At 44.7% G+C, this 54,447-nt stretch carries 76 protein-coding genes and 2 pseudogenes (1 of these 78 only partly in view); 67 read left to right on the forward strand and 11 right to left on the reverse strand.

Annotation, left to right across the window (positions count from 1 at the left end):
* The 8 genes and pseudogenes from BLQ79_RS03035 to BLQ79_RS03070 all read left to right on the forward strand — a co-directional run.
* A pseudogene (locus tag BLQ79_RS03035) lies at window positions 1-297 on the forward strand (IS256 family transposase); the annotation flags it as partial.
* A gap of 101 nt (window positions 298-398) precedes the next feature.
* Entirely contained in the window at window positions 399-1,475 is a 1,077-nt protein-coding gene (locus tag BLQ79_RS03040; protein WP_159427824.1) for a L,D-transpeptidase family protein, read from the forward strand.
* A gap of 130 nt (window positions 1,476-1,605) precedes the next feature.
* Window positions 1,606-2,766 (forward strand): RNA polymerase sigma factor RpoD, encoded by a 1,161-nt coding sequence (rpoD, locus tag BLQ79_RS03045; protein ID WP_234944904.1) that lies wholly within the window; start codon window positions 1,606-1,608, stop codon window positions 2,764-2,766.
* A gap of 167 nt (window positions 2,767-2,933) precedes the next feature.
* Window positions 2,934-3,458 carry a biotin transporter BioY gene (locus BLQ79_RS03050; RefSeq protein ID WP_091363732.1) on the forward strand — a complete coding sequence of 175 codons (525 nt, stop codon included), beginning with the start codon at window positions 2,934-2,936 and terminating at the stop codon, window positions 3,456-3,458.
* Between the two features lie 330 nt (window positions 3,459-3,788).
* Entirely contained in the window at window positions 3,789-5,285 is a 1,497-nt protein-coding gene (locus BLQ79_RS03055) for a Na+/H+ antiporter NhaC family protein (protein WP_091363734.1), read from the forward strand.
* Window positions 5,286-5,584: 299 nt separating this feature from the next.
* A complete protein-coding gene (locus BLQ79_RS03060; protein ID WP_091363738.1) occupies window positions 5,585-7,093 on the forward strand; it encodes a Na+/H+ antiporter NhaC family protein in 1,509 nt (502 codons plus the stop codon).
* A gap of 159 nt (window positions 7,094-7,252) precedes the next feature.
* Complete coding sequence (locus BLQ79_RS03065) at window positions 7,253-7,672, forward strand: GNAT family N-acetyltransferase (RefSeq protein ID WP_091363742.1); 420 nt, start codon at window positions 7,253-7,255, stop codon at window positions 7,670-7,672.
* 40 nt (window positions 7,673-7,712) lie between these two features.
* On the forward strand, window positions 7,713-8,339 hold the full coding sequence (locus BLQ79_RS03070) for a hypothetical protein (RefSeq protein ID WP_091363745.1): 627 nt from the start codon (window positions 7,713-7,715) through the stop codon (window positions 8,337-8,339).
* A 123-nt stretch (window positions 8,340-8,462) separates the two neighbouring features.
* Here the strand turns inward: BLQ79_RS03070 and BLQ79_RS03075 are convergent, their stop codons facing one another.
* Genes BLQ79_RS03075 through BLQ79_RS03080 form a run of 3 tightly spaced genes read right to left on the reverse strand, consistent with a single transcriptional unit; the run spans window position 8,463 to window position 9,790 of the window.
* Window positions 8,463-9,200, reverse strand: a complete 738-nt coding sequence (locus BLQ79_RS03075) for a D-alanyl-D-alanine carboxypeptidase family protein (protein WP_091363747.1) — start codon at window positions 9,198-9,200, stop codon at window positions 8,463-8,465.
* Window positions 9,181-9,351, reverse strand: coding sequence for a hypothetical protein (locus tag BLQ79_RS08240; protein ID WP_159427825.1), 171 nt, complete (start codon window positions 9,349-9,351; stop codon window positions 9,181-9,183). The genes BLQ79_RS03075 and BLQ79_RS08240 overlap by 20 nt, the downstream gene beginning before the upstream one ends.
* A gap of 16 nt (window positions 9,352-9,367) precedes the next feature.
* Window positions 9,368-9,790, reverse strand: a complete 423-nt coding sequence (locus BLQ79_RS03080) for a peptide deformylase (RefSeq protein WP_091363749.1) — start codon at window positions 9,788-9,790, stop codon at window positions 9,368-9,370.
* A 225-nt stretch (window positions 9,791-10,015) separates the two neighbouring features.
* Between BLQ79_RS03080 and BLQ79_RS03085 the strand changes: the two genes are divergently transcribed.
* Window positions 10,016-10,795, forward strand: a complete 780-nt coding sequence (locus BLQ79_RS03085) for a ZIP family metal transporter (RefSeq protein WP_091363752.1) — start codon at window positions 10,016-10,018, stop codon at window positions 10,793-10,795.
* A 79-nt stretch (window positions 10,796-10,874) separates the two neighbouring features.
* On the forward strand, window positions 10,875-11,390 hold the full coding sequence (locus BLQ79_RS03090; protein ID WP_091363755.1) for a hypothetical protein: 516 nt from the start codon (window positions 10,875-10,877) through the stop codon (window positions 11,388-11,390).
* 216 nt (window positions 11,391-11,606) lie between these two features.
* On the opposite strand, the gene BLQ79_RS03095 is transcribed toward BLQ79_RS03090, so the two are convergent.
* Window positions 11,607-11,837, reverse strand: a complete 231-nt coding sequence (locus BLQ79_RS03095; RefSeq protein WP_091363758.1) for a hypothetical protein — start codon at window positions 11,835-11,837, stop codon at window positions 11,607-11,609.
* Between the two features lie 310 nt (window positions 11,838-12,147).
* Here BLQ79_RS03095 and BLQ79_RS03100 point away from each other — a divergent pair, with 310 nt between their 5' ends.
* The gene (locus BLQ79_RS03100) at window positions 12,148-13,527 is read left to right on the forward strand and encodes an MATE family efflux transporter (RefSeq protein ID WP_091363760.1); all 1,380 of its coding nucleotides are present in this window, start codon (window positions 12,148-12,150) and stop codon (window positions 13,525-13,527) included.
* 264 nt (window positions 13,528-13,791) lie between these two features.
* Here BLQ79_RS03100 and BLQ79_RS03105 read toward each other — a convergent pair whose 3' ends face one another.
* The 3 genes from BLQ79_RS03105 to BLQ79_RS03115 form a co-directional block, all read right to left on the reverse strand.
* The gene (locus BLQ79_RS03105) at window positions 13,792-14,862 is read right to left on the reverse strand and encodes a tyrosine-type recombinase/integrase (RefSeq protein ID WP_091363762.1); all 1,071 of its coding nucleotides are present in this window, start codon (window positions 14,860-14,862) and stop codon (window positions 13,792-13,794) included.
* A gap of 213 nt (window positions 14,863-15,075) precedes the next feature.
* The gene (locus BLQ79_RS03110) at window positions 15,076-15,753 is read right to left on the reverse strand and encodes an NYN domain-containing protein (RefSeq protein ID WP_091363765.1); all 678 of its coding nucleotides are present in this window, start codon (window positions 15,751-15,753) and stop codon (window positions 15,076-15,078) included.
* Between the two features lie 155 nt (window positions 15,754-15,908).
* The gene (locus BLQ79_RS03115) at window positions 15,909-16,532 is read right to left on the reverse strand and encodes a LexA family protein (protein ID WP_091363767.1); all 624 of its coding nucleotides are present in this window, start codon (window positions 16,530-16,532) and stop codon (window positions 15,909-15,911) included.
* Between the two features lie 154 nt (window positions 16,533-16,686).
* Here BLQ79_RS03115 and BLQ79_RS03120 point away from each other — a divergent pair, with 154 nt between their 5' ends.
* From BLQ79_RS03120 to BLQ79_RS03145, 6 genes are all read left to right on the forward strand, one after another.
* Complete coding sequence (locus tag BLQ79_RS03120) at window positions 16,687-16,908, forward strand: hypothetical protein (protein ID WP_200779817.1); 222 nt, start codon at window positions 16,687-16,689, stop codon at window positions 16,906-16,908.
* Between the two features lie 16 nt (window positions 16,909-16,924).
* Window positions 16,925-17,692, forward strand: coding sequence for a phage antirepressor (locus BLQ79_RS03125; RefSeq protein ID WP_091363773.1), 768 nt, complete (start codon window positions 16,925-16,927; stop codon window positions 17,690-17,692).
* A 400-nt stretch (window positions 17,693-18,092) separates the two neighbouring features.
* Entirely contained in the window at window positions 18,093-18,305 is a 213-nt protein-coding gene (locus BLQ79_RS03130; protein WP_091363776.1) for a helix-turn-helix domain-containing protein, read from the forward strand.
* Between the two features lie 51 nt (window positions 18,306-18,356).
* Complete coding sequence (locus BLQ79_RS03135; protein ID WP_091363778.1) at window positions 18,357-18,653, forward strand: hypothetical protein; 297 nt, start codon at window positions 18,357-18,359, stop codon at window positions 18,651-18,653.
* 438 nt (window positions 18,654-19,091) lie between these two features.
* Window positions 19,092-19,355, forward strand: coding sequence for a helix-turn-helix domain-containing protein (locus BLQ79_RS03140; protein ID WP_200779818.1), 264 nt, complete (start codon window positions 19,092-19,094; stop codon window positions 19,353-19,355).
* A 147-nt stretch (window positions 19,356-19,502) separates the two neighbouring features.
* Window positions 19,503-19,742 (forward strand): hypothetical protein, encoded by a 240-nt coding sequence (locus BLQ79_RS03145; protein WP_091363782.1) that lies wholly within the window; start codon window positions 19,503-19,505, stop codon window positions 19,740-19,742.
* Here the strand turns inward: BLQ79_RS03145 and BLQ79_RS03150 are convergent.
* A complete protein-coding gene (locus BLQ79_RS03150) occupies window positions 19,696-20,064 on the reverse strand; it encodes a DUF2513 domain-containing protein (protein WP_091363784.1) in 369 nt (122 codons plus the stop codon). The two genes, BLQ79_RS03145 and BLQ79_RS03150, sit on opposite strands and share 47 nt — an antisense overlap.
* 78 nt (window positions 20,065-20,142) lie before the next feature.
* Between BLQ79_RS03150 and BLQ79_RS03155 the strand changes: the two genes are divergently transcribed.
* The 43 genes and pseudogenes from BLQ79_RS03155 to BLQ79_RS03365 all read left to right on the forward strand — a co-directional run bounded on the left by BLQ79_RS03155 (window position 20,143) and on the right by BLQ79_RS03365 (window position 47,447).
* The gene (locus BLQ79_RS03155; protein WP_143270053.1) at window positions 20,143-20,427 is read left to right on the forward strand and encodes a LysM peptidoglycan-binding domain-containing protein; all 285 of its coding nucleotides are present in this window, start codon (window positions 20,143-20,145) and stop codon (window positions 20,425-20,427) included.
* On the forward strand, window positions 20,424-20,747 hold the full coding sequence (locus tag BLQ79_RS03160; RefSeq protein ID WP_091363789.1) for a hypothetical protein: 324 nt from the start codon (window positions 20,424-20,426) through the stop codon (window positions 20,745-20,747). The genes BLQ79_RS03155 and BLQ79_RS03160 overlap by 4 nt, the downstream gene beginning before the upstream one ends.
* Window positions 20,748-20,817: 70 nt before the next feature.
* Window positions 20,818-21,783 (forward strand): YqaJ viral recombinase family nuclease, encoded by a 966-nt coding sequence (locus BLQ79_RS03165; RefSeq protein WP_091363791.1) that lies wholly within the window; start codon window positions 20,818-20,820, stop codon window positions 21,781-21,783.
* 167 nt (window positions 21,784-21,950) lie between these two features.
* Window positions 21,951-22,781, forward strand: coding sequence for a recombinase RecT (locus tag BLQ79_RS03170; protein WP_091363793.1), 831 nt, complete (start codon window positions 21,951-21,953; stop codon window positions 22,779-22,781).
* Window positions 22,778-23,050 (forward strand): hypothetical protein, encoded by a 273-nt coding sequence (locus BLQ79_RS03175; RefSeq protein WP_091363795.1) that lies wholly within the window; start codon window positions 22,778-22,780, stop codon window positions 23,048-23,050. The genes BLQ79_RS03170 and BLQ79_RS03175 overlap by 4 nt, the downstream gene beginning before the upstream one ends.
* Before the next feature lie 62 nt (window positions 23,051-23,112).
* The gene (locus BLQ79_RS03180; protein WP_091363797.1) at window positions 23,113-23,925 is read left to right on the forward strand and encodes a helix-turn-helix domain-containing protein; all 813 of its coding nucleotides are present in this window, start codon (window positions 23,113-23,115) and stop codon (window positions 23,923-23,925) included.
* Entirely contained in the window at window positions 23,879-24,406 is a 528-nt protein-coding gene (locus tag BLQ79_RS03185; protein WP_091363799.1) for a hypothetical protein, read from the forward strand. Before BLQ79_RS03180 ends, BLQ79_RS03185 begins: the two co-directional genes overlap by 47 nt.
* Complete coding sequence (locus BLQ79_RS03190) at window positions 24,403-24,660, forward strand: hypothetical protein (protein ID WP_091363801.1); 258 nt, start codon at window positions 24,403-24,405, stop codon at window positions 24,658-24,660. Before BLQ79_RS03185 ends, BLQ79_RS03190 begins: the two co-directional genes overlap by 4 nt.
* On the forward strand, window positions 24,657-25,079 hold the full coding sequence (locus tag BLQ79_RS03195; protein ID WP_091363802.1) for a single-stranded DNA-binding protein: 423 nt from the start codon (window positions 24,657-24,659) through the stop codon (window positions 25,077-25,079). Before BLQ79_RS03190 ends, BLQ79_RS03195 begins: the two co-directional genes overlap by 4 nt.
* Before the next feature lie 12 nt (window positions 25,080-25,091).
* Window positions 25,092-25,343, forward strand: a complete 252-nt coding sequence (locus BLQ79_RS03200; RefSeq protein ID WP_091363804.1) for a hypothetical protein — start codon at window positions 25,092-25,094, stop codon at window positions 25,341-25,343.
* On the forward strand, window positions 25,340-25,639 hold the full coding sequence (locus BLQ79_RS03205; RefSeq protein WP_091363806.1) for a hypothetical protein: 300 nt from the start codon (window positions 25,340-25,342) through the stop codon (window positions 25,637-25,639). Before BLQ79_RS03200 ends, BLQ79_RS03205 begins: the two co-directional genes overlap by 4 nt.
* A gap of 42 nt (window positions 25,640-25,681) precedes the next feature.
* Window positions 25,682-25,978: an HU family DNA-binding protein gene (locus BLQ79_RS03210; RefSeq protein ID WP_091363807.1), complete on the forward strand. Its 297-nt coding sequence runs from the start codon at window positions 25,682-25,684 to the stop codon at window positions 25,976-25,978.
* Window positions 25,979-25,996: 18 nt separating this feature from the next.
* Entirely contained in the window at window positions 25,997-26,395 is a 399-nt protein-coding gene (locus BLQ79_RS03215; RefSeq protein WP_091363809.1) for a hypothetical protein, read from the forward strand.
* The gene (locus tag BLQ79_RS03220; RefSeq protein ID WP_143270055.1) at window positions 26,388-26,786 is read left to right on the forward strand and encodes a hypothetical protein; all 399 of its coding nucleotides are present in this window, start codon (window positions 26,388-26,390) and stop codon (window positions 26,784-26,786) included. Before BLQ79_RS03215 ends, BLQ79_RS03220 begins: the two co-directional genes overlap by 8 nt.
* 91 nt (window positions 26,787-26,877) lie before the next feature.
* On the forward strand, window positions 26,878-27,141 hold the full coding sequence (locus tag BLQ79_RS03225; RefSeq protein WP_143270057.1) for a RusA family crossover junction endodeoxyribonuclease: 264 nt from the start codon (window positions 26,878-26,880) through the stop codon (window positions 27,139-27,141).
* 181 nt (window positions 27,142-27,322) lie between these two features.
* Window positions 27,323-27,505 carry a hypothetical protein gene (locus BLQ79_RS03235; protein ID WP_091363815.1) on the forward strand — a complete coding sequence of 61 codons (183 nt, stop codon included), beginning with the start codon at window positions 27,323-27,325 and terminating at the stop codon, window positions 27,503-27,505.
* Window positions 27,498-27,665, forward strand: coding sequence for a hypothetical protein (locus BLQ79_RS08245; RefSeq protein WP_159427826.1), 168 nt, complete (start codon window positions 27,498-27,500; stop codon window positions 27,663-27,665). The genes BLQ79_RS03235 and BLQ79_RS08245 overlap by 8 nt, the downstream gene beginning before the upstream one ends.
* Before the next feature lies 1 nt (window position 27,666).
* On the forward strand, window positions 27,667-28,131 hold the full coding sequence (locus BLQ79_RS03240) for a hypothetical protein (protein WP_091363817.1): 465 nt from the start codon (window positions 27,667-27,669) through the stop codon (window positions 28,129-28,131).
* 178 nt (window positions 28,132-28,309) lie between these two features.
* On the forward strand, window positions 28,310-28,774 hold the full coding sequence (locus tag BLQ79_RS03245) for a terminase small subunit (RefSeq protein WP_159427827.1): 465 nt from the start codon (window positions 28,310-28,312) through the stop codon (window positions 28,772-28,774).
* The gene (locus tag BLQ79_RS03250) at window positions 28,767-29,177 is read left to right on the forward strand and encodes a phage terminase large subunit (protein WP_234944906.1); all 411 of its coding nucleotides are present in this window, start codon (window positions 28,767-28,769) and stop codon (window positions 29,175-29,177) included. The genes BLQ79_RS03245 and BLQ79_RS03250 overlap by 8 nt, the downstream gene beginning before the upstream one ends.
* A gap of 270 nt (window positions 29,178-29,447) precedes the next feature.
* A pseudogene (locus BLQ79_RS08485) lies at window positions 29,448-30,290 on the forward strand (PBSX family phage terminase large subunit); the annotation flags it as partial.
* 12 nt (window positions 30,291-30,302) lie between these two features.
* Window positions 30,303-31,778: a phage portal protein gene (locus BLQ79_RS03260; protein ID WP_091363826.1), complete on the forward strand. Its 1,476-nt coding sequence runs from the start codon at window positions 30,303-30,305 to the stop codon at window positions 31,776-31,778.
* Window positions 31,779-31,879: 101 nt separating this feature from the next.
* On the forward strand, window positions 31,880-33,367 hold the full coding sequence (locus BLQ79_RS03265) for a minor capsid protein (protein WP_159427828.1): 1,488 nt from the start codon (window positions 31,880-31,882) through the stop codon (window positions 33,365-33,367).
* The gene (locus BLQ79_RS03270) at window positions 33,348-33,536 is read left to right on the forward strand and encodes a lyase family protein (RefSeq protein WP_143270060.1); all 189 of its coding nucleotides are present in this window, start codon (window positions 33,348-33,350) and stop codon (window positions 33,534-33,536) included. The genes BLQ79_RS03265 and BLQ79_RS03270 overlap by 20 nt, the downstream gene beginning before the upstream one ends.
* 137 nt (window positions 33,537-33,673) lie before the next feature.
* On the forward strand, window positions 33,674-34,240 hold the full coding sequence (locus BLQ79_RS03275) for a phage scaffolding protein (protein WP_091363832.1): 567 nt from the start codon (window positions 33,674-33,676) through the stop codon (window positions 34,238-34,240).
* Window positions 34,241-34,267: 27 nt separating this feature from the next.
* Window positions 34,268-35,182 (forward strand): hypothetical protein, encoded by a 915-nt coding sequence (locus tag BLQ79_RS03280; protein ID WP_091363833.1) that lies wholly within the window; start codon window positions 34,268-34,270, stop codon window positions 35,180-35,182.
* Between the two features lie 27 nt (window positions 35,183-35,209).
* Window positions 35,210-35,578 (forward strand): hypothetical protein, encoded by a 369-nt coding sequence (locus BLQ79_RS03285; protein ID WP_091363835.1) that lies wholly within the window; start codon window positions 35,210-35,212, stop codon window positions 35,576-35,578.
* The gene (locus tag BLQ79_RS03290) at window positions 35,548-35,931 is read left to right on the forward strand and encodes a hypothetical protein (protein WP_091363837.1); all 384 of its coding nucleotides are present in this window, start codon (window positions 35,548-35,550) and stop codon (window positions 35,929-35,931) included. The genes BLQ79_RS03285 and BLQ79_RS03290 overlap by 31 nt, the downstream gene beginning before the upstream one ends.
* Entirely contained in the window at window positions 35,928-36,446 is a 519-nt protein-coding gene (locus BLQ79_RS03295; RefSeq protein WP_091363839.1) for an HK97 gp10 family phage protein, read from the forward strand. Before BLQ79_RS03290 ends, BLQ79_RS03295 begins: the two co-directional genes overlap by 4 nt.
* The gene (locus tag BLQ79_RS03300; RefSeq protein ID WP_091363840.1) at window positions 36,439-36,876 is read left to right on the forward strand and encodes a phage tail terminator family protein; all 438 of its coding nucleotides are present in this window, start codon (window positions 36,439-36,441) and stop codon (window positions 36,874-36,876) included. Before BLQ79_RS03295 ends, BLQ79_RS03300 begins: the two co-directional genes overlap by 8 nt.
* 3 nt (window positions 36,877-36,879) lie before the next feature.
* Entirely contained in the window at window positions 36,880-37,071 is a 192-nt protein-coding gene (locus tag BLQ79_RS03305) for a hypothetical protein (protein WP_091363841.1), read from the forward strand.
* Between the two features lie 12 nt (window positions 37,072-37,083).
* Entirely contained in the window at window positions 37,084-38,445 is a 1,362-nt protein-coding gene (locus tag BLQ79_RS03310) for a phage tail sheath subtilisin-like domain-containing protein (RefSeq protein WP_091363843.1), read from the forward strand.
* A gap of 17 nt (window positions 38,446-38,462) precedes the next feature.
* Window positions 38,463-38,951, forward strand: coding sequence for a phage tail tube protein (locus BLQ79_RS03315; protein ID WP_091363845.1), 489 nt, complete (start codon window positions 38,463-38,465; stop codon window positions 38,949-38,951).
* A 20-nt stretch (window positions 38,952-38,971) separates the two neighbouring features.
* Window positions 38,972-39,397, forward strand: coding sequence for a phage tail assembly chaperone (locus tag BLQ79_RS03320; RefSeq protein WP_091363846.1), 426 nt, complete (start codon window positions 38,972-38,974; stop codon window positions 39,395-39,397).
* Window positions 39,398-39,595: 198 nt separating this feature from the next.
* Window positions 39,596-41,518 (forward strand): tape measure protein, encoded by a 1,923-nt coding sequence (locus BLQ79_RS03325; protein WP_091363848.1) that lies wholly within the window; start codon window positions 39,596-39,598, stop codon window positions 41,516-41,518.
* Complete coding sequence (locus BLQ79_RS03330) at window positions 41,519-42,241, forward strand: hypothetical protein (protein ID WP_091363850.1); 723 nt, start codon at window positions 41,519-41,521, stop codon at window positions 42,239-42,241.
* Window positions 42,241-43,767: an XkdQ/YqbQ family protein gene (locus tag BLQ79_RS03335; RefSeq protein WP_091363852.1), complete on the forward strand. Its 1,527-nt coding sequence runs from the start codon at window positions 42,241-42,243 to the stop codon at window positions 43,765-43,767. The genes BLQ79_RS03330 and BLQ79_RS03335 overlap by 1 nt, the downstream gene beginning before the upstream one ends.
* Window positions 43,768-43,787: 20 nt before the next feature.
* Window positions 43,788-44,195, forward strand: coding sequence for a DUF2577 domain-containing protein (locus tag BLQ79_RS03340; protein WP_091363854.1), 408 nt, complete (start codon window positions 43,788-43,790; stop codon window positions 44,193-44,195).
* 4 nt (window positions 44,196-44,199) lie between these two features.
* Window positions 44,200-44,628 (forward strand): DUF2634 domain-containing protein, encoded by a 429-nt coding sequence (locus tag BLQ79_RS03345; RefSeq protein ID WP_091363856.1) that lies wholly within the window; start codon window positions 44,200-44,202, stop codon window positions 44,626-44,628.
* A 51-nt stretch (window positions 44,629-44,679) separates the two neighbouring features.
* Window positions 44,680-45,747, forward strand: a complete 1,068-nt coding sequence (locus BLQ79_RS03350) for a baseplate J/gp47 family protein (protein WP_159427829.1) — start codon at window positions 44,680-44,682, stop codon at window positions 45,745-45,747.
* On the forward strand, window positions 45,744-46,382 hold the full coding sequence (locus tag BLQ79_RS03355) for a putative phage tail protein (RefSeq protein ID WP_091363859.1): 639 nt from the start codon (window positions 45,744-45,746) through the stop codon (window positions 46,380-46,382). The genes BLQ79_RS03350 and BLQ79_RS03355 overlap by 4 nt, the downstream gene beginning before the upstream one ends.
* 3 nt (window positions 46,383-46,385) lie before the next feature.
* Window positions 46,386-46,949 (forward strand): hypothetical protein, encoded by a 564-nt coding sequence (locus BLQ79_RS03360; RefSeq protein ID WP_091363861.1) that lies wholly within the window; start codon window positions 46,386-46,388, stop codon window positions 46,947-46,949.
* Window positions 46,950-46,961: 12 nt separating this feature from the next.
* The gene (locus tag BLQ79_RS03365) at window positions 46,962-47,447 is read left to right on the forward strand and encodes a gp53-like domain-containing protein (protein ID WP_091363862.1); all 486 of its coding nucleotides are present in this window, start codon (window positions 46,962-46,964) and stop codon (window positions 47,445-47,447) included.
* A 652-nt stretch (window positions 47,448-48,099) separates the two neighbouring features.
* Here the strand turns inward: BLQ79_RS03365 and BLQ79_RS08250 are convergent.
* Both BLQ79_RS08250 and BLQ79_RS03375 read right to left on the reverse strand, forming a co-directional pair.
* Window positions 48,100-48,522, reverse strand: coding sequence for a hypothetical protein (locus BLQ79_RS08250; protein ID WP_159427830.1), 423 nt, complete (start codon window positions 48,520-48,522; stop codon window positions 48,100-48,102).
* Between the two features lie 64 nt (window positions 48,523-48,586).
* Entirely contained in the window at window positions 48,587-49,612 is a 1,026-nt protein-coding gene (locus BLQ79_RS03375; RefSeq protein ID WP_091363865.1) for a tyrosine-type recombinase/integrase, read from the reverse strand.
* A gap of 49 nt (window positions 49,613-49,661) precedes the next feature.
* On the opposite strand from BLQ79_RS03375, the gene BLQ79_RS03380 reads away from it, so the two are divergent.
* From BLQ79_RS03380 to BLQ79_RS03395, 5 genes are all read left to right on the forward strand, one after another.
* On the forward strand, window positions 49,662-50,111 hold the full coding sequence (locus tag BLQ79_RS03380; RefSeq protein ID WP_091363867.1) for a hypothetical protein: 450 nt from the start codon (window positions 49,662-49,664) through the stop codon (window positions 50,109-50,111).
* Window positions 50,112-50,123: 12 nt separating this feature from the next.
* Window positions 50,124-50,285, forward strand: a complete 162-nt coding sequence (locus tag BLQ79_RS08255; RefSeq protein WP_159427831.1) for a hypothetical protein — start codon at window positions 50,124-50,126, stop codon at window positions 50,283-50,285.
* Between the two features lie 3 nt (window positions 50,286-50,288).
* Entirely contained in the window at window positions 50,289-50,798 is a 510-nt protein-coding gene (locus BLQ79_RS03385; protein WP_091363868.1) for a phage holin family protein, read from the forward strand.
* Window positions 50,799-51,398: a GH25 family lysozyme gene (locus tag BLQ79_RS03390; protein ID WP_091363870.1), complete on the forward strand. Its 600-nt coding sequence runs from the start codon at window positions 50,799-50,801 to the stop codon at window positions 51,396-51,398.
* A gap of 166 nt (window positions 51,399-51,564) precedes the next feature.
* Window positions 51,565-51,978 carry a hypothetical protein gene (locus BLQ79_RS03395; protein ID WP_143270064.1) on the forward strand — a complete coding sequence of 138 codons (414 nt, stop codon included), beginning with the start codon at window positions 51,565-51,567 and terminating at the stop codon, window positions 51,976-51,978.
* Window positions 51,979-52,490: 512 nt separating this feature from the next.
* Here BLQ79_RS03395 and rpsD read toward each other — a convergent pair.
* Window positions 52,491-53,084, reverse strand: a complete 594-nt coding sequence (gene rpsD, locus BLQ79_RS03400; protein ID WP_091363874.1) for a 30S ribosomal protein S4 — start codon at window positions 53,082-53,084, stop codon at window positions 52,491-52,493.
* Window positions 53,085-53,458: 374 nt separating this feature from the next.
* Between rpsD and BLQ79_RS03410 the strand changes: the two genes are divergently transcribed.
* Window positions 53,459-54,151, forward strand: coding sequence for a segregation and condensation protein A (locus tag BLQ79_RS03410; RefSeq protein WP_091363878.1), 693 nt, complete (start codon window positions 53,459-53,461; stop codon window positions 54,149-54,151).
* Window positions 54,148-54,447 carry the 5' portion of an SMC-Scp complex subunit ScpB gene (gene scpB, locus BLQ79_RS03415; protein WP_091363880.1) on the forward strand. 234 nt of this gene lie beyond the right edge of the window, so the window shows 300 of its 534 coding nt (coding positions 1-300); its start codon is at window positions 54,148-54,150; its stop codon lies beyond the right edge, outside the window. Before BLQ79_RS03410 ends, scpB begins: the two co-directional genes overlap by 4 nt.

Genomic DNA, 54,447 nt, shown 5'->3' on the forward strand with positions numbered 1-54,447 from the left:
AATCGGATAGAAGGTGGAGTTAATGCCCAACTACGTGCAATGCTTCGACAGCACAGAGGATTATCCGTTGAAAAAAGAATAAAAGCGGTTTTCTGGTGGTGCTACATGCACTCACCGAAACCGCTTTCACCCGCAGAAATACTAAAGGTTATGCCGACCAATAAAAGTATTTCCGATATATATAATACCATGAATGAACGAAGTAGATTAGAGGATTCAATCCCCACATGGGGAGACGCTATTGTCTGGGGAGAGCTTCATAAAACTGACCTTGATATTAGCTTTTACTGGGACTAAAAACCAACACGTTTTGTCCTATAACCCGCAAACTTGATTTTATGGATATTCTTCTATATCATAAGCGAGAGAACTTTTTTAAAGAAGAATGGAGAAGATGCATGATGTATCGAAAACTTGCCATTGCGTTATTTATTCTGGCTGTATGTGGAACCGGAAGCCAGCAGATCAATGCGGCAGCTGATGACTATACGCGCCCGGAACAGAATATGGCTTCCCAGTGGGTTAAAAGCCGCCCGGAATTTATGGGAAATCCGGCTTTTGTCATTGAGGATGAAAATAAAAAGGCAGATGAAAAGCCCCAGGAGAGTTCAGACACATCACAGCAGCATATATTAATTAATACAGCGGCAAGGCAGCTGACACTTTTTCAGGGTGTGAGAAGAATAAAGACCTATCCTGTAGCCTGCGGAAAGGCACAGCCGGATATGATGACTCCCAGCGGACACTTCAAGATTATTGAAAAGGAAGTCAATCCGTCCTGGACAGATCCGCAGAATCCGAAACATGTAGTTCCGGCCGGCCCAAATAACCCCTTAGGACAGCGATGGATGCGTATTGGCGGAAATTATGGCATTCATGGTACCAACGCGCCAAACAGTATCGGGCATTATGCATCCCATGGCTGTGTGCGCATGCATGAAAAGGATGTGGAAGATTTATTTTCCCGTGTAAAGATGCATACACCGGTTGATATTGTTTATGATCGGGTGGTAATTCAGAGGGATGATGATCACACCATATCGTACTATGTGTATCCGGACGGATATAAACGCCAGTCCCTTGATACGGCCTATGTCAAGAAAGTGCTTCATGGATACGGCGTAGATACATTTGCGGATGAAAAGTCTATTGCCGAAAAAATCAGAAAATCCGATGGGCAGCAGACATATGTCGGGAAAGTGTATGATATTATCCTTGATGGTAAGAAACTGGATAAGAGAGCTATCCGCAAAGATGGGATTACCTATCTTCCTGTGGATTCCCTCTCTTCCGCCCTTCGCATGGAAATTGACTTTAAACCGGAAGAAATGCTTCTGCAGAGTCCATATGGACAGGCTCCGGCAATAAGCAAGAGCGGAGAACTCTATATAAAGGATACCGATGCGTCCGGTCTGTTCAAAGTTCATGGTGAACTTACATCCGATTATAAGTACCGGCTTACGGCAGAACACTGAAAAAATCTGCTCAGAAGAAAGTTGCATTTCATAATAAATGAGAGTAAAATATGTTTCCGGCTATTATAAAGAACATAATTACAGCGTGCAATAAACAATTCAGAGAGCGTGTCATTAGGAGGTGCTCCCTTTGTCAGCTAAATCAACAAAGCTTACACAGTGGATTCAGGAATTAATGGAATCTGAAACCGATGGCGGTATTCCTTACAAGGCCGTCATTGCCCTTGTTAAGGAAAAGAAATTAACAGCTAAAGATCTGGATGCTATCCATAAGGAACTCCATGACCGTCACATTCCGCTGATTTTTGACAATTCGGAAGAAGACGAACATGATGCTCCGGATTTCCTCGATGAAGATATGATGGAAGATGATGACGAAGAAGAAAACAAGGACTGGCATAAGGAAACGGCCAGTGACTTTGCAGCGGCCGGGACAGGAATTACGGATCCGGTAAGACTGTATCTTCGTGAATGCGGGGCGACACCGCTTCTTACGGCAGAGCAGGAAATGAATCTGGCCAAGACCATTGAAAAGGGCAAATTGCCGGATGCGACAGAAGAAGATAAGGCGGCAGCAGCCAGAGCCAAGCAGAAAATGGCAAGTGCCAATCTTCGACTGGTGGTTTCGATTGCTAAAAAATATCCAGGCAGAAATATGCCGTTCCTGGATCTGATTCAGGAAGGAAATATCGGACTTATGAAGGCTGTTGAAAAGTTCGATTATACCAAGGGATATAAGTTCTCCACCTACGCAACCTGGTGGATTCGTCAGGCTATTACCCGTTCTATTGCGGATCAGGCAAGAACCATCCGTGTTCCGGTTCACATGGTGGAAACCATTAACCGCATGAACCGTGTGGCCCGTAGACTGCTTCAGGAAAAGGGCAGGGAGGCTACAGACGAGGAAATTGCCAAGGAAATGGGAATCGATGTGGCCAAAGTACAGGAAGCCAAGAAGGCGGCACAGGATCCGATTTCTCTGGAAACTCCGATCGGCGAAAAGGAAGATTCCCATTTGGGAGATTTTATTGAAGATCAGAAGACCGCTTCTCCGGAAGAAGAAACGGCAGCAACCATTCGCCGCGAACAGATTCATGATCTGTTGGCAAAAAATCTGACCGAGCGCGAAAGAGGCGTCCTGTATCTGCGATTCGGTATGGATGATGGTACTCCACGCACGTTGGAAGAAGTGGGCAAACATTTCGGGGTTACCCGTGAACGAATCCGTCAGATTGAAAGCAAAGCATTAAAGAAACTTAAAAAGGCAGCTCCATCCCTGGCTGGTATGTAAATCAGATAAGGAAAAGCTGCAGGGCCCGGATGAGAATCCGGGCTTTTTTGCTGCTTGGAAACAAAGCATACGAAATGAGAGCCGCAGAAGATAAACATGATTGTAAACCATAATTTGACACTCTGGAAAACATTACCTATACTGATGGAAAAAACAAGGAGAGAAGTATGTCACAATCTATAAGAAAACAGATATTATGCGCTTTATTTGCTGCAGCCATGGCCATATGCGCGCAGCTCAGTATCCCGGTGGGTCTTGTGCCAATCAGTATGGGCAGTTTGGCTGTTCTTCTGGCTGGCGGCGTCCTGGGGAAGAAATATGGTACGCTGAGCATGGTCCTTTATATATTGCTGGGAGCCATCGGACTTCCTGTATTTGCCATGGGGAAAGACGGATTCTCTGTTCTGGCGGGTCCGACAGGCGGATATATTATTGGCTATGTATTTATGGCCTTTATCACCGGCTGGTTTGCGGAAAAGTATCCTCAGCGGAAAGGCATGCTGCTTGTGGGGATGGTAACAGGGAATCTGATCTGTTATCTCTTTGGCACTGTGTGGTTCATGCTGGTTACCCAGACTGCATTCTGGGAAGCCCTGATGCTCTGTGTTGTTCCTTTCCTGCCCGGCGACGCGGTCAAGATAGTGGCAGCCATGCTTCTTTCTGTGAAGATTAACAAGATAATTGCCCGCTGAGCGGGAAAAGGATTCTGATAACCTGTGTGGGTCAGAATCCTTTTTTATTGCACGGAAAGAGGGGTAAAAAACAGGCGATAAATCTTTTTTTTACCATGGATAAAAATATTTGTATACACGGTCAGAGGCAATCGGATAAATCTGTTTTTTCCCAGAATAGCTGAACTTTCAGAAACATGGGGAAGAAGCAGGGAAACCTAGGGGCAGTTATACCGATTTTTAATGAAGAAATAGTATTGACAATCGAGTTCGAGAGACACATAATCGACGTGATGGGATATTGTTTTTATCAGAAGAGAATTTGTAAAGATACAGGAAGGAGTGATTGGATTGGTACATTCAATCTGGGCGGTCTTGCCACCCGTAATCACAATTATCCTTGCACTGGCAACCAAGGAAGTATATACATCCCTGTTTACCGGTGTTCTGGTAGGGTCATTCATGTATTCCGGGTTTAATATTATCGGAACTATCGATACGGTTTTCAAGGTCATGAATGATAAGATAGGCGGAAACGTCTACATTCTGATGTTTATGGTTATGCTCGGAATCTTTGTTGCCGCAGTCAACAAGTCCGGGGCATCGGAAGCCTATGGTGAATGGGCAGCTAAGGTTATTAAGGGACGCCGTATGGCTATGTTCGTTACCATGCTTCTGGGGATACTCATTTTTATCGATGACTACTTTAACTGTCTGACCGTTGGTGCGGTTATGCGTCCTATTACGGATAAGTTCCACATCAGCCGTGCAAAGCTGGCATATCTTATCGATGCCACAGCGGCGCCTATCTGTATTATCGCACCGATTTCCAGCTGGGCAGCTGCCGTTTCATCTTCTCTCCCTAAGTCATCAGGAATTGATGGATTTGCACTGTTTATTCATACCATCCCTATGAATCTGTATGCTCTTCTGGCTATTACATTCATGCTGTTTATCATTATTTCCGGTCATGATTTCTCCAAGATGAAGGAGCTGGAAGACAGAGAATTAAATGGACTGGTAATCAGTGAGGAAGGTTCGGTTGAGGCGGGCACTCCGGTTGGGAATGGTAAGATTGTCGATCTGGTCCTTCCCTTGCTGGTTCTCATTGCCGGATGTGTATTTGGTATGACTTATACAGGTGGTATTCTGGAAGGAGCATCCATTCGCGACGCATTTGCTAATTGTGATGCGGCACGCGGTCTTGTCATTGGTTCCTTTATCGGTCTTGTGTTTACCGCATTCTTCTACCTGACAAGAAGAGTACTGAAGTTCAGCGAATTCTGTGAATGCTATCTGGAAGGGTTCAAGGCTATGTGTCCTGGCATGCTGATACTTTGCTTTGCATGGAGCCTTTCCGGTATCTGCAGTGGAGATTACCTGGATTTAGGCGGATATGTAGCCCATGTAATGAGCGGCAATACCACTATAACGGCCTTACTGCCTGTAGTGTTCTTCCTGGTAGGCATTGGCCTTGCCTTTGCTACCGGTACTTCCTGGGGTACATTTGGTATTCTGATTCCGATTATCGTAGCGGTATCCGGTCATGATATAAATCTGCTCACCATGACAGTGGCAGCAGTTCTGGCTGGCGCGGTAGCCGGAGATCATCTGTCTCCGATTTCCGATACGACGATTATGTCCTCTACCGGTGCGCAGTGCCATCATATTGATCACGTACAGACCCAGCTTCCTTACGGTCTGACAGTCAGCTCCTGCTGTGTAGTTGGCTATCTGGCAGCTGGATTTGCGGGAAATGGACTGGTAGGTACGGCCGTTGGCTTCTTCTGCCTTGCCTGCATCGCTTTCTGCATTTACCATTTCAAGATGGAAAAGAATAAAGCCTGATTCAGAGACAGGTAAAAGAGTCTGTATAAACGGATAAAAAGCAGAGAGCTCTTTCATTCATCGAATGAAAGAGCTCTTTTTTCATGGCAGAATCTGTGTTCAGCCGGTTTTTCCAGTCCCTGTTTCCATGACGCGGAATGGGCAGTCCTCATTGGATATGGGCAAAATATAAACAAAAAATAATAAAAATTAAAACATTGTGTTGACTTTATAAATCTCAGCCGTTATAGTCTAAGTAGATAAATAACCGGCATGATTACACCGGCTATGGATTACGTAAAAGAAGGGAGTGGACTTCATTGGCACATTCTGCATGGGCACTTGTTCCACCATTGATTACTATTCTGCTGGCTGTACTGACGAAAGAAGTATATTCTGCACTTATTATAGGTGTATTTTCAGGGACGTTATTGTTCACTGGGTTTGATGTATTCAGTGCGATTAATGTCCTTTTCAGCATTATGACCAAGGCCATAGGGGATAATGCGTTCCTCCTGGTATTTCTCGTGTTGCTGGGGATTTTTGTATCCATGGTCAATAAGTCAGGGGCATCCCAGGCGTATGGGGAATGGGCGGTAAAGGCTATTAAGGGAAAAAGGATGGCGCTGCTGATAACTATGATTCTGGGGATAATTATCTTCATTGATGATTATTTCAACTGCCTTACCGTGGGAACGGTTATGCGTCCGGTTACAGATAAATTCCATGTTACCCGGGCAAAGCTGGCCTATATTATTGACGCTACCGCGGCACCGGTATGTATTATTGCCCCGGTATCCAGCTGGGCGGCTGCTGTAGCTTCTTCTTTCCCGGAAAATTCGGGTGTGGATGGATTTGCTCTGTTCATCCACACCATACCCCTTAATTTTTATGCCTGGTTTACTCTGCTCTTTGTTCTTTTCATTATCTGGTCCGGGAAGGATTTTTCCCGAATGAAGTCACTGGAAGAAAAACAGAAAAATGAACTGTATATCAGTGAAGAACCGGTAACGGAAGATTCTGTCACCAAGCCGGTAGGTAATGGTACGATTATAGATCTGATTCTGCCGCTGCTTCTTCTTATTGGGTTATGTATTTTCGGAATGCTTTATACAGGCGGCATTATGCAGGGAGTACCCTTGGGACGTGCTTTTGCGGAATGTGATTCCATGCGTGGTCTGGTTATAGGAGCCTTCGCGGCTGTAGTTATTACGGTTATACTGTATATGGTCCGCAGGGTTATCGATTTTAAGCCGCTGTGTGACTGCTATATAGAAGGGTTCCGGTCCATGGTACCGGCTACGCTGCTTCTGGCACTGGCATGGAGCCTTGCGGGTATCTGCAGCAGCCAGTATCTGGATCTGGGCGGTTATGTAGGGGATATCGTAAGAGGGCATGCCGGATTCATCATGTTCCTTCCGGCGGTATTCTTCCTGGTTTCCTTTGTCCTTTCCTTCGCTACGGGAAGTTCATGGGGAACGTTTGGTATTCTGATTCCTATCGTTGTTGCTGCAACAGGCACAAACGACCTGAATATGCTTACCATTGCGGTGGCAGCGGTTCTGGCGGGAGCTGTGGCCGGAGATCACATCTCACCTATTTCAGATACCACAATCATGGCTTCAGCGGGTGCTCAGTGCCATCATATTGACCATGTGTCCACACAGATCCCCTATGCGCTTGTCGTGATAGCGGCCTGTGTTATCGGGTATATTGTCGCGGGGATAACCGACAATGAGATAGCAGGGATGATAGCCGGATATGCGGCTCTGTTTGGAGAGATGATTTATATTTACAATTTCAAGATGAAGGATCATGCGGCCAGCTAACCGTGCATATGACCATGCGGAGACAGAAGAGTGTGTCTCCGCATTTTTTATGCAACTTTTATCCGGCAGAAAAATAACCGCATATCATAGGTATTTCTCTTTGATAATCAGGGAACTGTGATAAAATAATACAATAACATCAGGAAAGGATGGATAAGCATGATTGAGTGTAAATCTTTTGACAAACTGCCGGACGATGCACGTAGAATCCGGGAAGAAGTGTTTGTAAAAGAGCAGGGATTTACCATAGAGTTTGATGATAAAGATTCCATATCAAGGCATATGGTCCTTTATGCAGATGGAATTCCGGCAGGAACCTGCAGAGTTTTCTGGGATGATCAGCAGAAATCTTACGTTATTGGCAGGGTGGCCGTGCGTAAGATATTCCGGGGGAACCATTATGGCACGGAATTATTAAAAGCAGCAGAGCAGGAAGTACGAGAGGCTGGAGGAAAAACACTGGCACTGGCTGCCCAGGTTCGGGTTAAACACTTTTATGAATCTCTTGGATATACTGCCAGTGGAGAAGAATTTCTCGATGAGTTCTGTCCGCATGTATGGATGAGGAAAGTGCTGTAATCAGGAAGGCAGGTTATGATAGAAAAAGCAGGAGGTTTCTGTGAATAAAAAAATTTTGGCTCTGGCCATTGGGATAGTGGTTATTGTTCTGGGAATTGGGGCCGGACTGTATTTCTACTGGACGTCACCGGAATATTGTTTCCAGCAGGCACAGGAGGCTGTGCAGACTCATAATGAAAAACAGTTTGCGCGATATACAGATCTTGATGGATTGTGCAACAGTTCATATCTCATGTTCCAGAATTATGAAGCATCCAGGGATGCGGAACTGATGCACAGCCGAACCGGTATGATTATGTTTCTGCAGGTCCGGAACCTTATTCAGCCGGAAGCTGTGGCTTCAGCTAAGAAGACAATACTTTCATATGTAAAAAATGGTCGCTGGACATATGGGACCGAAGCCGGTGAATATGTCAGCCGTGGAATGGCAGACACTCTGGACATTCCCCATACGCAGGTACTTGATGTGCAGGATGTGGATACCAGTCATTCCGACGCAGTGGTAAGCGTTAAGGTAAAAAACAGTATCCTTACAGATGGATTTGTCCTCAAGGTCAATATGCGTAAGGAAGATGGTACCTGGCGTATAAACCGGATTAACAATCTGAAGGAATATCTGGAAGCTATGGATAAGGTACGAAACCACAAGGTAAAAGGAGCAGCCTGAGAGGCAATAGCGGCCTTTTCCGGACGTAAGAAAAAGGAACTGTGAAAAAAGATGAGGGATCACTTTTTCACAGTTCCTTTTATGTTATACATAAGATTGGTCAGATAGCAGGGAAAAGAGTCATCAGGCGGCTTTGATTTTACGGCGGCCTGAACCAATAGTATTGCTCCGGTTGTTCTGTGTTTCAGACTGAGCCTTAGCGAATCCATAATCAAGAAGTGCCGCGGATTCAGTAAAACGGCTTTCGGCTGTAGCTGAATGCATAACAATGGCAATCAGAGTGATATTATTTCTTGTGGCTGCTGAAGCGAGGCATCCTTTGGCCGCTTTGGTCCAGCCAGTTTTTACGCCAATGGCTCCGTCATAGGTAAAGAGCAATTTATTGGTGTTATAGAGAAGCCTTGTGGTCTGTGGCCGGGTAAAGGTAATACCGCAGCTCTTTGTGGAAACAATCTTGCGGAATGCAGACAGAGACATACCGTAGCGAACGATAACCGACATATCCCTTGCCGTGGAATAGTGATTTTCATCCGGCATTCCATTGGCATTGACAAAATGAGTGTTTGTCGCTCCCAACGCATGGGCCTTATCATTCATCATCTGAGCAAATCCGGAAATATTTCCACCAATATATTCTCCCAGTGCGGTAGCAGCTCCGTTATCGGAGCGAAGCATCATGAGGTAGTTCAGCTGGTCTACGGCAATCCATTCTCCGGTATGAAGAGAGGTGGATTCCACGTCGGCTGCATGATGACTTACCGATACGATATGTCCTGGATGATTTTTTTCCAGGGAAAGCAGTAAGGTCATGACCTTGGTCATACTGGCAGGATATTCCCGCTTATCCGCGTTTTTTTTCATAATATACAGTTCCTGTATCCGCGTTGATTACAATGGCGGAATCCGCTGTAATATCCGGCGGAGTGCCGGCGGAGTTTTCAGCGGAAGCGGGAAGAAGAAACGACCACATGAATGTCAGACACAGAAGCCCTTTTATTATGTGTTTAAACATGACCACATCTCCCTTCTCAGATTAATATACCGTCAAAGTGGTCCATTTCATGCTGAATGGCTTCTGCTGTAAGTCCGCGGAAACGTTTTCTCTTTTTGCGTGAATCCAGATCTGTCCATGTAACTTCAACCTCTTCAGCACGTTCTGTGGGACGCGTGCCGGACAGGGAGAGGCAGCCTTCCTCTGTAGTATAGGTACGTCCTGATTTCCTATTTATTTTCGGATTGAGCATAACAATAATCTTATCGCCGGAAACCACGGCGAGTATTCTTTTACTTACACCAATCATATTGGCAGCCAGGCCTGCGCAATGATCCTGATGAGCAGCCAGGGTATCATACAGATCCCTGGCTGCGGCCATATCCTCAGCACATCCGGCACAGGCCGGTTCTGATTTGCGCTGAAGGAAAATAATATCTCTGATAATGTCTCTTTCCATATTTTTCCTTTCTTTACAGGGAATTAATTCATGAATCCCTGAACAAAACAACACTATTCTTTACTCTATCATATCCGGCAGGAGTAAAACCATAGGATATGGGGAAAATGAAATCTGACTTCATCGAGAAAAAAGTTCATTCATGGTAAAATAAGGAGGTGTTCATTGTTCTGGATACTTTAACTACCTTATTACATAATTACATTATAGATACAGGAGAAACATATGAATGATGTACTTTTAGGGATCATGATCCCTTTTCTTGGGACCACGCTGGGGGCTGGCTGTGTTTTCTTTCTGCGGGGAAAGCTGAATCTTTCGATTGAACGGGGGCTTACCGGTTTCGCAGCAGGCATCATGGTAGCGGCTTCATTTTTCAGTTTGCTGATTCCAGCCTTGAATGAAACGACAGACATGGGGAAATGGGGATTTGTACCTCCCGTCATTGGTTTTGGTATCGGCATGGGGGTTTTGCTCTTGCTGGATCATCTGATTCCGCATCTTCACATGCATGCGGATAAAGCGGAAGGACCGAAAAGCCACCTGGCTAAGACAACTATGCTGGTGCTGGCGGTCACACTTCATAATATTCCGGAAGGTATGGCCACAGGGGTGGTTTATGCCGGATTCCTTTCCGGGCACGCGGGCATTACTTTGGCAGCGGCCTCTTCTCTTGCCATAGGGATTGCCATTCAGAATTTTCCTGAAGGAGCCATCATTTCCATGCCGCTTAAAAGTGCGGGGATGGGCCAATGGAAAGCCTTTGCCGGAGGCGTGTTATCCGGGATTGTGGAACCGATTGGTGCTGTGGCTACGATACTTCTTACTGATTTTGTCGTGCCGCTTATGCCGTATTTTCTGAGCTTTGCTGCCGGCGCCATGATGTATGTAGTGGTGGAAGAACTGATTCCGGAAATGTCGGCAGGTGAACATTCCCATGTGGGGGTTATTTCATTTGCCATCGGTTTTATGCTTATGATGTCATTAGATGTGGCACTCGGCTGATATACAGCGGGGTATATCCTGCAGATATTAAAAACAGAGGAAACAGTTACCTGACGGACAGGGAAAAAGGAGAGATAGTATGGCTAAATACAATTTTGATGAGCTGGTCAAGAAGGCAAATCAGGGGCAGGGACTTTATACGAAATCCAGTGAAAAAACGGAAGAGGAAGCGGAAAAAATTCTTCAGCAGATGGCTTTTACCATGAATATACTGGATGGACAGGAAACAGAACATGGCGGGCAGTTTGATTATTTCATTGACATGAAAAACAGGACCTGGGAAAAAACTGACTGGAGCCATGGCCTTGCCAGAAAGGAGAATGGTGTTCTTTCTGAAGAAGCGGTTCATGAGTTCTCAGCCCGTATGGCCTTTGTACTTACGCTGCCGCAGAAGCAGTTTGTGACAAATACCCGGTCATCGGGAATTAACCGTAGCCTCTGGGACAAGGAAAAATACGGACCTATCAGAAGATACAGCCGTATTGAAATGAGGATGGGAGATAAGTTTATCCGCTTTGTGCCCGGACAGGATACAGATACTCCGTTTCCGGAAATAGCCGGGGCGGTAAAGGAATTGCGTAGTGCCTGTAGATAATATAAGGCAACATAAAAAGTACATCGCCAGGGGATTTAACGATCCTGGGCGATGTACTTTTTTGGGATTTTTATGTGTTTTGAGTAATTACGGTTGCACGATTAATTTTGCAGCCATATGATTACTCCTTCTTAGTACAGGAGGTTCTACCTGAGTTCAGAAAGAAGTCTGGTAGAAATGGCTGAAAATACTCGTGCTGGATAATAGGCTGGTCTGTTAGCAGCGTTGTTTGGCACACTCCTGAACTTGTGCGACGAAATCACAAGTGGAATAAATCTCTTCTGCGGAATCAGCGATCTGTGCACCGGCATTTACATAATCAGCATCATTATAAGCAGAACCTCTGGTTACTACTACTTCCACTCCTGAAGCGGCCAGTCTGGATACCTGAGCCGGGGAACAGGAACTTTCTTCATTGTTTACCCCATTAACAAAACCGAATCTCATAACATAATCTCCCTTTCAAACTAAAACAAATAAAAATTTTTGAATATGACTAGATAATAACATACATGCCTGAAATGTACAATATACAGATTTATACTTTATTCAGATGATTAGTGGAATTAAAGCTGCGATATGGTAGAAATTAAAACATTAATAACATTAATCAGTGTTTGATAAATAAACAATCGCACATAAGATATAATAAAGTGAAGCAAAATCAGGAATAAAGGATGATAGCAAACAGAGTGGCACACGATGGGGAAGAGGTATACAATGGAGTAATCTGATAAGAACTCAGGAGATGAGTAGGATGAAAAAAATAGATTATGGCAGTAATCGTGTAGTATACAATATTTTTCAGTCAGTTATTCCATTAATGGTTGCGCAGATTCTTATTATCCTGTATAACGTGGTGGATAGATTTTATATTGGACGTATTCCTGTTACCGGAACAGTGGCACTGGGCGGTGTGGGGGTATGTTTTCCACTCATCATACTGATTACCGGGTTTACCAATATGTTTGGCATGGGCGGCACACCGTTGTTTTCCATGGCGGCCGGTGCAGGGAAAAAAGATATGGCCAGGGATATACAGAACACCTCCTTTGTTCTCCTCATTATCGCTGCGGTAGTCCTTATGGTGATAGGAGAAATATGGGCTGGACCGATCCTTGACTTTTTTGGAGCCGGTCCGGAAAATCTGGTTTACGCCAAATCCTATTTTGAGATTTATCTGGCCGGAAATATCTTTGCCATGCTTTCCGGCGGTATGAACCCATATATTACCGCACAGGGGTTTCCAAGAATAGGCATGATGACCATTGCCATAGGGGCAATTACCAATATGGTGCTGGATCCACTGTTTATCTTTGTATTCCATATGGGGGTCGCAGGAGCCGCGGTGGCTACGGTAATTTCACAGTTTTTATCTGCTGCGTATTCATGGCACTTTTTCCATTCACGGGATAATGGGTACCCTTTGTACGGGTTAAGAAAAAATGGCCGGGGTGTGTACCTTCCTTATACAGGGGATATTATTTCTCTGGGAACAGTGCCATTTATTATGCAGACTACCAATAGTATGGTACTCGTAGCGGCGAATCAGATGCTTTCTCATCTTGGAGGAGCCCTGGATATTACCATTATGACCATTGCATCCTCTGTACGGCAGATTTTGGATATCCCGGCCCTGTCTATTGCCGATGGTACGGCGCCCCTTATCAGTTATAACTACGGAGCCGGGCACCTTGATATTATGCGTAAGGCCATCCGGATAATGACGGCCGGTACGTTCCTGTATACTCTTACCGGATGGCTTTGCATAGAAGGATTCCCTCACTTTTTCGCGGGAATCTTCAGTAATGATGCCAATCTGATTGAAAAGGCAGTTCCTGCGCTGCATATTTTCTGCATAGCCTTTATATTCCAGTCGCTCCAGATGAGCGGGCAGACCGTGTTCCGCTCTCTTGGAATGAAAAAACAGGCCATTTTTTTCAGCCTGTTCAGAAAAGTAATCCTGGTTATTCCATTAACCTATATTCTTCCCTATGTAGGACATCTTGGGAAAATGGGCGTCTTCTGGGCAGAACCGGTTTCCAACGTGCTTGGGGGTGTATGCTGTTATACCACTATGTATTTCATCATGCACAGAAAATTAAAACAAATGGAGAAACAAGGGAAATATCTGTAGAATCATCTGTAAACCAGAGAAAGTATTTATATAAGAAATACAAAGAGCCGACAGCGTTTTTTACTTCTCATATCCTGAAACGGCACAAACCAGGCAGAAATAATTTTAAAAACAGGCAATACAAAAAGCAGTGGATACGGAAATCCACTGCTTTGTTCGTTTGGCTGTATACTGAATTACTTGGAGTACAGTTCAGAGATGGCCTTATTTTGTTCGATATTATCGGGGTTTTATATCGAATCGTCAAAAAATCGTCAAAAACTTTTAACCGAAAATTCTGGACACATCTTTCTTCGCTTTCTTCCGCATCGCATCCGTGTAGTGAATATATGTTTTTATGACCATGGCCACAGTATCACCAATTAAGGCCGATACTGTTTTGACGTCCAGACCATTGGCGAGTAGCGTAGTGGCATATGTATGTCGGAGTTGATGCACTGAACAATCAGGATAATATTTCTTAATTCGTGAATTCACATAACTGGATTCTCGGACATTGAAAATTCGCCGATACATTCGTACTGCTCTCCTGTCTTCCAGATAATTAATCAGAATATTTAACAGTACTTGGGGGATAGGAACGTCCCGGTAACTATTCCGTGTCTTTGGCTCTCTGATTTTATAAAGACCACGGGCAACCATCCCATATTGTTTATTGACGTGAATCACTCCTGCGAAAAAGTCTATATCCGCTTTGGTTAAACCTGCAATCTCTCCAAAACGGAGCCCGGCATAGCCGGCTATAGCGCATATTACATAATATTCTTCCTTTTCATTTTTCATACATTCCAGAAGATCAGAGAACTCTTCCTGGGTAAGGGCGGTTATCTTTTTAGATTTCCGGTCCTTAACATATGGCAAGTCACGGATTGGGCTGACCGGGAACAGGTGATAGATATTAGCAGCATATTTAAAAAGCACTTTGAGTTTGGCAATGGAAAGGTTTACGCTGCTGGCGGACAGGTTCAGTGAATTAATGGCATGCACCACGTCTGCGTAAGTAATATCTACCATGCGCTTCTTTGCGAGAGATGGAACTCGGTCTATGGTTATCCGGTAGTTTTTCAATGTATTATACGTCAACGTCTTCTTGGATTCCTGGGCAAAAACCTGATAGAACTCGGCCAGCGTTATATCTTTCATGTTTTCTGGGACGTTAGCAGTTTTTTTCATCTTGCTAAGTAAGTCTCTTTTTACACTGGCAGACAGAGCCTGAGACCTTTTTGTAAACCCTTGCTTGGAAATCTGGCGCCATTTCCCACGGGAATCCCGGTAGGATAAAATAATCTGCCAGCCACTGTCTTTTTTGCGCACGGTAAAGGTATAGTTATCCATAGTCACGCCTTTCCGGTCGATTATGCTATAATTAAGGCGTAATCGACCTATAAAAATAACTGAATAACGTGGGTGATTACAAGCCAGATATTAGCAGTATCTGGCAGCGGCCCTGTGCATGTTAGCAGCATGTGCAGGGCCTTTTAAATTGCAAGTAAGTTGAAAATAGGTTGAAAGTAGGTTGAAAGTAGGCTGCATATGGAAAATAAAGTTTTAATTATTTTTTATATATTTTGGTTTGGGGAATGTAGACTGCAGCCCATCGATATGTTCATAAAGGTCATCTTTGATAGGTGCCCACATAGGGTCCAGTATAAAGTCAATTCCTTCTCGCCTTGCAAACTTAGCAGCCGGAACAAAATCACTATCGCCAGAGATTAAAACTATTTGCGACACTTGCTTTTTCAAGGCTAATGATGTGATGTCGATGCCTATCCGCATATCAACGCCCTTTTGCTTAACGTCCATAGAAAAATCATCAGGAGTCAAATCATTCCATTGAATAGTGCCAGCACACAATTGTTTAATTTTACGGTAACTGACGCGCCATGAAATATTGACATCATCTATATGCCCGAGCCGCAGAGCAACTTTACGCTTTTGCTTTAACGCAGAATGGAAGTTCAATCTCCATATACTTTTCGGCGATTTGGCCATATCAATTTGGTTTTGATGATATGGATCAAAAACCTTATTTTGTAAAGGAGGACAATCATAAAAGAAAATGCGGTAAAGTCTGTTTTTGTGGCTCTTGCTTTTACCATAATGAGTGTGTTTTTCTGCATATTTCCAGAGCTTATCAGCTAAGTCATTTGGCTCTAGCGGGCCAAAAATATGCAACGCTCTCTTTATAAAAAAAGCCCCATCAACTAAAACTGCCACATTTTCCATATTTAGCTCCTTAGAATAATAAAAAAATCCCTTGGGTTCGGCTTTCTCAGGACAAATAGAGAAGCTTACTGCCAAGGGATAGATACCTTCTTGTGCACCTTGCTCGGTGTATTTATATGATATATTCCCTTGGCTGATTTGTCAATGTTAAACTTTTACCAAGTCTTTCTCGATTCAACGACTCTGCCAATGACTCTGACCGGCAGTTCTTCGATTTCTTTATTGGAATAGAAATGAGGTGGGTAAACGACTGGATTGAAGCCTATGAGGGTAATGCCTTCGGGGCTCTTTTTTACTTGCTTGCAGGTAGCCTCGTCGCCGTTTACTAAAACTATGGCAACGTCTCCGCATTCCACGTCTTCCTGCTGTTTCACAATGACTATTTCGCCGTCTTCGATTCTCGGCTCCATGGAGTGGCCCTTTATGCGGAGGGCGAAATATTCGCCTAAACTCGCCATCTTAGGGGTGATTTCTTCGTATCCTTCAATATCGGTGATGGCTTCGAGCGGGATTCCGGCTACCACTCGGCCGAGGATGGGGATGCGTATGCCTCGGGAATGGGGAATCTGCATTTTTTTATTTCCATCATCAAGCAGAAAATCTATACTAACATCTAATATTTCAGCGAATTTTTTTAATTTAGACTGAGAAACATCGTTATCTCCATTTTCTATTCTGGCAATAGTAGATCTTGACTTATAACCCATTCTCTTTGCTAGCTCATCTTGAGTAAGCCCCTTTAATTCTCTAGCACGTTTTATGTTATTTCCAATGAACATTTTGATTCACCTCATAGTTTTTATCTTTTATATGTATTATACAGGTAAATGTGATATAAAGGCAACATAAAATATTTTTTTTGCAACACCTGTTGATTTTTAATAACTTGAGTGATATTATGGATATGTGATAAAAAATCAACAAGGAGGTGAAATGATGACCGATACAACGGAATTGAAAGTAGCGATTCTTAGGGCAGGAATATCACATGATACAATTGCCTATAAACTGGGAATTGCTCGAGAAACACTCTGGAAAAAGATTAATAATATCACTGAGTTCAAGGCCAGAGAAATAATGTTACTTCAGGATATATTGCATTTATCCAATGAAGAGCGTGACTCTATTTTTTTTAGCCAAATAGGTGATAAATAATCAACAAGGAGGGAATGTGAACAAAATAAAAGTTTTTGAAAATCCACAATTTGGGAAAATCAGAATTTCTGTTATTAATTCTGAGCCTTGGTTTGTGGGTAAGGATGTGGCTGAAATTCTTGGGTATCAGAGAACCGCAGATGCAATCCGCACACATGTAGATAGCGAAGATAAAGGGGTCGGTGAAATACAGACCCCTGGAGGAACCCAGACAATGACGGTCATCAACGAATCCGGCCTTTACAGTCTGATTCTTTCCAGCAAGCTCCCGACTGCAAAGAAGTTCAAGCGCTGGGTAACCTCGGAAGTACTCCCGGCCATTCGTAAGCATGGGGCGTACCTTACCGAGCAGAAGGTGGAAGAGATTCTCACGAACCCCGACACCATCATTAAGCTGGCAACCCAGCTGAAGGAAGAACGGGAAGCCAGGAAGCAGGCCGAAGCCCTGAACGAGGCCAACCGCCCGAAGGTAATCTTCGCCGAGGCGGTGAGCGCTTCCCATTCGTCGATTCTCATCGGAGATCTGGCAAAGATTCTGAGAGGCAACGGCGTGAACATCGGGCAGAGACGCCTTTTCCAGTGGATGAGAGACCACGGGTACCTTATCAAGCAGAAGGGCGCAAGCTACAACATGCCGACACAGAGAGCTATGGATATGGGGCTTTTCCGGGTTAAGGAAGGGACCTACATCAATGGCAGCGGGGCGAACATTGTCACTAAAACAACCAAGGTGACAGGTCGAGGTCAGCAGTTTTTCATCAATAAGTTTTTGAAGGAGGCATGAAAAAAGGCCTGGGTTAACAGGCCTTTGAACCATGTGCACAGGATTAGCAGTCCTGAACACATGCTCCTTGTTTAGCTCTAACCTTGCACTTTAATCAGTTTCCACTGTGGCGATGCATCTAGAGACCACAGCTTTCACTGGAAAAAAGACGGGTTGCTAATCCGCTTCTGTTAGGTTCCGTTTCACTTAGGCAGGGAGTCACTGCCGTTGCTTAATGCCGCAACCAGTATCCACGCTTAGAGAGCACAAGCAAGAAGCAAAAACTTTGCCAAAAGCATAGTTTCTCCTTCCGAAATGTCAATAATTTCACCCCTGGATAAGGAATGATGACATTTCTAAAAAAATTATAACATTAGCTTTTTGGGATAGTCAACTTTTGTATACAGAAAGGAAATAACAAATGAACGCTAAAGAGCTTATAGGTGAAATGGTGAACGAAAGGATGGCTAAAGGGTGGACGCAGTATCGCCTAGCCAAGAAGTCAGGAATATCAAGAGAAGCAATAGCAAAGATAGAACGTGGGAACCGTACTCCAAATTTAACTACGTTCATCGTACTTATGGGAGCAATGGGAATTGAGATAGAACTCAAAAAGGAGAGCGAAAAGAAATGAACAAAAAAAGCGGTATTAAGGCTTAAAGCTTTTTAAGAAAGGAGAATAACCATGGATGCATTTTTTACCAAGAAAGAACTGGCGAAGAGGTGGAAATGCAGTGAGTCGTCAATTAATCAGATGATCTGCGATGGCACATTGAAGCCATCCAGAAAACTTCCAGGCGTCAGATTCTCAGCTAACCAGATTTTAAAGATTGAAGAGGCATCTCCAGAAGAGCTGTCATTAATCGAGCAGCGGAAACTTAAAAGCTACATTGCAGAACTTGAGAAGGAAAACAGCGCATTGAAAGCAACGCTGCATAACGTCTGGAGCCCGCTAGTGGACTTCATGAAGGATGTGGGATAAGCGCATGAAATGGAGTGTGGCAATGAAAAAAGGATATGGAAGAAGCCTCCATACCCTTTTAACCAGACAACGGTTTTGACATTCCGCTGTTTGCCTGTTTTATTGCCAGACCCCTGCAGTTCCTCTCCGCCATCCAAAATGCGCCTAGGTCACATAATTTCAGGCATCAAAGAGCACATGGGTGTCAATCCATGCTTCTCTGGGAGTGCATCTCACTTAGGCAGTCAGGATTGCCGTTGCATTAAGCCGCAACTTGCATCAATGCTGAGTGGCACTGGCTTCGGTCAAAAATTGGCCCAAACATTGAACCAACTCCTTTCCTAAAGGCGAATAGAGATTTGCATGTCCGAAGACATACATAAGACGCCTCTATGGATATTGTACACACTTTAATATGAATAGTCAAAAATATTACACAAGATAAGGTAGTGAATGCAAATGAATGAACAAGATATTGTGTTAACAATCAAAAGAAGGCGAAAGGAATTGGGAGTTTCTCAGTACACGTTAGCCAAGGATGCAGGCATTTCCAGAGAAATGATTGCCAAATTTGAACTGGGCAAACATAGTCCGGGATTCAACAAGTTATATCAAATATGCAAAGTATTAGGGCTCGAAATTATTATCCGCCCTGAAGCGAAGAAAGGAAGTGATTCAAATGAAAAAGAGGACGATTTGGCAGCTGCAGAGCATTCAACATGAATTGGAACGGCGCCGCCAGAAGGAACTTGCCGATTCCGGTGATACTTCCAAATCCATCATCTAGCGGAGCCAGTCCCACGGCGAAGTCATTGCTTATGATAGTGCGCTGTAACTCATTAACGAATTTCTGAAAGGAAATGCGAAATCATGAAAACAAATGAAGTAAAAAAAGAGCCCAATACAAGGGCTCTGTTAAGGAGGAAAGTCAGCCAGGGAAGAGTAAAAATGCTTCTGCAGATTTCGAAAGAACTCACAGACACGGCCAGGACAGCCGAAGGAGACCTCCAAGAAAAGTATCAGAAGATTTCTGAGAAATTGGACCGGCTGATTATTGAAGAGGCTAAATTCCAAGAACAGACAATGCAAGATGTTCAGCAACAGCCTTAACGATATCCAACGAAGCCTGACCGCCAACTGCTGACAGTTTATCCTTCGTAGTTTCCCAAATAGAGGCAGACCGGACAGCATCCAGATAATCACATCCAGCATTGGTCATCCAATTCACTATAATTTGCGGATAAAAATGTCCGATTGTATTGACCTCCAAGTAATCAATATAACCGGAATCCGCCAAAAGGTATAAATGATAGTCGATGATGTCACTGTCCGGATTCAAGCCGGTAAAGGCGCTGCTATCCATGCCGGAAGGTTTATCGTTTGCCTCAATAAGTAAAAGCATATTTCTAATCAAATCAAGGTTACGTTTCATAATATCACCTCCTCCCTAAAGACATTATATCAAGGGATAGAGAAAATCTGATGAAAGGACAGGTGAAATAAGATGCGTATGAAATGGAAAAAGATTCTTGCAGTCATTGCCATTCCTGTTGCCATTGCGGCCGGGACTTATGCTTATGAGCCGCCGGCGGAGCTCATTGAGTACCGGACGGAGGCAGAGGCAGGAGACACCATTTGGAGCCTCTGCGCCAAGGTGGCCAGTGATGAGGACTGCATGGAGGAGCTTGTGTACCGGACCATGCAGGAAAACCACATCAAGGATCCTGCGCACCTTCAGCCCGGGCAGCTGATTGTGATCCATGTGAAGCCTATGAAAGGAGGTGGAAAAGCATGAAAACATCTACGGACTGCGAAAAATGCCGGTTTGAAAGCATCTGCCCCATGGCTGGCAAGCGCCAGCGCCTTGCTTTTGATGATGGTGGCCTTGGGCTTTGCCCCAAGATCCCGGAGATGAAGATTCTGCGGTGCCGGAACTGCCTGTTTTGCCATAAGACTAAAAGCATGGGGGGCACAAGCAAATACGCCATGGAAAACGGACATCCGATTTACACCTGTGCGGCGATGAATTACAACCGCATGCAGCCGGATGGAAAGCTCCCACGTACCACACCAAGGGATTGCCCTATCAAAGAGGCAAAGAGAAAAGGCCTCTGACGTCTAGCACACGTCAAAGGCCAAAGACGGAAAAAGATTTCCCGATTCATTTTACCACAGGAGGAAAGTAATGGCATACAGAGGCTGTGATTTGATTTTATCCTGCCATGAAGCAGAAAAGGACCACGCAAAGTGGTTAGAGACCCGCAACGCGGGCATTGGAGGAAGTGACGCCTCCGTCATTGTGGGTTTGAATCCATACAAATCCCCATACCAGCTCTGGCTCGAAAAAACGGGGCAGGCGGAAGCACCTGACTTGTCAGGAAACCAGTACATTTATTGGGGACATAAGAATGAAGCGAATATTGCCGACTGGTTCCAGGAAGACACAGGGAAGAAGGTGAGGAAGCTTGGCACCCTTCGGAGCCGGGCACACCCATTTATGCTGGCTAACGTTGATCGTGTGGTAGTCGGCGAAAATGCAGGGCTTGAAATCAAGACGGCAGGCGTCAGCCAGTACAAGAAATGGCAGGATGATGATGTTCCTGATTCCTACTATTGTCAGTGCCTGCACTACATGGCAGTCACTGGCGCAGATGCCTGGTACATCGCAGTTCTGCTGGGCGGGAACGAAGCCATCTGGAAGAAAATCGACCGAAACGAAGATGACATCAATGTTTTAGTAGAGGTGGAAAAGGATTTCTGGAACCATGTGCAGTTACGCACACCGCCCGCTCTTGACGGGTCAGAAAGCTGCGCTGCTGCCCTCCGCGAAAAATATCACGATAGCAAGGGTATAGAAATCCCGCTGGAAGATAAATACGACAAGCTGATTGATGAGATAAATCAGGACACGGAAACCATCAACAAGCTGAGGGAAAACATTCAATTTAGGAAAAATCAGCTTATGGATGCCATGGGCACTGCAGAACGTGCGGTTACTGCCAACCACAAGATTACCTGGAAGGCCGGAAAGCCCAGGGAAACAGTGAGCCTTTCGAAAATCAAGAAAGGCAACGCCGATATCTACGAAATGCTTAAGTCAAAGAATCTTATTTCCATTGCAGAGGCTTCCCGTATTTTGCGGATCCGGTAAAAGTCATGCTGAACATTGAAATTGTCGTTCGCGAAGCCATGCGGTACGGAAATTTCATAGCTATGAATCAGCAAACAGTTATATCAGGAGGCACTGTCTTGAGTACAGGGCGGACGTCTCCAGCATTGTTGAAATTACATCAGGGTTTAACCAAGGAGGTCACAATTATGAACACTAAAGGTGGTTTAGCTAAACGGACAGCTCAGGTAGCAGCACAGCAGAAAGATACCAGTCTGAAAGGATTAATCCGCAGTATGGAGCCGGAAATCAAGAAGGCGCTCCCATCTGTGATTACTCCGGAAAGATTCACCAGGATGGTTTTCACCGCTCTTTCCAGTAATCCAACCCTTCAGGAATGCACCCCGCAGAGTTTTCTCGGTGCGATGATGCAGTCTGCGCAACTCGGGTTGGAGCCTAACACTCCAATCGGCCAGGCGTATCTGATTCCGTACAGAAATCATGGCCGTCAGGAATGCCAGTTCCAGCTTGGGTACAAAGGCTTGATTGATTTAGCCTATCGTTCCGGCGAGATTAAAGATATTCAGGCACATGAAGTATATGAGAACGATGTGTTTGAATACGAGTTCGGACTTGAACCGAAACTGAAGCACATTCCGGCTAAAACAAACCGCGGGGAAGTCATTCTTTATTATGCCGTTTTCCACATGGTCAATGGCGGGTATGGGTTCGAGGTGATGAGCAAGGAAGACATCATCAACCATGCCAAAAGAACAAGTCAGGCATACGGTTCCTCTTACTCTCCGTGGAGCAAGTACTTTGACGAAATGGCGAAAAAGACAGTCATCAAGAAGTGCTTGAAGTATGCGCCAATTAAGACGGACTTTGTCAGGGCCGTGGCGTCCGACGAAACGATTAAGTCCCACATTGCAGAGAATATGACAGATGAACCGGACGAGACCATCACCATCGATGCTGAGGCGTCAGAAGATACGGTCCCCGCAGGCGTTGACATGGAGACAGGAGAAATAAAGAAATGAAAGATAATAAAATCAAAAGTCTGGTAACAAAGCTCGAGGACAAGTACTCCGACGTGATACTGTGCCTCTACGACAACGAAAGCGGGAAGTTTACCATGGCCGGGCGTAGCACAACCCATGGATTCCTGAGAGAGATGGCTATTCGTTGCATACTCATGCACTCAGACAAAGAAGAGGTAGCCCCGGAAGTCACACTGCTGGACATCTTATGCCGTATGACAGATATCGACAAGTCAGTAAAAGAAAATAAGGCAGTAAAAGAAAATTGAGTATTTTCAGGTAGCCGGGGCTGAACGATTCAGCCCTTCTGGCTATCTCTGGAGGTGATGAAATGGAAGGGTACATCCGGCTATGGAGGTCCCTCGCAGACAGTCCGGTCTGGACGTGCAGTACAGCCAACCAGAAAGTGGTCTTAATCACCATCCTGCTTCATGTCAGGTGGGATTCCATACTGTGGGATGTACTGGGAAAAGAGTTCACTATCGGGCCTGGGGAAATGTTCACATCCATCCGAAAACTGGCCGATATGGCAGGGGTGACACAGCGAGTTGTAAGAACGGCGTTAGACAGGTTTGAATCGGTCAACTTTTTGACACGCAAAGTGACACACCAAGGGATGCTCATTTCTGTAGTAAATTGGGGCAAATATCAAGGGTTACGTGGTTCAGGTGACACACCAAGTGACACAAAAAAGACACGCCGAGGACACACCCATGACACACCAAAGCCAAAAAAGGACACAACAATAAGAAAGAAAGTACCACAAGAAAGTAAAGAAGGTAAGAAGGTAAGAAATATATATAGCGAGATTTCAACTTTTGCCGGTTCAAATGACGAACTTAAAACCGCATTAACGGACTGGGCAGACATGAGGAAGAAATTAAGGAAGCCACTCACTGAGAGGGCATTGAACCTGAACCTCAAAAAGCTTCATGAAATGACCAACGGAAACGAAAGAATGATGATTGAGATAGTCAATCAGTCAGTTATGAACTCATGGCAGGGATTTTTTCCAGTAAAGAAACAGGCAGCATTTACCAGCAAGATGGAAGAAACAGCAAAGATGTTTGAAGAAATTAACAGAAGGAGAGGTATTGATGACAGCGAACCAGAAGATTTTAATGCTGCTGACTTCCCTTTTTAAAGGATTCACGGCAGAGCAGGCAGCGGTTTACGATCGCTTTTTAGCAGATATCCCTGCTTCTCTGCTCGAAAAGGCGGTGAGGTCGCTTATCTACACATCGAAATTCCCGCCGACGGTAGCCGAGATAAGGGCAGAGGCTGAGTGCATCTATCACAGTGCAAGCGGAGTCCAGGAGTCAGATTACTCCAGAGCATGGGGCGAGCTTAAACAGGCAATCGCACATTATGGATATGCCAGAGAGCCGCATTTTAAAGACCCGGTACTGACTGAGACGGTCAAAAGAATCGGATGGAAATCTATATGCTGCTCGCCAATCGACGATGAAGCTATCCTTCGGGCACAATTCCGCGACATATATAAGTCTGTAGCAGAGTCTGGCAGGATGCAGAAGCGGAACGATAACTTGCTTAAAGATGGCAAGGTTCAGAACCTTGTTAAAAACATGGCCGGCAGTAAAGCTCTGGAGAGTGGTAAGGCATGAAATGGGTTAATTTTACTGACAGCAATACCGGGCAGAAGTCAAAAATTCAAGTCTGTCGTATCCAGCAAGTAGGGATGTATATAAATATCGACGATGGGCAGAATGGCTTCATAACCATTAATGCCATGACATTGGGAAATGCCACGGCCATGATTGGCCAGATATACAAACTTTTTGAGGATAACGATGAAATCAAGTTTGATCAACCACTTTTATATACGCCATATGCTGGCGAAACGGGAGGTAAATCATGAATCAGGTAATTTGCAGAGGACGGCTGGGCAGGGACCCGCAGATTCGGGCAACCAGCAAGGGGACATCGGTGGCTAATTTCAGCGTGGCTTGTGACAGGGAGTATAACGGTCAAAAACTCACGGACTGGATTAATGTAGTCGCCTGGGGCCGGACAGCGGAAGCCGTTGGTAACTTTTTAAAGCAGGGCGATGACGTATTCGTCAGCGGACGCCTTGGCACCAGAAAATACACTGCTAAGGACGGGCAGATCCGATATATAACAGAAGTCACAGCTGACTTTATTGGCAAGTCAATTATCCCTGCTGCCAGAGTATCCGATCTGAATAGTTTTATGCAGTTTGGCACGGTAAGCCAGGAGGAAACACCGGCTCAGCCAGAGGTTACAAACACCGTTGCCAATGAACCGATTCCATTTTAAGGAGGTGTAACCATGATAAGCATGGATTCAGGCGCACAGATGAACTTAATTCAAGACGTAGAGAGTAAAATGGTTGAAATGTCTCGAATGATAGACATAGCACTTTACGAGATTGATGTAGAAAGTAGTGATGAAGCAGTGGATAAACTGGAAGACGCAGCCAAGCTTGTAACAGACGTCTTACGCAGTCAGCGTGGATTGATAGACGATTTTAAACGTAGAGAAGACTTTCACAATGCAGTATTTGAGGGGGCAGGAAAATGAATAACAACCTGTATATGAGTTTGGCGGCAACAACGATATATATGTTTAGCAATTTCATGCATGACAATTATATAAGGGAAAATTCACCGGCGGGAAGATTAGCAAGGATTATGCAGGCGGATATTGATTCTTTCCCAGGTAATTATTTAAATAACTTGCCAGAAGAGCGTAAGAAGATAGAAAAATATTTGATTGACAACAACGCTAGCAAAGAGCAGATAAAGGTATTTAATGAGTGCTTTACAGAATATGAAAAAGAAATTGAAAGGCTATATTCAGGCGACAAAATATTATGAAGTAGCGAAAATATACAGCAAAAAATCAGGAGGATGTAAAACATGGAAAGAACAACCGTGAAGGAACTAGTCGAAGGAACCGCCATGAAGGCGCACACAACACAGAAGCAGGCCAGAAAAGTTATTTATGCATTGATTGATGAAATGAGAGTGCAGCTTCAGCACGATAAATACGTAAGCCTCTTTGAATTTGGAACGTTAAAACCTGTAACACGAAAGGCGCGAAAAGGACATCACCCGGTAACAGGCGCAACCATCATGATCCCTGCCAAGAGAACGGTGACCTTCAAACCATCTAAAATACTCGATCTCTATATGTCAGTAAAGCCGAAAGACTAAGTAGAAGGAGGGGTAGCAATGTACTTTACAGACTTTGTAATAAACAAGTTTAAAGAACTTTCCGATAAATTTAAAAAGAAACATGATCAGTATAAGGGTCAGACATCTCAGGATGAGTTGGCCAACTTCCGCGCAGGAGCTAATCTGAAATATGGCAGGGGTGAAATGCCAGACATGTACGAGATGGCGAAAGACTATGTCAGGAAGCACATCGCCTACATTGAAACTCACGGCATAGAAGGGAAGACCGTTGAGGATAGCCTCGAGGACATCGCCGTCTATGCGGTTATCATGCTGTACATGCGATATATTTGGTCCGATGATTCAAAGGTGCTGGAAACTCCACAGTACCTGCCCTTGGAGAAGCTGCCAGGTCAGATGAGGGAAGTGGCGAATGAAGGGGCAACAGATGACTAGAAGGAATTTTTGCTGGTTCACTGACAGCGGGATGTTCAATGATGGATTCAGGAATCGATTTGAAGCGGAATGGAATGGCAAACGCGAATTAGCTGAGTTAGGTTCAGGGAACAATTACTTCTATACCGGAGAAGTCAGCCCATGGAGGCCAGACGTAAGCGGCTTTGCAGAAGAGCTGCTGAATCTAGTACAGCAGCAGGCGGACTGGGAAGCACCATCCGATGAGGCGGTAGACTGGCTGGATGATGTAGCAGAGGACGATTTTGACGAACTCGGACAGATGATGCAGCGGACTTTTAACCGATGGATTAGGAAGCATCCTGAGTACAAGCTTGATTTTTTCGAGGTGGAGAATGTCAGAGGGGTAGAACTGCATGAAGCTAATTTATGAAGGTAAACTCCCATCACTCAACGAGTTGGTAGACAAGGGCAGAACGAATCGATACGTTGGGGCCAGATTTAAAAAGAGATTGACCAACAAATTGGCATGGATCTTTAAAGCGCAGGCCAAGGGCAAGCGATACCAGGAACATGTCAACATAGCGATTCATTGCTATGAAGGAAGCTACCGACGAGATGATGACAACGTCCTGTCAGGTGCCTGCAAGGTCATACTGGATTCCCTGCAGGTAGCAGGAATCATCAAAAACGACAGCCCAAGATATGTACATCTAAAACCCGAGCGGTTCCAGAGCGAGGACAAGAGCTACTACACCGTTGTCGAGATAGAGGAGGCGGACGAATGAGAAGAGTACGGAATAAACGGCTTAAACGAAATATCGTCGAATATATGAAACACGAAAAAATGATAAATCGACTAGTTCAGAAGTTCATCCAGCAGTGGGGCTGTAAACCTCTCAGTTGGAGAAGGAACGCCAGAACGCGGATATTTGTAAAGGCTTATGCCCTTCAGCTCAGGAGGAGAAAATGACAGCAGAAAATAAACAGTTTTTTATGAAGAAGATTAACGGCGTGCGTGAATACCTGGCTTTTGTAAAGCAGGCCTATCTGGATGAAGAAGGAAATATCGAGATGCTTGAGTATGGCAAGGCCATGGGCTGCCTGGATGCCATGGAGAACGTGCTGAAGGAGGAACAGGATAGTGATTGAGTACATTTTAGGGGCGTTCAGCGGTGGATTTCTGGTATGTATGATCATGAGCGTGTTTGTGGGTAGGCCTTCCGTAATCCGCGAAAAAGAAAAGGAACTTGAAGAGCCAAGCTATCATCCGGACATTTACCGGGATACTGACGACGATTGGGAGCTTTGACATGACAGTAAAGGATTTTTTGAAGGACGTATATAAGCAGGGGGTATATCTCCGGACGCTCAAGACGACAAAGGAAAAACTTCTGGAGGATATAGCCTCACCCAAGGCCATGGCCTATGACGACGTTAAAGTTGACTCTTCCGCCCAGTCTGACCTGTCTGACAAGCTCCTGCAGATTTACGCCGAACGTGACCGCTTGAGCGAAAAGATCCTGAAGGCTATGGCAGAGGTGCTGGAGCGCAAGAAGATAGCTATAGAGCTCATTAACCGGCTGACTTCCTATGAAGAGCGGGTAGTGCTTATGGAGCATTATTTGAACTGCAGGGAGTGGGAAGATATAGCCCGGACTATGAGCTACTCCGTGTCACGGGTCTATTTTTATCACGGCATGGGTTTGCAGGAACTCCGCATGCTGACAGGCGACGTCGTAGTTTTGGGGGATTCATGCGAGAACAAAAGACAGTAGTAAAAAATAATTTTACCTGTGCTAAAATGGTATTGTGGGAATGACGGGAAGCGGAATCTCGTGATTGACCTCCTTAAACGTTTTGACGGGCAGCGTACAAACCCGTCGCCATAAATTATGAAATGGGACCTTACAAGGGTCCTTTTTTATTGCAGTAAAAGGGGATGGTGGTGATTATGTGAGCCGCAAAGGGTTAACTGAAAAGCAGGAAAGGTTTATTGATTTCTATATCGCAACCGGGAACGCCTCCGAGGCTGCACGAAGAGCCGGATATGGTGAGGGAAGTATTCCGTGCGCTTCTAAATGGATTAATCCCCAAGAATCCCAATTTAAACCGTACTTAAAAGCAGCTATCGATAGCAGATTGAAAGAACTGGAGTCAGAGCGCGTTGCGGATGCAAAAGAAGTGATGCAGTTTCTTACCTCCGCCATGAGAGGCGAGACGGAGGAAGAAGTTATCGTTGTTGAGAGCGTTGGAGAAGGGCTCAGCGAGGCCAGAGTGATGACAAAGCACTTATCAGGGCGTGATCGTCTGGATGCTGCCAAACAATTGGCTAAACGCTACGGTTTGGACTCTGCAGCGATTGAAAATATTGATGAAGGGCCGGTTATTCTGGAAGGGGGTGACACTATCCGTGATTAAAGTAAACGTACCAGATATTGTCGGTGGCGGATACGGGACGTTTTGGAGGTGGCGCGGAAGGTATCGCGTGGTTAAAGGCAGCCGTGCAAGCAAGAAGAGCAAGACAACGGCACTCTGGTACATCTATAACATGATGAAATATCCCGCGGCCAACCTTCTGGTTGTACGTAAAGTGGCCAGAACCTTGCAGAATTCCTGCTTTTCTGACTTACGATGGGCCATTGAGCGTCTGCATGTCGGACGTTACTGGAAAGCTACACGGAGCCCGATGGAGATAACATTTTTACCGACGGGGCAAAGGATTCTTTTCGCGGGGCTTGATGATCCGTTAAAGATTACATCCATTTCCGTGCCGAAAGGAGTCCTCTGCTGGATGTGGCTTAACATTACCGGGTCACATTAAACTTCTCTAATTGCTGGGACATCCTAACGTAAAGACGAGGACAATCAGCAGCGAAGCTATTTGACAAAAAAATGTCAAATAGAACGTTCAACGACTATCGAACGCAGAAAGGGCACTCGAAAGAGCGTCCTTTTTAGTTAGTAGAGTAGGGCTTAAGCAAGCCCGAAACGGGGAGTGCATCTCGCATGAGATGTAAAGATATAGTCTGCTCTAGGTGGAAACACTTAGAGGGTAAACGGAAGCGGTTTACCCGTAACATTTGGCGAGGAAGCCTATGAAATAGCGAGGGAAACTGACTTTGACAGGTTAGATGAATCTATACGAGGACTTCTCCCTGAGGGCCTTTTTACTCAGGTAACGATAACTTTTAATCCATGGAGCGACAGGCACTGGTTAAAAAAACGGTTCTTCGATACTCCGGATGATAATACCCTGGCAATGACAACGAACTACATGTGTAATGAGTTCCTGTCGCCATCTGACCTGGCATTGTTCGAGGCGATGAAGAAGAATCCGAAACGTTACCGGGTAGCAGGATTAGGAGATTGGGGTGTTGTTGAAGGCCTTGTTTATGATAACTGGGAAGAAAAGTCGTTCAATATTGATGAGGTCAGAGCGCTCCCAGGCATCCGTTCTGCGTTTGGCCTAGACTTCGGTTACACCAATGACCCGACGGCCCTTTTTTGCGGTCTTGTGGATAAAGGCAGCCGGATGATTTATGTATTCGATGAAATCTATGAACGGGGTTTGACCAATCAAAACATAGCTAAACTCCTTATAAAGCGAGGCTATAGCAAAGAAAGAATTATTGCCGATGCTGCTGAACCAAAGTCCATTGCAGAACTGCGTGAAGCTGGCATTGGAAGAATACATTCTTCCAGAAAAGGGAAGGATAGTATCAACAACGGGATTCAGAGAATTCAGGATTTTCATATCATTGTTCATCCTCGGTGCGTCAACTTCTTAACGGAAATATCGACGTATCAATGGGGGGCAGACAATAAGACAGGCGTGCTGATTAATAAGCCTGTGGACTATAACAACCATCTGATGGACGCCATGAGATACGGAATCATGGATGCTGTTCAGGAAGATGGTTTTTCATTTAATTAACTGGAGGATTACATGTTTGGCTTGGGTGCTATATGGAATGACATAATCCGGAGAGGCAGCCGCTCTGGCATGACGGAAATAGAATTTCTGGAAGAAGAAATCCGTCGATGGATGGAGGGCCCGGCAAGGAAAGATATGCTAACCGGCTGCGCTTACTATGATGATCATCAGGATATAGAAGACAAACAGAGAACCATGATTGGGGTAGGCGGTAAAAAGCAGGCAGTAGAGAATCTGGTCAACTATAAAGTTATGGATAACCAGTATGCGAAGCTGGTAGACCAGAAAGCCAACTATCTGCTGGCTAAACCAATTGAGCTGAAGACAGAAGGGAAGGACAGTGCCTATGAGCGGGCATTGGATGATATATTCAATTTCCACTATTTAAAGAAGCTCAAGAAGACCGGCAAGAATGCGTTAAACTGCGGTATTTCATGGCAGTTACCATATATTTCTGAAACTGGCGAGTTAAAAATTAAGTACATTCCGGGATATCAGGTATTACCATTCTGGCATGATGATGAGCACGAAGAACTTGACGCAGCTATCCGCCTTTATCAGGTAACGGTGTATGAAGGGCGGACACCAAAGGTAATCACTAAGGCTGAATACTATACCAGGGATGGTGTTAGATATTACATTTACGATAAAGGTCGTCTTATTCCTGACAATTCTATGACCGATTCTGCTTATATGACTATTGAAGGCAGGCCGATGAACTGGGATAAGATACCTTTGGTACCGTTTCGTTCTAATGATACGGAGCATCCGTTGATACGCAGAGTTAAATGCTTGCAGGATGCACTTAACCAGCTTATGAGTTCTTTACTCGATAATCTTTCCGAGGATATCCGCTCTACCATCCTTGTCCTGTATAACTATGACGGGGAGAACCTAGACCAGTTCAGGCAGAATCTCATGACATACGGATGCGTTAAGATCCGCAGAGATGATTATGCCAAGGGCGGGGTCGAAGCTCTTCACATTGAGGTTAACCCTGATAATTACGAATTGGTGCAGAAACTCTTGAAAAAGGCAATTATCGAAAATGGCCGAGGGTTTGATGCGAAGGACGAGCGTTTCACTTCTGGCCAGGCTAACCAGATGAACATTCAGTCTGCGTATTCAGATATAGATCTGGATGCAGACGACATGGAAAGTGAATTTCAGGCTAGCTTGGAAAAGCTCTTATGGTTCGTGAATACGTATCTGGCTAATATTAAACACATTGCACCAACTGGTCCGGTACAGTTCATATTTAATCGTGACATGCTTACCAATCAGTCTGAGGAAATCGCAAACTGCAAGAACTCTGTGGGTATTCTCTCTGATGAAACAATCATTGCGCACCACCCATGGACAGAAGATACGGCTGCAGAATTGGAAAGATTGAAGAAGCAGAAGCAAGAAGAAGCTGAATCAATGAACCCTTATCATAATGCCTTCCTGCAAAATGACGCCAATCAGAATGATGCTGCTGAGGACTAACTATGAAGCGAAGTACAAAGAATAAACGCTCACGTTCAAGAAAATACTGGACGAACCGGGCACTGAAGCTTTCGGAGATGCAGCATCAGAGGATAGACGTAATGACAGCCGAATTGGCTGATGCCTGGCAGCGGTCAATTAATGATGTAAAGAAGGACATTGAGTCATGGTATTTGCGGTTTAGCAGTGAGCAGGGCATGGATTTAGCCGATGCTCGCAAAACATTAGATTCGCGCAGCATGAAAGCTTTACGTATGGATCTGAAAGAGTTCGAGCGAAAGGCTAAAGCAAATAACGATGGCAAATGGACAAAAGAATTACAGGCTGCAAGTGCAAGAGTTCATTTAACGAGGCTGCAGCAGATACAGCTTCAAATGCGAAACAGGCTGTATGAGATTTATCATCAGACGGCAGACACTACTTCAGCAGCTATTCGGGATACGTACACAAATGAGAGATATCATAATGAGTATCTCAGGCAGCGGAATGAAGGAAAATTCTCTGATTTCTCCAAAATACCTGAGAGGCAATTAAACACAGTACTCAAACAGCCGTGGTCATCTGACGGGAAGGCATGGTCCTCCCGGATCTGGGATAGTAGAGAGAAACTGGCCGGGGAATTGCAGGGAGAATTAACACGTGTACTGCTTCAGGGTAAAAGTCCAACAGAGGCAGGGAAACGGCTTGCTAAGAAAATGGGCACCGGAGAATATCAGGCACTCCGCCTGGTAAACACTGAATGTACATATGCACAGAGCCTTGCGGATGTAGATAGTTTTAAGAGCATGGATGTGGATAAAGTACAATACTTAGCCACATTGGAAGCGCATACCTGCGATACATGTGGGGCCTTGGATGGACAGGTGTTTACCCTAAAAGACGTGGCACCCGGAATCACTGCTCCGCCTATACATCCGAATTGCCGGTGTACGCTTGTACCGTATTTTGAGGATGATGATTCAGACAGATGGATGAGGGACCCATCAACAGGGAAGGGCAGTCAAACAGGGGGGATGACCTATTCTCAATGGGAAAAGAAGTATCTTATAGGGCAAAATAATGGTAAAATAGATATAGAGATAGATGCGGTTACTCCCTGCCTGGTTCGGATGAAAGATGGGAAAACCGTCAATACTACAATTGAGCCTATAACCATTGAGAAAGGACAGTTTTCTGACTGGGAATTTGATTGGTATAAGGCTTCGCAAAAGCCGGATATGCAGGTATATGCGCTGAAAGCAGATGGCGACGAAAGAGTACAGGGACTTATTTCATTGAAACAGGACCGAGAAAATTTGTCTTATTTTGTCGATGCGGTAGAGTCAGCGCCCTGGAATAATAAACACCATAAGAACTTTAAGAGTAAAACTTATGAAGGTGTTGGGCCACATTTATTTGCATATGCATGTAAACGCAGTTTTGAAGATGAGTATGGTGGGTTTGTCCATTTTTATGCTAAATCAGGTCTGGTCGAGTATTACAAAAAAACACTTGGCGCTTTACAAATTGGCAATAGTCAAAAGATGTATATTGATTCTACTTATGCAGAAAGGCTGGTGAATGTGTATTATGGGAAACGAAAAGGATGAGTATATAGAGGGTCTATACACACTAGACGATATTTTTCCATTAGTTATTCCCGACCAAAAACCATTCCCTTGGAACTTACATAAACTGGATGCCTACTGCAAGAAAAAGGGAATTGATCCAAGCCAGCTAACCGATGAGGAGCTAAAACAGTTTGAAATAAAAAAATAATTGATAGATTAACTTGATTTTTAAGCACTCTTAATGGAGTGCTTTTTTATTGCCGCTTTAGCATTGTCAGGCGATAAACGACAAGACCGGAAACGTGAGGTGTGGCTCACGAAAATTAAGCGTAACAGGAGGATATTATGACAAAAGACGAATTGAAAGCATTGGGGCTTAATGATGACCAGATTGCCAAGGTAACTGCGGACTATGGCAAGAATTATGTAGCTAAGTCGCAGTTTAACGCCAAACTGGAAGAATTGAAGCATGCTAAGGCAGAAATGGAGGCACGGAACAAAGAATTAGACACATTAAAGAAGAACAATACAGATAATGATGCGTTGTCTAAAGAACTTGAAACTATGAAGCAGGCTGCTAAGACAAGAGAAAAGGAATACAAGGACCAGATGTCAAAGATGAAGCTTGATTTCGCTGTAGAAACGGAATTGTCTGGAGCAAAAGCAAAGAATATTAAGGCTGTTAAGGCTCTGCTCAGTATGGATAATGTAAAGCTTGATGATGATGGCAAGCTCACAGGATTAGCTGAACAGGTGGAAGGGCTCAAGAAGAGCGATGGCTACTTGTTTGATAATGGCCCAGCACAGACCGCTGCCAATGGCATCCATCCGGGAGAATCCGGGGATGCACCGACAGCAAGCGCTACAGATACAGTAGCTAGTCAGTTTGGTAAGGCTTTAGACGGCTTTTAATGAGTAACGAAAGAAGGAGAAATTAATATGGCTATTAACACATTAGAATATGCGAAGATTTTCCAGACCGAACTGGATAAGAAAATGCTTGAAACCGCTACTTCTGCATGGATGGAATCCAATGCAGGTCAGGTGAAGTATAACGGCGGCGATGAAGTAAGAATCCCGACCATCTCTCTGGTGGGACTTGGCGATTATGATCGTGATAACGGATATAAGCAGGGCGCAGTAACTCTGGGCTACGAAACCCGTAAGATGACCATGGACCGTGGCCGTGCATTCATGCTGGATGCTATGGATGTAGACGAAACTAATTTCGTTGTGGCTGCAGGTATGGTTATGGGAGAATTCCAGCGTATTGAAGTAGTACCGGAAGTAGATGCTTACAGATACTCCGCTATTTATAAGGCTGCTGGCGCTGACCATCAGACAACTTATACTGCGGCAGCGGCATCCATCATGGATTCTCTGGACGCAGATATTACCGCTATTCAGGACGAAATTGGTGATACCGAACCTCTGGTTGTTATCATCTCAAGAAAGGTTCATGCAATTCTGAATGCGGCTAAGAATGTGGACCGTTATATCAATGTCGCAGAATTCCAGAACGGCGCAGTTAGCACAAAGGTTAAGACATTTAACGATATCCCGCTGCTTGACGTTCCTTCCGCAAGATTTAAGTCTGCATATACATTCGATGCAGGTGCAACCAAGAACGCCGGCGGTTTTGCTGCAGCAGATGGGGCAGTAGATATGAACTGGATTGTTATTGCACGTCGTGCGCCAATCGCAGTTTCCAAGCAGGATAAGGTTCGTATCTTTACACCAGATACCTACCAGAATGCTAATGCATGGAAGCTGGACTACAGAAAGTACCATGATCTCTGGATTAAGGATAATGCGCTGGATGCTGTAAGAGTAAACGCTCCGGCTAAGGCGTAATCAGGTTAAATACATTGGAGGTGTCATATGATTGATGATGTGGTAATGCTAATCAGTGCCTATACAGGGTATGAAGTGCCTATGGACGATATGGCGCTCATTTCGTATTTTTGGAAGGCATCAGAGAAGGAAATACTGGCAGATATCAATCAGGAGGCCCTCCCTGATGCGCTGGACCCGCTGCATACACGTATGACCGCCGGGCAGTACATTAACGCCAGACTGGGAGAAATGGTTGGGGATGACGGACTACAGACAATAGGGAGCATCACAGAAGGTAAGGTCTCTGTGGATATTACCGGGGATTCTCCAGCGGATCGCCTGAAGTCTCTTGCTATGGCTTTATGCCAGGATGGAGGTAACGAATGCGCCTGCTTTCGAAAAATCCACTGGTGAAATCCTTTATTGAGGGATTATATGATTCAACGTTCACGGTGTCTATATACCAGAAGGTGACAGACCAAGTAACACATCAGACAACCATGAAACGTGTGGAATCCAAAGAATCATATCCATGCCGGGTTAATGTAGAGAATATGCCGCCGGTATCCAATGCCGGGGTATCCCCTGGGATAATCACGCAACGTATAACGCTTCTGGCTCCGGAAGATGTGGAAATACCGCATGGGTCGCTCATTAAGGTGATGGCAGCGGGAGGACATGCAAGCATGTATGAGGCTTCCGGGGTGCCTGTGATTTATCTGCATCATCAGGAAGTGGAATTGCTCCTTCGTGAGGAACATCCATGAGTATCACATTAAGGGAGTTCAGCGCTAAGCTCCATACGCTGTCAGATCAGGCCAATAGCGAAATGTTGATGCTGAGATGCGCCAATGAATTGGCGGCAAGGATGCTGAGAAAGGTACGGAAGAAAACTCCTGTAGGGGCAGGAGAGTTCGAACCGGTCAGAACAGCAGAAAGGTACGCCAGATACAAGAGTGGAAAGCGTAAGGGGCAGATAAAGCTGAAAAAACTTCGACCGGGTGGGAATCTCCGCAGAAACTGGGAAGCAACACCAGCTCATATGCAAGGAACCGCCTGCGTGGCTAATGTACACAACAACACGAAATATGCGCCTTATGTTGAGTATGGGCACAGACAGAATGTTGGGCAATTTGTGCCAGCACTTGGAAAACGCCTGGTGAAACCATGGGTAAAAGGCACTCATATGATGCGCAATTCCCATGATGAGATGAAGAAAGAGGCGCCAAGCCTTTTAGCAAGGCGGGTTAGTCAGTATATAAGGAGGGGACTAAATGAATGACATTACTCAGGGCATTGTAGATGCTATCTGGCATTTATATGATGGTCAGGTTCCCATATATACCGAGCAACAGAAGCAGGGATTTCAATCTCCCTGCTTTTTTGTTGAGCTGATAAACTCCTCGATTGAGCGTGAAATGGGAAACCGATTTCTGGAAACAGCGACTTTTCAGGTTTCCTACTTCCCGGAACTTACAGAAGGTGACAGCCCTGATTATATAGACATGCAGAAACAAATCAGGCCGCTTACCCTTGCGCTTGAGGTTATCCCCGTAGCAGGAACAAAGGGCATACGAGGCGATGATATCGAGACTGTCATTAATGATGACGTGCTGCATATCACTGTTTCGTATAGCCGGTTTGTTTATCTCGCAGGCGATAGAGAGGCTTATATGGAAACCTTGGAATTACATCAGAGAACAGGAGAATAAGATATGGCAGAAACAGAAACAAAAACTGCACCAGCTTTTAAACTGGCGCAGCTGGAAGAATCCGATAAGTACGAAGCAGTAAAAGACCTGCTTCGCGTCATATTGGCCCCAGATAAGACATATACAACAAAAGAAGTTGATGCCCTTTTAAAGACAGCTCTTGCACGTCCTGTGCAGGAAGAAATTAACAGATAGGAGGAATAATCTATGGCATTAGGCGGAGGCACCTGGCAGTTTCAGAACAAAATCCTGCCAGGCACATATATTAATTTTGTAAGCAAATACCGCGCAGAAGCAGCCATTGCAGACCGCGGTTATGCAACCATGGCCATGGAAATGGACTGGGGCCCGGAAAATACTGTATTCGCGGTTACGAATGAGGATTTTCAGAATGATTCCATGAAGCTTTTTGGCTATGACTATGCATCTGATAAGTTGAAGCCGTTGCGTGATCTGTTTGAACATGCACGCTTGGTCTATTTCTATCGTTTGTCTAACAATGCGGTAAAGGCTTCTAACACTATGGGTACAGCAAAGTATCCAGGCGTTCGTGGCAATGACATTACTACAGAAGTGGTTGCTAACGTAGACGATGAAACAAAGTTCGATGTCAATACCTACATTACCGTTGATGGCGTGACTACAGTAGTGGATAAACAGAAGCTTCTCTCCAAGTGGAATGAAGTAGAGGATAACGATTATGTAGCATGGGCAACCCATGATGATACAGCACTGAAGGCCGCGGCCGGAGTCCCGATGACAGGAGGTTCTAATGGCAGCGAAATTACTTCTATGCAGTATCAGAATTATCTGGACGTCATTTCCCCATATTACTTTAATACCATCGGGTATGCAGGGACTGACAATGTGATTCGTAACCTTTTTATTAACTTTACTAAGCGCATGAGAGATGAAACCGGGTCCAAATTCCAGTGCGTCGTATATGATGCAGAACAGGCTGACCATGAAGGCATTATCTCCATTGCAAATAAGGTTATGGATAAAGGAGAATCTCCGGCTAGCCTGGTATGGTGGGTAGTAGGTGCAGAAGCATCCTGTGCTATCAATGCATCCCTTACCAATGCCAACTATGACGGGGAATATACCGTGGACACCAAGTACAGCCAGCTGGACCTGCAGCGTGCTATTCAGACCGGACGTTTTATCTTCCACAACGTACAGGAAACTCTTTCTGGAGAATTGGTGGGAGCAACCAAGGTGCTGACCGATATCAATACTTTCACTTCCTTTACTAAGTCCAAGAATTCTGATTTCTCTCATAACCAGGTTATCCGTGTTCTGGATCAGCTGGCAATTGATACCGCTAATCTGTTCAATAAGACCTATTTGGGTAAAGAGCAGAATGACGACGAAGGGAGAAAGGCACTCTGGGGAGACATGGTATACCTCAGAAAGGAGTATCAGCGCGTGCGTGCGATTCAGAATTATAAGGCAGAAGATACAGAAATTCCTACTCAGGGCACTGAAAAGACCGCTGTACTTTGCAGCGAAGAAATTCAACCGACTTGCTGCATGGAAAAGCTGTACATTAATACCATTGTTGCGTAAGGGGGTAAGAATACTAAATGGCAGCACCAATTAATGCGATTAGAACGATGCAGGCCAAGGATGTGGTCAATGCCCGCCTGGCATCCGCATACGTTACAGTCAACGGAGAACGATTCCTGCTGTTCCAGGCAAAGACACTGGAAGCAAAGTTTGAAAAGAGCAAGTCTGAAGTACCGATTCTTGGCCGTGTATCCTCTGGGCATAAGGCCACAGGGGGCAATGGAACTGGTTCTATGACAATTTACAAGAACACCTCCAGATTTACCAAGATGATGAAGGATTATAAGGACACCGGCTCTGATATCTATTTCGATATGCAGATTACCGCTAATGACCCAACATCGGATGCAGGAGAAGAAACTATTATCCTGAAAGATTGCAACCTGGACTCTGTTGTCGTGGCTGCATTCGATACATCCGGGGACTGGCTCGAACAGGAAGTTGATTTCACATTCGAGGACTGGGAAATGCCGACAGCATATAAGGATTTGGATGGTATGTTTTAAGTAGTTAAAGGAGAATTGTAATGGCTAATGATTTTAAAGCGTTCATGAATGCCCCGAAAATTGCGGCAGCGGAAATGACCTATGTTGCAAGCCTGCGTTATACAGATGAAAATGGTAAGCCGGTTGAATGGCGTTTTAGACCTATCTCAGCCGCTGCCAACGAAGCTCTGTATACTGACTGCACCCATAAGTTCATTGGGCCGACTGGTAAGCAGGAAACCAAGGTGGATTTCGAAGAATATCAGGCACGGCTGCTTGCTACCTGCATGACCTATCCAAGTCTTAATAATGCAGAACTTCAGGCACACTTTGGAGCAATCGGAGCAGAAGATCTGATTAAGAAGATGCTTCTCCCAGGTGAATATACTAACCTTTTCAAGGCCGTATCTCAGGCACTTGGGTTTGAAAACGACATGGAAGACAAGATTAAAGAAGCAAAAAACTAATAGAAGGCAACGATACATGGGCTAACGTTGCCTATTATTGCTTGTTTCGCTTTCATTGGCCACCGTCAAAACTAATGGCTCTGTCTTATGAGGACAGAGCTTTTATTGTGGCGGCTATTGAGATAAAGACGAAGAAAGATAAGAAGGCCATGAAAGAAGCTAAGCGTAAAGCAAAATAAAAGGAAGGAGGGGTAGCTGGTGGCGGGAATTGTAGAAACTATAGAGCTTCACGACGGCATGAGCCCAGTGCTAAGGCAGATAACTAATCAGGTCGATTCTACATCAAACAGTTTTTCTGAAATGAAAGAGCAGGTGGAGAACACCGCAGAAAGCGGGGGAAGGCTCAAAACTGCATTTAATTCCATGGGGAGCGTATTAAAATCTGTAACCGGGCAGTTTGCATTGGCAAACATTGCGGCAGCGGCTGCCATGAAGGCGGCTGATTTTATTAGCCAGATTCCTGGCAAGCTTGCAAAGGCATCTGATGAATATGCAGGCATACAGGCCAGACTTCAGATGGTGGTTGGCAGTGCTCAGGCTGCATCTGACATGAATGACCGAATCTTTGCATCGGCAATGAGAGCACGAGGCTCTTATGAAGGGATGCTTTCTAATGTATCTAAAATCGCTATGACTGCAAAAGAGGCCTTCCCTGACCCTAAACAGGTAGTTCCTTTCGTAGAAGGCATACAGAAACTTTTTACTATCGGGGGGACTGGTGTAGAAGAACAGAAAAACGCCATGCTGCAGTTAACTCAGGCTTTGGGTTCTGGTCGGCTGCAAGGTGACGAGTTCAGATCTATAGCAGAAGCAGCACCAATGATTGAGCAGATGATTGCCAAAGAAATGGGAGTTACCCAGGGCAAGCTCAAAGAACTCAGCTCGAAGGGACTTATCACAGCGGATGTAATCAAGGACGCAATCTTTAATAATATGGATGAGATTAATCAGAAGTTCAGCCAGATGCCTATGACATTCGGCCAGATTGCGCAGCAGATAAATAACGTACTGCAAAGGGCCTTTGCTCCGGCGCTTCAGGAGATTTCACAGATTGCAAATAGCGAAGGCATGAAGTCGTTTGCATCCGTAGCGGCGCAAGGGCTCATGATTGTCGGTTCTGCTTTGTCTGGAATCATATCCGGACTTTCTGCTCTTGGCAGTATGGTTATGGATGTTGGCAGTTATATTGGCGAATGGTTAAGTGCAGGATTTGTTGTTGCAGAATCAGCACTGGAAACCTTTGCACCGGTTCTGTTTACAGTGATGGGTGCTTATCTTGGCTATCAGGCCGCCATTGCCACAGGGTGGGCTATTGCAAATGTTCCGGCATATATCCACGCTGGTATTGTGACATTAGTCGCAGCCAAGACAGCCATAATGGCAGCTGTAACCTCTGCATGGACTGCTGTGACAAAGGGCGCGACGGTTGCACAGGCCATGCTGAACGTTGTGCTTTCTCTCAATCCTCTGGGTATAGTTATTGGCTTGGTCGTTGCAGCCATTGGGGTATGGGCCGCCTGGCGTTCATCTACAGTAGGATTGAAGCAGACTGTCGCTGAAGCTTTTCGTGCGATTGCTAATATCGTGCAGGATTCGGTTAATATCATGATTTCCGCAGTCAACGGATTGATTAAGGTCCTGAATGTGGCAGCGGGAGGCATTAACACTGTATTTGGCACTCACATTGGCAAGATTGACGAAATCGGGCATGTTTCCGGTTGGGGAGACAGTGCATATAACTTTGTCCAGAACGATGGATGGAAGAATCTCATCCCGAAGTTCTCGATGCCTACTCCACAAGCCGTCGGTGCTGGAGCCGGCAGCGGTTATGGCAATATGCCTGATAACATTCAGGATATGGCAGATAGTGGGAGAAAGACCGCCGATAATACCCAGAAAATAGCCGATTCTGTAGATACACTTGACGAGGACCTGAAATATCTCAGAGATATAGCAGAACGTGAAGTAATTAACAAATATACAACCGCTCAGGTAACCGTAGAAATGGGCGGAGTTACTAATCAGATTTCAAATGAAACCGATATTGACGGGATCGTTGATTCTCTTACTCTCGGAATCCAGCGAGGGATGGAAAATGCGGCGAAGGAGGTTCACATTTAAATGTATTACTTCTTTATGGGGCTAACTCAGCTTCCAGTGCCTCCGGCCAGAATGACTGTTAAGGTACGGAGTAAGAATAAGGTGATCAACCTCATTAACGAGGGTGAAGCCAACCTTCTTAAAACTCCGGGACTTACTGAAATATCATTTGACGTACGACTTCCAAACAAGCGGTACCCATGGGCTAACTATGACAGCAGCCTTATGGGGAGTGCTGTTAATTCACTTGCGAGAAGGCTTACTGGCTCGAGCAATGTCTTTGGGTTCAAAGGCAGTAAATATTTCTTGGACCAGTTCGAGCAGTATAAACGTGGGTGTGTTCCGTTCCGCTTTATTGTTACCCGCATGGGGCAGAGCGGTCTGAATATGTTGTTTTCAACGAACATGTTAGTGACAATAGAAGATTATTCCATTGAAGAAAACGCGAGGGACGGATTTGACGTCACGGTGCCAGTGAAGCTTAAACAATATAAGCCGTTCGGGACAAAGACCGGAACTATCCAGACTGATGAAAACGGCAATAAGAAATTTGTTGTGAATGAACCTCGGGAAAGCATCGATAGAGCTATCCCAAACGCAATCCAGGTGACGAATCAGGCCAGCATCTGGGAGGCTGTACAGGGCGTTTCCAATGGGACTATTGACTGGCGTGACATTATGGCAAGCAACGGGATAGAAAACCCGCTGGAAGACGTACGAGGGAAAGTGCTGGTGATGCACTAATGCCAGACACACAGGGACCAACATTAAATACCTTCACTGGCGGAGGGGATGGCCTGCAAATGATTGTCTACCACAAGAAAACTGAGGAGTACTTTGTCCCGGCTGTATTAGACGGAGTGACATGGGAGCTGCATAGAAAAGGCGCTCCGGGAAAACTCAGTTTCAAAGTGGTTAAAGACGACATACTGAAAATGGAATATGGGGATACCGTGGATGTTTCCTGGAATGGGACGCAGTTTTTCCACGGTTTTATTTTTGAGAAAAAACGAAATAAGAATAAACAATGGGATTGTCTGGCTTACGACCAGATCCGGTATCTCCTGAATAAGGATTCTTTTTCTTATATCGGTAAAAAGGCTAATGAAGTAATTAAAGAACTGGCCGAGGACTATGAGTTATTAGTCGGTGATTTAGATGACACTGGGTTTGTTATAGAAAAAAGGCGGGAGCCAAATACCACTATTCTGGATATGATTCAGAATGCATTGGACCTCACCATGATTCATACGAACAAGATGTATGTCCTCTATGATGATTGCGGGAAACTGACGCTGAAAGACATAGAGAAACTGCAGACTAACCTGCTGATTGATTCTGACACGGCGCAGGATTATGCCTATACCGGAACTATAGATAAGGGTGTTTACAATCTCATCAAGTTAAATGTGGATGAAGGCGAGAATGGTCATAAGGTGTATTACGCTCCGGCATCAAACAAAGACTATGAGAATTCTGAAACCCGTAAGCAGTGGGGCGTGCTGGAGCTGACCCAGAACGCGAACCCTCACAACCAGTTTCCTCAGGATCTTGCTAACAGGCTGCTTGAAAACTATAACAAGGTGTCCAGAACACTCTCTATAAAGGGAGCAGCGGGAGATTTGTCTGTGAGGGGCGGGTCTATGGTTTTTGTAAACATTAACCTTGGAGAAACCGATTGGCAGCAGTCTGACGATGAAGCCAAATTATCTATCGTTGAGACAGTAACCCATAGATTTTCAAACTTTGAACATACAATGGATATGGATGTCAGAAACGATAAGATAACCGGAGTCAGCAATGCTTCGGGCGGAGGTGGTGGAGCAGGTGGCGGCTCTAATGGCAGTAATAGCAACAATTCCAACGGATCTAATGCCACTCAGGCATCACAGAATATCGAACGTGGGGCCGATGCTTTTGTTGGAGCTACCATGCCTTCCGGCCAGAATGGATGCGTGGAAGCAGCTACACGAGTCGGAGGGTATAATTCACCATTCCTGGCCAGAGAAGCTAGGAACGGGGTTGCTGGAGTTAACCGGTTAGTTAGTGATGCGCATAGTTATGGCGTGCCGGTCATCCCGTACGATGAAAGCAAGCTTGAAGTCGGGGACACTATCGTCTACGGCAATAATAAGCATGTGGTCATTTCTTCTGGCGGATATTCTTACGTTGGCAACTCATCTAGCCGGCGCAAAGTGGTAAGAGGCTCAGATTACAGGGAAATGGGAGGACTGCATCCTACTTGGATAATTAAGACCTCTCACGGATAAACGGATAAGAGGTGTTCATATTGAATGGAAAGCTATACCAGACTCTCCAGGCAGCAATTAATCAGACAGTTAACAATATGCAGATGGGAGATTATATTCTTGGGACAGTTGAAACTGTTAATCCCGTAAGTATACGCATCTCACAGCGTGATCTGATTACCTCTGAATTCCTGCTCTTTACGGATGCTGTTAGAGATTTTGACGTGGATATAGAAGTTAACCACACTACAGAGAACAGGGCCGGTGGCGGTGGAGATGCTGAATTTGCCAGCCACAACCATGACTACAAGGGCAGGAAGAAAATCAGAGTCTATAACGGGCTGCATCCTGGCGAAGTTGTTATTCTTATCCGCCAGCAAGGCGCGCAGCAGTATGTAGTCCTATCCAGAATTTCGAATCATACGAATTTGTCAGGGCAGTGGGGGTGATTAGATGGCACTTTTACCAGATACAAGTCCTGACGGGGCTGGCAGCGGCGTTCAGATAGCCGTGCAGGAGACCTATCCCAACAAGACGTATAGGATGTGGATAGATGAAGAAAAAATACAGGGCACAATTACTTCACAACTTGAAGCTGTAGAACAGGCCGTGTATAAAATCCTCAATACGGAAAGATACAAGCATGTGATTTACTCATGGAATTACGGGGTAGAATTGGATGAACTTTTTGGTAAACCTATTCCGTATGTACTCCCGGAAATTCCCAGACGTATCACGGACGCACTCTTGCAGGATGACAGAATCGAAGCGGTAACAAACTTTGACATGTCATATACAAAAGACGGCTCAGTGCTATGCAAATTTACCGTGGTTACTATTTATGGCACTTTACAGGGAGAAAAGGCGGTGAAAATCAATTAAATGTATGAAGACCAAACACCAGAAGTCATAGAGAAACGAATTTTAAGGCGTATGGATAAAAGCATTGATAAACGGGAAGGCTCAATTGCTTACGATGCGACTATGCCGGCAGCCATCGAATTTATGCTTCTGTATACAGCCATTGACTTCTTTTACAAGAATACATTTGGTGATACGGCTGACAGAGAGCATCTGATTGAACGAGCCAAGGAAAGAGGACTTGAACCGTATGAGGCTACAAACGCCATTGTAATTATGGAGAGCCATCCGGAAATGTGCGTTCTCCCTATAGGCTCGAGATACTCAGTAGATGATATGAATTACAGGGTTACTTCCCGCCTGACCGCCGATGGGAATAGGTATCTTGCAGTATGTGAAACGCCTGGCATTGTTGGAAATAAGACATATGGGAGAGCAGTTCCAATTCAGTATGTTGAAGGGCTTACCTATGCTGAAATTGTTGAAGTTGAACGTCCAGGTGAAGACGAAGAAGACACCGAGGCTTTCCGGCAGCGGTATTTGAAATCTTTCCAGACGCAGGCTTATGGCGGAAATATCGCCGACTATCAGGAAAAGGTTGGCTCAATGCAGGGAATCGGTGGAGTTAAGGTTTATCCTGTATGGAATGGCGGCGGCACCGTTAAGGTGGTTTTTTCAACGTCTGAAAACAAGGCCCCAGACCAGCAGCTCGTGTCAGAAGTGCAGGAGGCCCTAGACCCAGTGCCTTATGCACAAAATGGCGTAGGTATTGCGCCGATTGGACATCGAGTAACGGTTGAGGCTGCAGGAGAGAGTGCAATTAATATTGGCCTGAACATTAAGTTCTTGGGAACAGATGACTTTGAATCGTGCACTGATGATATCAAGGAGACCATTCAGACATACTTTGATGAACTGAACGCAGGATGGCAGGATACAGAAGTAGTCACAACCAACAAGTATGAGAACAGGGGGATTGTTGTTCGTATATCTCAGATTGAGAGCCGTTTACTGGATAGGCCTTATGTATCTGATATTTCCCATACAACACTAAACGGGGAAGAAGAAAATATAGAATTACAAAATACTGACCTTGCCACCATCGGCACCATTACAGACATTTCAGGTGATAAAACATGAAGAAACTTGAGAGAGATGTACATGTAGAAAGATATTTTCCTGATGTGCTGGCTCCTGCGAAAGAAATGAAAGCCATTGCAGCAGGTGAGGACCCTGAGTTTCACTTGCTTTACGAGAAGGCATGGAAATGGTTTGCAAACACCTTCATTTTCCACACAGATCTTGAAGGTGTGGAACGATGGGAAAGCATGCTCTCCATTATTCCAGATCCAGATGAATCCTTAAGTGACAGAAGACGTGAAATTCTTTTCAGGGTAAATAACCGACTTCCGTATACAGAACGTACATTAAAGCCGATATATGACATGCTTTACGGAAAGGATACTGTAATTCCGGAAGTCAGAGAAAATCAGTATGCGTTGGTGTTGAATTTAACCGGTGATGCAATCTGGGAAGCGGGAAAAGTTAAAACACAGGCCCGCTGCATTGCTCCGGCAAACTTAACCATCTTAGCGTGCAGAAATCTGGGAGACTATCCGTCTGAAATCTATGCGACTGGAATTTTGCGCAGCTATCGGTGTACACGATATGAAATGACAGCTAACGCACATATTAGCGTTGATGATACGGGTATGCATATAGCCGGTGCTGTTGTACACAATTTTAAAAATCATGTTTTAGCAGGAGAGGAGTAAAAAATGGCTCAGTTTCCAAAACTGAAATTTACTAATGACGGCATGGAAATGCTGATAAAAGCACAAAATGGGCATTCGCTTACCTTTACGTGTGCTAAGCTAGGCAGCGGCAGCCTGGAGTATAGCGATGATATTACAACATTCACCGATTTAAAGGCTCCAAAAATGACGCTGCCCATTGTTCTGGCCGATGACAGCCAGAAAGAAAAAATATCGTTGACGTTTAACGCGTCTAATGCGGATTTGGATGAAGGATTTATTTCCCGTGAATTAGGTGTTTTCGCAAAATTGGATGACGGGTCCGAAAAGCTGTATGCCTATAGTAATGCGGGAAATAATTACGACTATATCCCGAACAAAGACACACCAACGGACGAAAACAGATTGGTAATCGATTTAATTGTCAGCTCAAATGCAGAAATCAATGTTCTGATTGACGGCAGCATTGTATATGTCACGCGTAAAGATGTAGAGAATATGCTCGATAGCCGGCTGCAGGTAACAAAGACAGCAGATAAGCCAGCCAGCATGGATGATAAAGGGCTGTGGGTGGAAATAGTTGGATAAGGAGGTATAGTAATGAGCATTTTAAAATCAATCTTGCACAGATGGAATAAAGAGAATAAAAGCTATGATACATTGCATCCAGAAACAGAATCTGCGCAGATTACCGACTGGCACAGCGGAATTATAGCAAGTCTTGCAAGCAAGACGTTGGGAACCGTAGTGGATGCTATTACTACCGATTCCGTTCTCGGGAAGCTCATCAAGATGCTTTTGAACGCCAGCGGCGTGAAGTACCTTATTGATACTAATGGGTACGTTTGCTTTGGCGAATACTTCGGGGGATTAATTATACAGTGGGGACTTTCTAAAGAAAATAGTTCAAGCACAGCCACAATATCATTACCCCTTGCATATCTGCATTCACAGCTTTTTGCCTCTGCAATTGATTGGGGCGCATATGGAAAAGCATACGGTGTTAATAACCTAGGGAAGGCATCATTTAATGTAGTAGCTCCTTTCACTCCGTTCTCTGTTTATTACCTTTCTATTGGTTACTGAACAGTGGGGAAATGTTGCAGACATTGCAAGACAATCGTATGTAACAATGCCATTAAGTGCAGTCCCTATAACAGTAGTTGCAAATGACATAACGATGCAGGGGGACCCGCTCGTTTTAAGCACGTGGGGATACAAAAAAGGCGCATTCATGATTGACGGTAAGCGGATTACCAAAGGATATGGAAATCTGTGGGCGATGTGGATTGCTATCTGCAGATAACCACCCCTGAGAAGCCTCCCATGCTGGTGGATGCCGTGGCAAATCTCAGCCTCTGCCCATCTGAAAAACCTGCCTTGAAAGTTGCTGTGTATTTATCACTGATAGATGTGCCATTGGTTCGACTGGTATCATAGTCGGTGGCAAGAACTTGAAAAACTTTACTTACCTGCAACGGTAAAATCCAATCGCAATAGGTGGAATTCCCAAAGCTTACATTTCCCCACTGTTTACACTACCCCTATTATAATCACATGACACCTAGTATCTGAGGTGGTACCCGGGCCATATATAATAAGGTAATCTGGGCTGAATCCAAAAGCATATCTAGCCATCCCATGGTCTGATACCACGCCAGCTAGGCATCTATTCACCGTAATGGGAAGAGAAACTTTATACTGATCGACCCCTGTTATAACATAAAGTCCCCACTGTTTAAGCGACACCAACCACTAAGACGCATCCGCCGATTGTGTCTCCACTATAGGTAGCTCCAAATCGCATATTAATTTCCGTGTTGGAAATCGCCGTGACAACATACCCCATAGGTATACTGTCTGCGCCACCCTTATGGGCGGCAGCTATATACAAAACATTGTGTATTCCTATCGGTTGATGGAATGTTCCTTCAAATATGTTTTGCCCATTTAATTGTTTTGTACGATTACAAGTGACATTTCCCCACTGTATACTGGTTGCTTTTGGAGGAGAGAACGATGGGGAATATGCACGGTCCCTGAAAAGATTTGCTTTTATTGCAATCCAATATTTACGCTGGTTGTGGGCATTTTGGGAAATCAGTAATTCTGGAATCACCCTATTTTCATCGGATTTGCTGGAAACAGTAGTAACAACCACGAAATCACAAAATATATAGCGAAATCGTGGCTGTCATCTGATTTACAGTATCGCATTAGTAACATTATTTTAATAGTTCAATGCATTTCCGGAGTTGCCTAGTATTTTTGTGGGTATAGACGCGCTCGGTGACATCGCCGCCCGCGTGCCCTAAGATGCGCCGCTTGGAAGTTTCGTTGGCCCCGGCATTGTCAAGCAAGGTTGTGACAGTGTGCCGGCAATCATGCGTTGTGTGGCCAGTCGCGTTGATGAGCTGCATCACGGCACGCCAGATGATACAATAGCGGCTATAGTCATATGGTTTCCCACTGGCATCACTCAGAAGAGTAGCCCCCGGAGAATCCATCCTGCCAATAATCAATGGAAGAATTCTGGGATGGATGGGAATAATCCGGATGCCGGAAACGGTTTTGCTCTTGGTGATACGGATGAAACGTTGCCGGATGTTGACGTCTGACTTATGGAGATGGAGCAGTTCTCCGACTCTCATACCCGTATAAAGCAATATCAGCACAGTATCAACGTTGTCGTTGCAAGCGGATTTCCATAAACGGTTTATCTTCTGCCGGCTAAATGGTTTATGTGGCCGGACCTGCTTGTTCTTTCCGATGGATAAGAGCGGAGCATAGTTCTTATTGGTCAGCTCAATCTTGCTAGCATACTGAGATAGTAATGAAATAAGTGATCGCACCTTTTTAAGCGAGCTGTACGACAGCCCGCTTTTTCTCATATCATCTATGATTCTTTGATAGTCCATGTATTTCAGGTCAATAAACGGTTTCTGGTGCAGTGATGAGAGATGCTTGAATGAATTTTCATAGCTGCACAGTGTCGATTTTGATGGCGAGGTATCTGCCGTGTGTGCTGGCAGCCACCGATGGTACAGTTCTTCCAGTGTTATTTGATGTCCAGGAAGGGAGCGATGGCTATGAGTCTTGTTGTAATCAGCTTGAAAGATTTCAGCGTCAATCTGGTTGGTAAAATATTCAACAGGTCTTTGTTTACCATTCTCCGATATTACAAAAACGAACGGCCTCCTCCGGTTTCCGGACAGCCGTTTGATGCAGCCATATCCATTTGGTTTACGCATAATAAAGACCTCCTTCATGGAGGCTATTTTACTATATGGAGGATAATAAATGATTAACAGCAGTGCAACGAATGTAGATTATTACGTTTCAGGCTTTAACTCAACCGGCAAGAGGGTAGGATCCATTATCTGCGACTTTGACCCGAACAAAGAAAAGAACGCAGACAAGGTGTCTGCACTCATAGATAAAGCGAAAGAGCTATTTACCGATGCGGAGGTTGTAGAAGTTATCTCTGCCGCCGACTATGCAAGGTATTTGTCGGGCGAATATGTAAGGGGAGCGGAGGGCAAGCCTGTTGCTTACATTGCACCGGAGCCGACCTCCGCAGAAAAGAAAGCGTCTGCTATTGCTACGATTAAAGCAAAGTACCAGCCAACTTTGGAGAACCTTATAGAAGCAAGGGTAAAAGCGGCTATGTTGGGAGCTGATACGTCGAAAATTGACAGCCAGTATAAAACCACACTCGCCAATATGGCGGCTGAAATTAAAAATGCATAAGGGGGTTAAATCATGGAATTTTGCGAATACTGTGGGAACCTTTTGAATGATGATGGCCGATGCCCTTGGGACGAATGCCCACGCAATGCGATTATTGACGCCATAGCTGAAGCCAAGAAAGCTGATGAGCAGAAAGACAAAACTGCAGAAAATAAAACTAATAACAATGGGTGATGTATGATTACAGATATAGTTAAGGGAGCAGGGCAGACGGTCTCATCCATCACAACAGGATGGGTAGAAAAGTTAATCATCAGTGGAACACTGATTGCCCTTGAAAAGCACTGTGTAATTTTTGTGCTATTCACCATGGTTGTTTTCATAGACCTGCTAGCCAAATGGATTGCGCTTGCATACAAAGAACTTGTACATGAGCGTGCAACTGATAGATCGTTATTATCATGCATCAAGGCCATACCAGAAGCACATCGTAAAGGCATCATCAACTCCTATGTCATGAAAACACAGTTTGTAGGGAAGATAATTGTATATATGCTGATAACCTTACCGGCTATATGCATAGATACCGCGATAAAGGTATCCGGAGGACATGCTGAGTTTGGTATGATGGTACTTGCTTACTTGTGTTTAACAGAACTTTTATCAATTGTGGAAAACTTAAATGATGCGGGAGTATCAGCATTATCAGGACTGATTACTGCAATCAAAGGGAAACGAGGTGATTAAATGATTAAGGGTATAGATGTAAGTAAATGGCAGCAGAACTTTGATTTTAAACTCGCAAAGGAATTAGGCTATGATTTCTGCATAGTAAGAGCAGGTAGAACAACCGCTGCCGGCCAGCCGGTTATGGATGAAGATTTTTATGAAAATATTAATGGCGCTAAGCGCGCTGGGCTGGACGTTGGCATTTATTACTACTCGCTGGCTACTACCAAAGAAATTGCAGTCCGAGAAGCTGACTGGATCCACAAGCTGCTAAATAGCGACTTGAGAAATACCGCTTTGAAGTCAGGCATTTGGATTGACGTTGAGGATTCCAAACAGGCGAAGTTATCACCGGAAAGATTAACCTCAGTTATAATGGCTGGCATAAACCGGCTTAACTCATACGGCCACTATGTTGGGCTGTACTCAAGTTGCTCATTCTTCAGAAATAATGTAGTTCTGAAAAATCTCCCTGGATATATTCCATTGTGGGTGGCACAGTACGGTAAAGAAAATACGCTCAAAAAACTGTACCCAAGGAAAACAATCTCCGCTTGGCAGTATTCTGACCGTGGAAAAATTGGCAATAATACAGTTGACTTAAATATTTGGTATTAAAAATTGTGGAAATGTCAAAAATCTTAAAATCAGCACAAAATAGGGCTTGTTTTTCGCATCGTCCATGAGTAATTTGCCATAGAATTAATAAAAATGCGTTAAAAGTATCTTTTTGCGCGAATTCTCATTTAAAAAAGAGATTTATCAATAAAGAAGGGGGCAAAATGTGGGAAAAATCAAAAACTTTGTTAAAAATCATGGTCTTGACGTTTTGTCTGTCGTTATCCTTGCCGTGGTTGTCTTCTGCTGCGGATATGATTACTACCTCAGAAGCAGGACCTCGAACGACTATCGTGATGTCAACCGAACAGTGGACAACGTTGAAACAAGAATTGACAGAGCAGACAATCGAGCTAAATCAGCTCAGACAGAAATTAAAAATGCTGAGGTCCACATCCGGAGAGCAGATAAAACTTCTCGAGAGCTTACAAAACGATCTGAGCAAAACACAAGAGAACTTGATGAGTGCCAACGTCTCGTTGACGGCATGTCGAAACGAGCTGAAAGAATCCAGGGCATCATTGCAGACGTTGAAAAATCAAATCAAGACTCTGAAGCACAAACAAACCGTGACTCGTAGGCAGCGGGATGTATGGGCAGCCTTATGCGGTTTGGTACTCGTGGCAAGTGTTCGGTAATTCCGAACAGTTCAGTTGTTCAATTAGTTGTTCAATCATAATGGCAGCTGTAACCTCTGAATTTTTAGTTGTTTAATCAGTTGTTGTATAATAGGCTTAATTGAGGCGTGCATTTTGGGATACACGTCTGAGGGAGAGGCATTGTTCCTCTCCCTTTTTTCGTTTTCAAAAAACGCATATTTTGTAAATGAAGATTCCTTCGATTACAAAAATCGCATTTTTTATAATTGAACTTGTCGGGATTTCCGACAGGTTAGATCACATAAAAAGAGAGCATGTACATAATGGAATGTACGTGCTCTCTTTTCGTGTCAAAAATGGAAGTCGTCAAAAAATCGTCAAAAATAACTCAAAAAAAGCTGTAAAATCGTGCAAATAAAAAAGCAGTGCATACCGGATTTCTCCGATAAACACTGCTTTTTGTGTGTTCTTGCAAATCTGCGAAAACCTCGGGTTACTTGGAGTACAGTTCGACGATAAGAGTTTCGTTAACTTCATCCTTGTATGGAAGTTCTTCACGAAGCGGCATACGGGTCAGGGTTGCAGACCAGTTGTCGAAGCTCTTTTCAATGTATGGCAGATCAAATGTCTTCAGTTCCTGGAAGGACTGCTTGAACATTTCGTTTGCACGGTAGCCTTCACGCAGGGAGATAACCTGGCCAGCCTTTACCGGGTAGGACGGGATATCTACGCGCTTGCCATCAACGTTAATCAGACCATGATTAACCATCTGGCGTGCCTGACGGATGGAACGAGCGAAGCCAGCACGGTATACCAGGTTGTCCAGTCTTGTTTCGAGGAGGACGAGCAGGTTGGTACCGAGGACGCCATTCATTCTTCTTGCTTTATCATAATAGCGATAGAACTGTCTTTCGAGCAGGTTGTACATCGCCTTTACCTTCTGTTTTTCTGTGAGCTGAAGTCCGTATTCAGACATCTTCTTCTGACGGGTTTCAGCTGGCTGCCGTTTTAACGCTTTCGCATGACCATAAATGTTAAGGCCAAATCGTCTGCTTGTCTTAAAGCGGGGATTTCTGTTTGTTGCCATTGTGTAAGTCACCTCTTCTAAAAATTTACTATTCCGAATTGAAATAGCTTAATTATTATACCTATAAGGGGAGCTTCTTGTCAACTGCTTTTCCCGGGAGATGGCTGTACTTCTAAAAAAGCAGCATTGGCAGGAGAGATACCGCAGCATATGGGTTTTCGCGGCGCAATTATCAGGACAGCAAAACCGAATTTCTGATATAATAATAGACTGTATTATGAATCCGTCAGGAAAATCATTGAACCATCTGCTGCCCGGCGGGCAGGTTGATAGAACGGCCATGAATATTATGGCATGTATAGTGTACAAGTATATATAGTATAATATAAAGTAATGCTATAAATAAAAATCCGGGAGACAGGAGGCTTGGAAAAATGAATACGTATGAAATTTCCATTCCTGTATTTGAGGGGCCGATGGATCTCCTCATGTATCTCGTCAACAAGAACCGTATTGATATAAATGATATTCCTATTCATTTTATTACAGAACAGTATCTGGACTATCTGAATCAGGCCGGTGAATTTAATCTTCCGCTGGGAAGTGAGTTCTTTGAAATGGCGGCCAACCTGCTGTATATAAAATCCAAGACTCTGCTGCCACAGAGGCGGCAGGACGAAGAGGAGACGGAAAATCCTAAGGCGGAACTGGAACGTTCTCTGGAAGAATTCCGGCTTATGAAGGAAATCAAGAGCCGCATCAGTACTCTTATGGCTGAGGAACAACCTTATAGAACCAGGGAACCGGCAGAATTAAAGCAGGAAACCTTTAACGGCAAGATTCCACTGGCCAGACTGAATGCGGCCTTTCTTGCACTGTATGAAGAACTGGAACCGCCGCCTCAGCGCGTATTGGAAAAAGAGGAATATACACTGGATGAGGCGGTTCAGTCACTCCGGCAGGTACTTTCCACAAGGAAAAAAATGAGAGTCCATGTGTTCCTGGGGATGCAGCACACCAGACTCAGACTGGCTGTGTCGCTGGTAGCACTGCTGGAAATGATACGCGTAGGACGGGTACTTCTGGAGGATACGGAAACAGGACTATATATCAAGGAGATTGCATGAGAGGAATAGAAAGAACAGCGGCTGCACTGGAAGCATTTCTTTTTATTAAAGGAAATCCGGTGACCATGAAGGAAATGGAAGAAGCACTTCATGAAAATGAAGCGGCCGTGCGGGAAGCTTTGCACATACTGGCTGAAAAATACAGTAAATCCGATTCAGGGATAACCCTTCATGAATCGGGAGCTGGATGGGCACTGGCGACTAAAAAAGAATATGATGCATGGCTCACAGAGACGACCGGGGAGCAGGATAGATTATCCTCTGCTGCGCTGGAAACTCTGGCTGTAGTGGCGGCC

The organism is Dialister histaminiformans, assembly GCF_900103425.1.
In the GTDB taxonomy this organism is placed as follows: Bacteria; Bacillota; Negativicutes; order Veillonellales; family Dialisteraceae; genus Allisonella; species Allisonella histaminiformans.

Coding starts and splice junctions, on each gene's coding strand:
- BLQ79_RS03040 (WP_159427824.1), top strand. CDS start 399: ATGATGTATCGAAAACTTGCCATTGCGTTATTTATTCTGGCTGTATGT.
- BLQ79_RS03050 (WP_091363732.1), top strand. CDS start 2,934: ATGTCACAATCTATAAGAAAACAGATATTATGCGCTTTATTTGCTGCA.
- BLQ79_RS03065 (WP_091363742.1), top strand. CDS start 7,253: ATGATTGAGTGTAAATCTTTTGACAAACTGCCGGACGATGCACGTAGA.
- BLQ79_RS03075 (WP_091363747.1), bottom strand. CDS start 9,200: ATGAAAAAAAACGCGGATAAGCGGGAATATCCTGCCAGTATGACCAAG.
- BLQ79_RS08240 (WP_159427825.1), bottom strand. CDS start 9,351: ATGTTTAAACACATAATAAAAGGGCTTCTGTGTCTGACATTCATGTGG.
- BLQ79_RS03080 (WP_091363749.1), bottom strand. CDS start 9,790: ATGGAAAGAGACATTATCAGAGATATTATTTTCCTTCAGCGCAAATCA.
- BLQ79_RS03085 (WP_091363752.1), top strand. CDS start 10,016: ATGAATGATGTACTTTTAGGGATCATGATCCCTTTTCTTGGGACCACG.
- BLQ79_RS03090 (WP_091363755.1), top strand. CDS start 10,875: ATGGCTAAATACAATTTTGATGAGCTGGTCAAGAAGGCAAATCAGGGG.
- BLQ79_RS03095 (WP_091363758.1), bottom strand. CDS start 11,837: ATGAGATTCGGTTTTGTTAATGGGGTAAACAATGAAGAAAGTTCCTGT.
- BLQ79_RS03100 (WP_091363760.1), top strand. CDS start 12,148: ATGAAAAAAATAGATTATGGCAGTAATCGTGTAGTATACAATATTTTT.
- BLQ79_RS03105 (WP_091363762.1), bottom strand. CDS start 14,862: ATGGATAACTATACCTTTACCGTGCGCAAAAAAGACAGTGGCTGGCAG.
- BLQ79_RS03110 (WP_091363765.1), bottom strand. CDS start 15,753: ATGGAAAATGTGGCAGTTTTAGTTGATGGGGCTTTTTTTATAAAGAGA.
- BLQ79_RS03115 (WP_091363767.1), bottom strand. CDS start 16,532: ATGTTCATTGGAAATAACATAAAACGTGCTAGAGAATTAAAGGGGCTT.
- BLQ79_RS03120 (WP_200779817.1), top strand. CDS start 16,687: ATGATGACCGATACAACGGAATTGAAAGTAGCGATTCTTAGGGCAGGA.
- BLQ79_RS03130 (WP_091363776.1), top strand. CDS start 18,093: ATGAACGCTAAAGAGCTTATAGGTGAAATGGTGAACGAAAGGATGGCT.
- BLQ79_RS03135 (WP_091363778.1), top strand. CDS start 18,357: ATGGATGCATTTTTTACCAAGAAAGAACTGGCGAAGAGGTGGAAATGC.
- BLQ79_RS03140 (WP_200779818.1), top strand. CDS start 19,092: ATGAATGAACAAGATATTGTGTTAACAATCAAAAGAAGGCGAAAGGAA.
- BLQ79_RS03145 (WP_091363782.1), top strand. CDS start 19,503: ATGAAAACAAATGAAGTAAAAAAAGAGCCCAATACAAGGGCTCTGTTA.
- BLQ79_RS03150 (WP_091363784.1), bottom strand. CDS start 20,064: ATGAAACGTAACCTTGATTTGATTAGAAATATGCTTTTACTTATTGAG.
- BLQ79_RS03155 (WP_143270053.1), top strand. CDS start 20,143: ATGAAATGGAAAAAGATTCTTGCAGTCATTGCCATTCCTGTTGCCATT.
- BLQ79_RS03160 (WP_091363789.1), top strand. CDS start 20,424: ATGAAAACATCTACGGACTGCGAAAAATGCCGGTTTGAAAGCATCTGC.
- BLQ79_RS03165 (WP_091363791.1), top strand. CDS start 20,818: ATGGCATACAGAGGCTGTGATTTGATTTTATCCTGCCATGAAGCAGAA.
- BLQ79_RS03170 (WP_091363793.1), top strand. CDS start 21,951: ATGAACACTAAAGGTGGTTTAGCTAAACGGACAGCTCAGGTAGCAGCA.
- BLQ79_RS03175 (WP_091363795.1), top strand. CDS start 22,778: ATGAAAGATAATAAAATCAAAAGTCTGGTAACAAAGCTCGAGGACAAG.
- BLQ79_RS03180 (WP_091363797.1), top strand. CDS start 23,113: ATGGAAGGGTACATCCGGCTATGGAGGTCCCTCGCAGACAGTCCGGTC.
- BLQ79_RS03185 (WP_091363799.1), top strand. CDS start 23,879: ATGACAGCGAACCAGAAGATTTTAATGCTGCTGACTTCCCTTTTTAAA.
- BLQ79_RS03190 (WP_091363801.1), top strand. CDS start 24,403: ATGAAATGGGTTAATTTTACTGACAGCAATACCGGGCAGAAGTCAAAA.
- BLQ79_RS03195 (WP_091363802.1), top strand. CDS start 24,657: ATGAATCAGGTAATTTGCAGAGGACGGCTGGGCAGGGACCCGCAGATT.
- BLQ79_RS03200 (WP_091363804.1), top strand. CDS start 25,092: ATGATAAGCATGGATTCAGGCGCACAGATGAACTTAATTCAAGACGTA.
- BLQ79_RS03205 (WP_091363806.1), top strand. CDS start 25,340: ATGAATAACAACCTGTATATGAGTTTGGCGGCAACAACGATATATATG.
- BLQ79_RS03210 (WP_091363807.1), top strand. CDS start 25,682: ATGGAAAGAACAACCGTGAAGGAACTAGTCGAAGGAACCGCCATGAAG.
- BLQ79_RS03215 (WP_091363809.1), top strand. CDS start 25,997: ATGTACTTTACAGACTTTGTAATAAACAAGTTTAAAGAACTTTCCGAT.
- BLQ79_RS03220 (WP_143270055.1), top strand. CDS start 26,388: ATGACTAGAAGGAATTTTTGCTGGTTCACTGACAGCGGGATGTTCAAT.
- BLQ79_RS03235 (WP_091363815.1), top strand. CDS start 27,323: ATGACAGCAGAAAATAAACAGTTTTTTATGAAGAAGATTAACGGCGTG.
- BLQ79_RS03240 (WP_091363817.1), top strand. CDS start 27,667: ATGACAGTAAAGGATTTTTTGAAGGACGTATATAAGCAGGGGGTATAT.
- BLQ79_RS03260 (WP_091363826.1), top strand. CDS start 30,303: ATGTTTGGCTTGGGTGCTATATGGAATGACATAATCCGGAGAGGCAGC.
- BLQ79_RS03265 (WP_159427828.1), top strand. CDS start 31,880: ATGACAGCCGAATTGGCTGATGCCTGGCAGCGGTCAATTAATGATGTA.
- BLQ79_RS03270 (WP_143270060.1), top strand. CDS start 33,348: ATGGGAAACGAAAAGGATGAGTATATAGAGGGTCTATACACACTAGAC.
- BLQ79_RS03275 (WP_091363832.1), top strand. CDS start 33,674: ATGACAAAAGACGAATTGAAAGCATTGGGGCTTAATGATGACCAGATT.
- BLQ79_RS03280 (WP_091363833.1), top strand. CDS start 34,268: ATGGCTATTAACACATTAGAATATGCGAAGATTTTCCAGACCGAACTG.
- BLQ79_RS03285 (WP_091363835.1), top strand. CDS start 35,210: ATGATTGATGATGTGGTAATGCTAATCAGTGCCTATACAGGGTATGAA.
- BLQ79_RS03290 (WP_091363837.1), top strand. CDS start 35,548: ATGCGCCTGCTTTCGAAAAATCCACTGGTGAAATCCTTTATTGAGGGA.
- BLQ79_RS03295 (WP_091363839.1), top strand. CDS start 35,928: ATGAGTATCACATTAAGGGAGTTCAGCGCTAAGCTCCATACGCTGTCA.
- BLQ79_RS03300 (WP_091363840.1), top strand. CDS start 36,439: ATGAATGACATTACTCAGGGCATTGTAGATGCTATCTGGCATTTATAT.
- BLQ79_RS03305 (WP_091363841.1), top strand. CDS start 36,880: ATGGCAGAAACAGAAACAAAAACTGCACCAGCTTTTAAACTGGCGCAG.
- BLQ79_RS03310 (WP_091363843.1), top strand. CDS start 37,084: ATGGCATTAGGCGGAGGCACCTGGCAGTTTCAGAACAAAATCCTGCCA.
- BLQ79_RS03315 (WP_091363845.1), top strand. CDS start 38,463: ATGGCAGCACCAATTAATGCGATTAGAACGATGCAGGCCAAGGATGTG.
- BLQ79_RS03320 (WP_091363846.1), top strand. CDS start 38,972: ATGGCTAATGATTTTAAAGCGTTCATGAATGCCCCGAAAATTGCGGCA.
- BLQ79_RS03330 (WP_091363850.1), top strand. CDS start 41,519: ATGTATTACTTCTTTATGGGGCTAACTCAGCTTCCAGTGCCTCCGGCC.
- BLQ79_RS03335 (WP_091363852.1), top strand. CDS start 42,241: ATGCCAGACACACAGGGACCAACATTAAATACCTTCACTGGCGGAGGG.
- BLQ79_RS03345 (WP_091363856.1), top strand. CDS start 44,200: ATGGCACTTTTACCAGATACAAGTCCTGACGGGGCTGGCAGCGGCGTT.
- BLQ79_RS03350 (WP_159427829.1), top strand. CDS start 44,680: ATGGATAAAAGCATTGATAAACGGGAAGGCTCAATTGCTTACGATGCG.
- BLQ79_RS03355 (WP_091363859.1), top strand. CDS start 45,744: ATGAAGAAACTTGAGAGAGATGTACATGTAGAAAGATATTTTCCTGAT.
- BLQ79_RS03360 (WP_091363861.1), top strand. CDS start 46,386: ATGGCTCAGTTTCCAAAACTGAAATTTACTAATGACGGCATGGAAATG.
- BLQ79_RS03365 (WP_091363862.1), top strand. CDS start 46,962: ATGAGCATTTTAAAATCAATCTTGCACAGATGGAATAAAGAGAATAAA.
- BLQ79_RS03375 (WP_091363865.1), bottom strand. CDS start 49,612: ATGCGTAAACCAAATGGATATGGCTGCATCAAACGGCTGTCCGGAAAC.
- BLQ79_RS03380 (WP_091363867.1), top strand. CDS start 49,662: ATGATTAACAGCAGTGCAACGAATGTAGATTATTACGTTTCAGGCTTT.
- BLQ79_RS08255 (WP_159427831.1), top strand. CDS start 50,124: ATGGAATTTTGCGAATACTGTGGGAACCTTTTGAATGATGATGGCCGA.
- BLQ79_RS03385 (WP_091363868.1), top strand. CDS start 50,289: ATGATTACAGATATAGTTAAGGGAGCAGGGCAGACGGTCTCATCCATC.
- BLQ79_RS03390 (WP_091363870.1), top strand. CDS start 50,799: ATGATTAAGGGTATAGATGTAAGTAAATGGCAGCAGAACTTTGATTTT.
- rpsD (WP_091363874.1), bottom strand. CDS start 53,084: ATGGCAACAAACAGAAATCCCCGCTTTAAGACAAGCAGACGATTTGGC.
- BLQ79_RS03410 (WP_091363878.1), top strand. CDS start 53,459: ATGAATACGTATGAAATTTCCATTCCTGTATTTGAGGGGCCGATGGAT.